General features: G+C 53.4%; 37 protein-coding genes. 7 read left to right on the top strand and 30 right to left on the bottom strand.

Annotated elements, in window-relative coordinates; translation table 11 throughout:
• Positions 1-148 precede the first annotated feature (148 nt).
• Together IDH45_RS09340 and IDH45_RS09335 are read left to right on the top strand one after the other, a co-directional pair.
• The gene (locus IDH45_RS09340) at positions 149-970 is read left to right on the top strand and encodes a helix-turn-helix transcriptional regulator (protein WP_190926854.1); all 822 of its coding nucleotides are present in this window, start codon (positions 149-151) and stop codon (positions 968-970) included.
• A gap of 206 nt (positions 971-1,176) precedes the next feature.
• Positions 1,177-2,517 carry an ABC transporter substrate-binding protein gene (locus tag IDH45_RS09335; protein ID WP_190926852.1) on the top strand — a complete coding sequence of 447 codons (1,341 nt, stop codon included), beginning with the start codon at positions 1,177-1,179 and terminating at the stop codon, positions 2,515-2,517.
• 77 nt (positions 2,518-2,594) lie between these two features.
• Here IDH45_RS09335 and IDH45_RS09330 read toward each other — a convergent pair whose 3' ends face one another.
• Positions 2,595-3,278 (bottom strand): MFS transporter, encoded by a 684-nt coding sequence (locus IDH45_RS09330; RefSeq protein WP_190926850.1) that lies wholly within the window; start codon positions 3,276-3,278, stop codon positions 2,595-2,597.
• 400 nt (positions 3,279-3,678) lie between these two features.
• On the bottom strand, positions 3,679-3,852 hold the full coding sequence (locus IDH45_RS09325) for a hypothetical protein (protein WP_190926848.1): 174 nt from the start codon (positions 3,850-3,852) through the stop codon (positions 3,679-3,681).
• A 188-nt stretch (positions 3,853-4,040) separates the two neighbouring features.
• On the opposite strand from IDH45_RS09325, the gene IDH45_RS09320 reads away from it, so the two are divergent.
• Complete coding sequence (locus IDH45_RS09320; protein ID WP_190926846.1) at positions 4,041-4,268, top strand: hypothetical protein; 228 nt, start codon at positions 4,041-4,043, stop codon at positions 4,266-4,268.
• A gap of 107 nt (positions 4,269-4,375) precedes the next feature.
• Here the strand turns inward: IDH45_RS09320 and IDH45_RS09315 are convergent, their stop codons facing one another.
• Positions 4,376-6,046: a ribonuclease J gene (locus IDH45_RS09315; RefSeq protein ID WP_190926844.1), complete on the bottom strand. Its 1,671-nt coding sequence runs from the start codon at positions 6,044-6,046 to the stop codon at positions 4,376-4,378.
• Between the two features lie 119 nt (positions 6,047-6,165).
• Here IDH45_RS09315 and IDH45_RS09310 point away from each other — a divergent pair, with 119 nt between their 5' ends.
• Both IDH45_RS09310 and IDH45_RS09305 read left to right on the top strand, forming a co-directional pair.
• The gene (locus IDH45_RS09310; RefSeq protein ID WP_190926843.1) at positions 6,166-6,387 is read left to right on the top strand and encodes a DUF2905 domain-containing protein; all 222 of its coding nucleotides are present in this window, start codon (positions 6,166-6,168) and stop codon (positions 6,385-6,387) included.
• Between the two features lie 93 nt (positions 6,388-6,480).
• A complete protein-coding gene (locus tag IDH45_RS09305; protein ID WP_190926841.1) occupies positions 6,481-6,696 on the top strand; it encodes a hypothetical protein in 216 nt (71 codons plus the stop codon).
• A 216-nt stretch (positions 6,697-6,912) separates the two neighbouring features.
• On the opposite strand, the gene IDH45_RS09300 is transcribed toward IDH45_RS09305, so the two are convergent.
• From IDH45_RS09300 to IDH45_RS09270, 7 genes are all read right to left on the bottom strand, one after another.
• Complete coding sequence (locus IDH45_RS09300) at positions 6,913-7,869, bottom strand: alpha/beta hydrolase (protein ID WP_190926839.1); 957 nt, start codon at positions 7,867-7,869, stop codon at positions 6,913-6,915.
• Between the two features lie 163 nt (positions 7,870-8,032).
• Positions 8,033-12,706 (bottom strand): Ig-like domain-containing protein, encoded by a 4,674-nt coding sequence (locus tag IDH45_RS09295; RefSeq protein ID WP_190926837.1) that lies wholly within the window; start codon positions 12,704-12,706, stop codon positions 8,033-8,035.
• Between the two features lie 657 nt (positions 12,707-13,363).
• Complete coding sequence (locus IDH45_RS09290; protein WP_190926835.1) at positions 13,364-14,047, bottom strand: type 2 periplasmic-binding domain-containing protein; 684 nt, start codon at positions 14,045-14,047, stop codon at positions 13,364-13,366.
• Positions 14,048-15,091: 1,044 nt separating this feature from the next.
• Positions 15,092-16,129, bottom strand: coding sequence for a Gfo/Idh/MocA family protein (locus IDH45_RS34935; protein WP_190926834.1), 1,038 nt, complete (start codon positions 16,127-16,129; stop codon positions 15,092-15,094).
• A 146-nt stretch (positions 16,130-16,275) separates the two neighbouring features.
• Positions 16,276-20,664: a carbohydrate binding domain-containing protein gene (locus tag IDH45_RS09280; protein WP_190926832.1), complete on the bottom strand. Its 4,389-nt coding sequence runs from the start codon at positions 20,662-20,664 to the stop codon at positions 16,276-16,278.
• Between the two features lie 119 nt (positions 20,665-20,783).
• Entirely contained in the window at positions 20,784-21,140 is a 357-nt protein-coding gene (locus IDH45_RS09275; RefSeq protein WP_190926830.1) for a Rieske (2Fe-2S) protein, read from the bottom strand.
• Entirely contained in the window at positions 21,137-22,288 is a 1,152-nt protein-coding gene (locus IDH45_RS09270) for an amidohydrolase family protein (RefSeq protein ID WP_223836508.1), read from the bottom strand. Before IDH45_RS09270 ends, IDH45_RS09275 begins: the two co-directional genes overlap by 4 nt.
• Before the next feature lie 187 nt (positions 22,289-22,475).
• On the opposite strand from IDH45_RS09270, the gene IDH45_RS09265 reads away from it, so the two are divergent.
• On the top strand, positions 22,476-23,291 hold the full coding sequence (locus IDH45_RS09265; protein ID WP_190926826.1) for a helix-turn-helix domain-containing protein: 816 nt from the start codon (positions 22,476-22,478) through the stop codon (positions 23,289-23,291).
• A 100-nt stretch (positions 23,292-23,391) separates the two neighbouring features.
• Here IDH45_RS09265 and IDH45_RS09260 read toward each other — a convergent pair whose 3' ends face one another.
• The 20 genes from IDH45_RS09260 to IDH45_RS09165 all read right to left on the bottom strand — a co-directional run bounded on the left by IDH45_RS09260 (position 23,392) and on the right by IDH45_RS09165 (position 56,621).
• Positions 23,392-25,113 (bottom strand): polysaccharide deacetylase family protein, encoded by a 1,722-nt coding sequence (locus IDH45_RS09260; RefSeq protein ID WP_190926824.1) that lies wholly within the window; start codon positions 25,111-25,113, stop codon positions 23,392-23,394.
• Between the two features lie 348 nt (positions 25,114-25,461).
• Positions 25,462-25,914: a cytidine/deoxycytidylate deaminase family protein gene (locus IDH45_RS09255; RefSeq protein ID WP_190926822.1), complete on the bottom strand. Its 453-nt coding sequence runs from the start codon at positions 25,912-25,914 to the stop codon at positions 25,462-25,464.
• A gap of 26 nt (positions 25,915-25,940) precedes the next feature.
• Entirely contained in the window at positions 25,941-26,150 is a 210-nt protein-coding gene (locus IDH45_RS35210) for a GNAT family N-acetyltransferase (RefSeq protein WP_190926820.1), read from the bottom strand.
• A gap of 902 nt (positions 26,151-27,052) precedes the next feature.
• The gene (locus tag IDH45_RS09245) at positions 27,053-27,886 is read right to left on the bottom strand and encodes a methyltransferase domain-containing protein (RefSeq protein WP_190926818.1); all 834 of its coding nucleotides are present in this window, start codon (positions 27,884-27,886) and stop codon (positions 27,053-27,055) included.
• A 987-nt stretch (positions 27,887-28,873) separates the two neighbouring features.
• Positions 28,874-29,821 carry an aldo/keto reductase gene (locus IDH45_RS09240; RefSeq protein ID WP_190926815.1) on the bottom strand — a complete coding sequence of 316 codons (948 nt, stop codon included), beginning with the start codon at positions 29,819-29,821 and terminating at the stop codon, positions 28,874-28,876.
• 193 nt (positions 29,822-30,014) lie between these two features.
• Positions 30,015-31,025: a Gfo/Idh/MocA family protein gene (locus tag IDH45_RS09235; RefSeq protein ID WP_190926813.1), complete on the bottom strand. Its 1,011-nt coding sequence runs from the start codon at positions 31,023-31,025 to the stop codon at positions 30,015-30,017.
• 88 nt (positions 31,026-31,113) lie between these two features.
• On the bottom strand, positions 31,114-32,685 hold the full coding sequence (locus IDH45_RS09230; RefSeq protein WP_190926811.1) for a type 2 periplasmic-binding domain-containing protein: 1,572 nt from the start codon (positions 32,683-32,685) through the stop codon (positions 31,114-31,116).
• A gap of 59 nt (positions 32,686-32,744) precedes the next feature.
• Complete coding sequence (locus IDH45_RS09225) at positions 32,745-34,088, bottom strand: ABC transporter substrate-binding protein (RefSeq protein ID WP_190926809.1); 1,344 nt, start codon at positions 34,086-34,088, stop codon at positions 32,745-32,747.
• Positions 34,089-34,303: 215 nt separating this feature from the next.
• Positions 34,304-36,349 (bottom strand): helix-turn-helix domain-containing protein, encoded by a 2,046-nt coding sequence (locus tag IDH45_RS09220; protein WP_190926808.1) that lies wholly within the window; start codon positions 36,347-36,349, stop codon positions 34,304-34,306.
• 552 nt (positions 36,350-36,901) lie between these two features.
• Positions 36,902-37,801 (bottom strand): amidohydrolase family protein, encoded by a 900-nt coding sequence (locus tag IDH45_RS09215; RefSeq protein WP_190926806.1) that lies wholly within the window; start codon positions 37,799-37,801, stop codon positions 36,902-36,904.
• 15 nt (positions 37,802-37,816) lie between these two features.
• On the bottom strand, positions 37,817-38,638 hold the full coding sequence (locus tag IDH45_RS09210; protein ID WP_190926804.1) for an AAC(3) family N-acetyltransferase: 822 nt from the start codon (positions 38,636-38,638) through the stop codon (positions 37,817-37,819).
• A gap of 647 nt (positions 38,639-39,285) precedes the next feature.
• Positions 39,286-39,768, bottom strand: coding sequence for a hypothetical protein (locus IDH45_RS09205; RefSeq protein ID WP_190926802.1), 483 nt, complete (start codon positions 39,766-39,768; stop codon positions 39,286-39,288).
• A gap of 82 nt (positions 39,769-39,850) precedes the next feature.
• Complete coding sequence (locus IDH45_RS09200; RefSeq protein ID WP_190926801.1) at positions 39,851-44,581, bottom strand: carboxypeptidase regulatory-like domain-containing protein; 4,731 nt, start codon at positions 44,579-44,581, stop codon at positions 39,851-39,853.
• A 47-nt stretch (positions 44,582-44,628) separates the two neighbouring features.
• Positions 44,629-45,627: a zinc-dependent alcohol dehydrogenase gene (locus IDH45_RS09195; RefSeq protein ID WP_317891178.1), complete on the bottom strand. Its 999-nt coding sequence runs from the start codon at positions 45,625-45,627 to the stop codon at positions 44,629-44,631.
• A 70-nt stretch (positions 45,628-45,697) separates the two neighbouring features.
• Positions 45,698-47,026 (bottom strand): ABC transporter substrate-binding protein, encoded by a 1,329-nt coding sequence (locus IDH45_RS09190; RefSeq protein WP_190926798.1) that lies wholly within the window; start codon positions 47,024-47,026, stop codon positions 45,698-45,700.
• Between the two features lie 11 nt (positions 47,027-47,037).
• On the bottom strand, positions 47,038-48,426 hold the full coding sequence (locus tag IDH45_RS09185) for an extracellular solute-binding protein (protein ID WP_190926796.1): 1,389 nt from the start codon (positions 48,424-48,426) through the stop codon (positions 47,038-47,040).
• Between the two features lie 1,374 nt (positions 48,427-49,800).
• Positions 49,801-52,041 carry an FAD-dependent oxidoreductase gene (locus tag IDH45_RS09180; RefSeq protein ID WP_190926795.1) on the bottom strand — a complete coding sequence of 747 codons (2,241 nt, stop codon included), beginning with the start codon at positions 52,039-52,041 and terminating at the stop codon, positions 49,801-49,803.
• A gap of 80 nt (positions 52,042-52,121) precedes the next feature.
• Positions 52,122-53,894, bottom strand: a complete 1,773-nt coding sequence (locus tag IDH45_RS09175; RefSeq protein ID WP_190926793.1) for a glycosyl hydrolase family 28-related protein — start codon at positions 53,892-53,894, stop codon at positions 52,122-52,124.
• A gap of 89 nt (positions 53,895-53,983) precedes the next feature.
• On the bottom strand, positions 53,984-55,282 hold the full coding sequence (locus IDH45_RS09170; RefSeq protein ID WP_190926791.1) for an ABC transporter substrate-binding protein: 1,299 nt from the start codon (positions 55,280-55,282) through the stop codon (positions 53,984-53,986).
• Positions 55,283-55,352: 70 nt separating this feature from the next.
• The gene (locus tag IDH45_RS09165) at positions 55,353-56,621 is read right to left on the bottom strand and encodes a sialidase family protein (RefSeq protein ID WP_190926789.1); all 1,269 of its coding nucleotides are present in this window, start codon (positions 56,619-56,621) and stop codon (positions 55,353-55,355) included.
• A gap of 145 nt (positions 56,622-56,766) precedes the next feature.
• Between IDH45_RS09165 and IDH45_RS09160 the strand changes: the two genes are divergently transcribed.
• Complete coding sequence (locus IDH45_RS09160) at positions 56,767-57,585, top strand: AraC family transcriptional regulator (protein WP_190926787.1); 819 nt, start codon at positions 56,767-56,769, stop codon at positions 57,583-57,585.
• The last annotated feature ends 86 nt before the right edge of the window (positions 57,586-57,671 follow it).

The raw sequence follows: 57,671 nt of genomic DNA, 5'->3' as shown, positions 1-57,671 counted from the left end.
TACAGTCGGGATCGGCGAGACACCTCGCGAAGCGTCTGGAGAAAGCCGGATTTCAATTCCCCTTTCATTACCGCCGCCGATCTTTTACAATAGATGCAAGCGCTGTCTTCGCGCGCAATCGCTGACCCGTGAGTGAGGTGCGTTACCGATGACCCCCGTATGTACATGGCTCGATGTATTTGCTTACCGCTCGGATTATAAAATGCCTTCGAAGTTTCACAGTCATCCCGAATACGAGATTTATTACGTTCATGACGGCGGCTGTACGTACCTGATTGGCGAAACGTTTTATGAGCTGGCCCCCGGTGACCTGATCATCATGAACGGCATGAGCCAGCACGGCCCGATCGGCATGGAATCATGCGAGCGCACGATGATCCGGTTCGACGAGGCAAGCACGCTGCCGTTTATTCAGACTCCCGGCGCGATTGATCTGCTCCTCCCCTTCCGTACGATCCGCAATCAACGCTGGCGTCTTGAGGGCGAGCGCAAAGCCGAGGCGGAACAAATTTTGTTAAAGCTCGACCGGTTTGCGAACCAGCCCGGCCAGCTCGGCTTGAGCCGTCTTCGCAACGCGTTTTGCGAGCTGCTTCTGTTCATCTGGGAATGCGGTGAATCGGATCTCTCCGAGCCGACGCCACTTTTGACCAAGGAGTCCAACGTACGCAACATATTGTCGTATATTGAAAATCATTATATGGAGGAGCTGACGCTCGACCGGCTCGCCGACAGCATCCATCTGAGCAAATTTTATATGGTGAAGATCTTTAAGGAACTGACGGGAATGACGGTGTTCGAATACATCAATAAGCGCAGAATCAGTCAGGCGAAGCTGCTGTTTATGTTTAACAAGAAACGGACCGTCACCGAGGTGAGCCTTGAGGTAGGCTTCAAGCAGGTCGCCCACTTCTCCCGCAACTTCAAACAGCTCGTCGGAAAAACGCCTGAGCAGTACCGCAGCTTCGTCTGAAAGCGGGTAACGAGTGAAAATAGCAATTTCGGATAAACGCCACGGCGATGTCGACACGTTGGTAGCAAGACGTGTACCGGCTCCCGTGGTATATTTCTTTTGAAAGCGCTTATATCCGCTTTGTAGAGGAGGGAGTCAAGAAACACGGTTTACAGCAATGCGTCGTTGAGCACCGTACAAACAAGCACAAGGGGGATTCGATATCCGTGACGCGTAAGTTCAAAATGATTCTATTAATTGGGACGATGGCAGCCGCATCGCTTGTGAGCGCCTGCGGCAGCTCATCTGCTACAGTGCCGGACAGCGGCAGCAGCTCGAATAAGTCTGAAGCAGCCGCAAGCGTACCTCCCAAACCGATCGATCTCGTATTTTATCATCCGAGCGCGGATTGGGACGAGGAGCGTTTCATGAAAGAGTTTGGCGATCCGATCAAGGCCAAGTATCCGCATATTACACCGAAATTCATTAAAACCAACGGCAAAGCGGATCAAGTAACCGAGCTCGTTACGACAGGAACCCAGGTCGACATTATGTTCATGTCCATCGGGCAAATTTATAACTATTTGCTGAAGCCGAAGATGGAGCGCGACATTACGGCGCTGATTCAGAAGCACAGCTTCGATCTGAGCCGGTTCGAGACGACGAGCGTCGACATGCTGAAGCAGATCGGCGGCGGCAAGCTGTACGGTATCCCGATGTACACGCTGCCGGCCACGATTTACTATAACAAAGATCTATTCGACAAATTCGGAGTGCCCTACCCGAAGGACGGCATGACTTGGGACGAAACCTACGAGCTGTCTCGTAAACTGACGCGGCAGGATGGCGGGGTGCAATACTACGGAACCGTCATCTCCCCCTCCCATCTGGCGATGCGCAACCAGACTTCCCTAAATATGATCGATCCGAAATCCGGCAAAGCGACGTTAACCGGCGACGCCTGGAACCGGTTTCTGGCCAACATATCGCGGTTTTACACGCTGCCCGGCTACGACTGGACCAATGCGGAGATGCAGGTCGGCAAACAGCGCGATATGTTCACGAAGGAAAAACGGGCGGCCATGTGGATGCCGGTTAGCACGATGCATACAGCCACCGAACTGCAGGGGATGAACTGGGATCTGGCAGCGTTCCCGACGCTTACAGAAGCGCCCGGAATCGGTCCGCAAGCTTATCCGTTTTACTTCTTCATTACGGCGACGAGCAAGGTGCCCGAGGAAGCGTTCGAGGTGTTGTCCTACATGTCCGGCGAGGCGTTCCATATGGAAAAATCCAAGCAAGGCTTGTTCCTCAGTCTGCTGAAAAACGACGCCGTCCGGAAAGCGTTCGGGCAGGAGTCCGAGATGTACAAGGGGAAAAATACAAAAGCGATGCTGCCCGATCGATTCGCCGCCCCCTCATACGTCAGCGCCTATACCAGCTCAGCGGCCGCTAAAATATTCAGCACTCTCGTAAATGTGACGACCGGGAAACAGGATGCGAACACGGCATTGCGGGAAGCCGAGGAATCGATGAACAAGACGATCGAAGCTGATCTGGCCAAATAAATAATGCTGGAAACTCCTGAAGCAGACCAAAAAGCCCTTGATCCGTTCAGTACGCGGACAAGGGCTTTTTATCAGCACTACATAGATAAGGAGGCGACTGATCGCGATACAGTTCGTCCAGCTCTCAACGGCTGTCCGCAGCGTCTTCGTTCCGGTTCATCCGGATAAATCTCATATAGATGAACGCCCCGGTTAAGACAATTACAATACCGGACCCAAAAACCACACCTGCACCCCATACCTATCGACAACCGGGCCGGCCAGCGCGAGCCCGATCGGCGACGAAAGCAGGGTGATACTCGTAACCAAGGAGATGACGCGCCCCAGCTTCTCATCTGGTTCCAGCCGGCCACGCGCGTCAACTGTTCCTTCGGCGCGATAAGCGGAATGGCCGCTTGGAATGCCGGCGCATGAAATGCGGTCGCCGCAGAACGTATCGTTAAGATCGCATACACGATCGGAAGGCTCGGTTCCCCAAGCAGAAAATAAGCGCCCAGAAGCAGGCTCGAAAGCGCTATGGCGCTGTCGGCGGCAATCATCGTCATTTTCCGATTCCACCGGTCGAGCCATACGCCGATGAAAGGCCCGAGCATAGCTTGGGGCAAAAAGGCGGCCAGCCCGGCAATCATAAGCACCGTCGCCGACACTGTCGTTTCCGTCAAGTGCCAGATGACCGCGAATTGGACCATGGCGGACGTTAAGATCGAGAAGATTTGCCCGCTGAAAATAATCGCAAACGTTTTTTTCCATGGAAGCTGCATAGGAAGTGAACTCCTTTTTATCAAGCGTCGTTAGACGCTTGTTCCTTAGTGTTTGCTCGTTACAGACCAGCACAAAAAAACTCATCCATTATTCGCTGTGGCAAACTAATAAGGCACAACAAAAATAGCCCGTTATTCCAAAAAAAATGGGTAGGCCGATTCGCGTTGTACCTTTAACTACCATAAGCGGATCGAATGAGTCAAAAGGAGCATCCCCAGTAAGAATAAGTCCATCAAAACAATCCTTGAAGTTAAAAGGCAATGAAAATTTACGAACATGATTGTTTTGCCGTTGCAGCACCATGTTTGATTGCCCTATTCAGCACAAAAAACCGCCATTAAGAGTGGCGGTCCTGATGTTGCTTGCAATGGCTGCTATCACATGCCCTGTTGGGCGAAGCTAATCTTCGAAGCCGTCTTCGGTTTCCGAATCCTGTTCCCGGCTTGCAGCTATCACTTTACGATCCGCTTCGCTTCCTCCTTGAATCTCTTCAGCCGCTTCGGTCTGCTGCGCCAATTGATTTTCGATTTGACCGATTCCGTGCGCTTCCTGATGCTGTCTGCTCTTTGCCATGTGAGTTCCTCCTCGCAAAAATGACTTGATCTTAGTCCCTTTCCGGTTTAGTATCTGTAACGCAGCTGCAGTTATACATTTGGGAGCGGCAGCGGTCTTCCCTCCCTTTTACATAGGGGGTCCGGCTGGTCAAAGTAATATCATAAAAAACAATAGGATTACAAATAATAAAACAACGAGGTGAGAACATGAGCAGACTGTCTGAAATAATAGAAAACCATAAAAATCTGGACGACTTGTTGTCTATATTCAAGCACTACGGGCTGAACGCACAATTTGTTGCCGCTTCCGTCGTCGAGCAGATTGACCAAACGGCTGGACAAACTCCCCATGACGGGACTCCAACCGCCGCCGGGACGGAACCGTATCCGCCGGACCTAATTGAAGACCTTAAGCAATACTTCGCAAGGCTGTAAAGTTCGGGGCTAGCCCTGTTACGATTCATAGTTGTAAATAACGGTTGAAGCCCTTCAAAGTCGAAGGGCTTCATTCATTTGGGTATACACCCCGCTGCCGCATTCGCTCATATTTCAATAATGATCGGCAGGATCATCGGCCTTCTCTTCGTGCGGGCGTAAAGCAGCTTGCCCAACGCATCTTTGATCGTTTGCTTGATCACGCTCCATTGGTTGATTTTGTCCTCATGCATTTTGGAGACGATCGTCGCTACTTGTTGATTGACTTCTTCAAACAGCGATTCCGAGTCGCGGACGTAGACGAAACCTCTGGATATCGTTTCCGGTTCGGAGATAAGCTTCCCCTCCGTCTTGCTTAACTTGATGACCGTGATCAGGATACCGTCCGCGGACAGCTGCCGCCGATCCCGCAGTACAATATTGCCGATATCCCCGATCCCGAGACCGTCTACAAGAATTTGACCTGCCGGGATGCGTCCCGATTTGCGAAGATAACCTTCGCCCGATTCGACCACATCTCCGTTATTTAAGATGAAAATACGGTTGCTCTGTACCCCCACCGCTTCGGCGAGTATCCGATGTTGATGCAGCATTCGGAACTCCCCGTGAATCGGAATGAAATACTTAGGCTTCATCAAAGTAAGCATAAGCTTCAACTCTTCTTGGCTGCCGTGCCCCGATACGTGAAGCATTTCGCTCTTGGATCCATAAATGACGTTGGCCCCGAGTGTATACAAATTGTCGACTATACGCGCGACGTTGCGCTCGTTGCCCGGAATCGGATTAGCTGCGATAATGACAGTATCTCCCGCCTGGATCTCCATCAGTTTATGGTTGGAGCTGGCTAGTCTCGATAGAGCGGCCATCGGCTCCCCTTGACTGCCGGTACAGAGGACGGCGACCCGATTCGGAGGAAGCTTGGCCGCTTCTTCGGGGTTGACGAGCATCCCTTCGGGTACATGAAGGTAACCGAGCTCTTGCGCAACAGCTACGACGTTAATCATGCTTCGCCCTAGCAGAGCAAGCGAGCGGCCGGTCTGGATCGCGGCGTCGACGACCTGCTGGAGCCGGTGCACATTGGACGCAAAGGTGGATACAAACAACCGGCGGTCCGCCTTCTCGAACGCATCTGCGAGATGCTCGCCAACCAGTCGTTCGGAGGGCGTAAATCCCGGACGTTCGGCGTTGGTACTCTCCGAAAGCAGGACGAGGACGCCGCGTTTGCCGATATCGGCCATTTTGTGCAAATCCGGATATTGATTATTAACCGGAGTCATATCGAACTTAAAATCGCCCGTATGGACAATGACGCCTGCCGGCGTATCGAATACCACTCCCAGACAATCCGGTATGCTGTGATTCGTATTAAAAAAACTGCACTGGATAGGTCCGAAGGTTATCTCCGAGTCCGAATCTATACGCTGCAATACCGTTTCCCGGAGCAATCCGTGCTCCTTCAGCTTGATCTCGATCAAACCGAGCGTCAAACGGGAAGCGTATACGGGCAGCTGCAGCTGTTTCAGCAGGTAAGGAATGCCGCCGATATGATCTTCATGCCCGTGAGTGACGACAACTCCCCTCACCTTGTCTTTATTGCTTAGCAAGTAACTGATATCCGGAATAATCAGATCAATGCCCAGCAAGTTCTCATCCGGGAATTTCGATCCGCAATCAATGACTACGATATCGTCGCCGTATTGCAGGACGTACATATTTTTACCGATTTCGTTAACGCCTCCGAGCGCAGCGATCAACAGGCGTTCTCCGGGCAGTTCCATACAAAATCCCTCCTCAGGTTGTTGCCTATATTATGAATGAGGAGACCATGGATTATCCTTTTTAACCCGAAAGAGCAGCCTGCAATACGATAATAAGGAATCAAAGGAGAATAGAACGGATGAACCATGTGCCGAGGGTTCTTATGGGAGCCGGAATTGTGCTGATCGTAATCGGGCTGATCTGGATGCTTCTCGGCCGATTTATAAACCTTGGCCGATTACCCGGCGACATTGCTGTCGAAAAAGGCAATTTCAAATTTTATTTTCCCGTCGTCACCTGCATTGTAATCAGCGTAGTGCTGTCGGTAATCGCCTATATCGCAAGGCAGTTTATGAAATAAGTCCGGAGCGCAAATGAAACCGTTCTTGCATAAATTGCCGGGTCAGGCAAAAAATAAGCCCATACAACCAAAAGCAATGGAGGGCGCGTACCGATGAACCGAAACGGCGATGAAAGGAACGAAAGCGCGATGGAGGGCAATGAATTAACGAAGGAGCAGCTTTCCGACGTTTATACTTCGGGGACGAGCGACGGGATTCACAAGCTGTCTAGCGGCAGCGTAACCGTTTCCGATGAACCTGTCCAATCTGGTTCTGTGAAAAGAGGTGCCGCGGAATCTGCGGAGACTTCGCCGGCCAACGGGAACTAATGCGGGAAACCGTCATGGGCTGTCTCAAATCTTAGAACCGATTTGCCCGAGAAAAAGGACCCCAACCTCCACATTGCCGTGGAAGTTGAGGTCCTTTCGATTGATATTGGTGACGTGACAATTCGTGCCGCCGGGCTGCCGGCATCGATCGGAGCTTCGATTTCGCCGCAGCTTGACCTTGCAAGGATTTTGCCAGATCGGCCATGGTGTTGGGACTTATATCCGCTCCCCAATCGTTTTTGCGCAAACCGTTTGCGACATCCACGTCAAGATATCTTTGTACACTTCTTCTTTGCCGATTTCATTCAAGATTTCGTGCCGCAACCCTTCGTACAACTTCATCCTGACATCGAGCATTCCCGCTTTCCGGTAAGATCTGTACGCCTTTTCGACCATTTTGCCGAATCCCCCGACAGGATCATCCGCACCCGACAGCAGGAAAACCGGCAGCTCCTTCGGTGTTTGGGCGATTTGGCCGGGATTAGTAATGTTAAGCAAGCCTTCGAACATATCGCGGAACCCGCCGGCAGTGAATACAAACCCGCACAGCTCGTCTTGAATAAACGTATCGACGATCGCCGGATCGCGGGTTAACCAGTCCTGTCCCGTCCGGTTCGGCTCAAATCGTTTATTAAACGAGTTGTAAGTCAAGTTGTACAACAGACTGCTCCGATGCCGAATGCCTTTTGTCCGAATCACCTGATTGGCCAATAACCGGCCTGCAAGCAAGGAACCCCTGAAGTGATGAGCCGTCCCGCTTAGAATAAGACCGGCAAGCCCGGAACCGTATCGGATCGCGTAATCCCGGGCTACGAACGAGCCCATACTATGTCCGAACATCACTACGGGCAATCCGGGATGCTCCTCCCGGATTTGCTTCGCAACCTCGTGCTGTTCCCTGACCAAACCGCTCCAGCCGTCCTGTTCGCCGAAATACCCCAAGTCCTCCTGAGTCGAGACGGAATGTCCATGTCCGCTCAGGTCGCCTGCGTAAACGATCCATCCATGACCGGCTAGAAAACGGGCGAATCCGTCATACCGGTCCGCATGTTCGCACGACCCGTGCACGATTTGAATGACACCCTGTACAGACTGCTTCGTTTCGTCAACATCCGGTTCCCATTTGTATACATGCATCGATTGGTCCGGCATTTGAAATTGTGATTTTTTCATCCGAGCATCACTCCCTGATCGGTCTCCCTACGTAATCTTTGTCTTCTATTATATACTCCAGAGGGCGGCCCGTCATATGCGGTTCCATTGAGGCGTTACGCGGCCAAACGAAGCCGCCCCGACTCTGTAAGGAATCGGGGCGGCAAGCCAATCTGCTGTTCGTTTACTCGGATGAATCCGTGAGCTTGCTGCGAATGTAGGAAATATTGTGCAACAGCAAATCTGCAAAGGAAGCTTCGATGCCATTGCCGTGCTGGGCACGGATCTCGTTCTCGAGCGGCTTCAGCGCTTGCTCAAGCTTGTGGGGATCGTCTCCGGCCGCATCCGCACGCCGCGCCTTCACGACCAGACTTTGCAAAATGCCGCGATTTTTCAGCCAGCCTTTGGCATGACCGATCTCAAGCGCCGGGATCAGCTGCCCCGCATCCGTTTCGACGCTCAGAACGAATTCGCGCACCGTCTCATGACCGGCGCCGTCCACAGCCGTCGCCAGCACCCGATGCTCGCCTGCGGCCAGCTCTAGCGGCGACACCGTCAATGTCGGCTGCTTCGCTACGCCGTTCAGCGTCACCGTCAGCGAAGATACTCCCGTAATGGAATCGGCCGCATAGACGGAAAGCGTAACCGTCTCGGTCTGCCTGACGACGGACGGCATCTGGAAGGTAATCGAGGGACCGTATACATCCGAGATCACCGAAGCCGATGCGCTATAACCGCCCTCCTCGGTTACGGCCGTAATCGTCGCCGTTCCTTCACCGCTCGCTGTTACATTCCCTTGAGCATCTACTACGGCTACCGCCGAGTCGGAAGACGTCCAGCTCACGTTCCCGCTCGCCGCTCCATCCGGAAGGACCCGGGCTGTCAATTTCGCCTGCTCGCCGATCGAAGTAAATTGCAAGGAGGATTTGTCCAGCTCGATTCCCGTAACGGAAGGTGGGCTGTATACAGCGACTTCCGTAATGCTGTTATAGTTGTTGGCGGAGTTACCGCTGCCGACAATGCGAATGTAACGGGCTTGAACCCCTTGCAGCAAAAAGGTCTCAGGCTGGATCGTCGTCCCGGAGCTTTCGCCGCTGAATACCGTCGTCCATTGTTGGCCGTCGGCAGACGCCTGGATATCGAAGTAAGCGCTCCTCGTCGTTCCGTTAAAGATCGCGATGGATACGGCGCCCACTGGCTTCACGTCGCCCAGGTCGTATTGGATCCACTGTTTGCCGGGGGCCGACCAGCGGGTATCGAGGTTCCCGTCGATCGTTTTATCCGGCGTATTGCCTTGGGCGGCTTCCGGCACCGAGCTGGCTTCTACCGCTGCGATCGGATACGGGCTCATCCCCGGCGGCTGGCCGATCAGCGGCAGTCTTTTGAAACGGACGGTATACACATTAACCAGGTTCGGGTTGTCTATAGACCGAACGTGTACTTTGGCTTCTCCCGGCACGCTCCCACTCTGTACAACCGTGAACGGATGAACCGAAGAAGCGCCGACTACCGGCACCGCTGCCGATTCGAACGGTACGGACACTTCATAATAAGTCCCTTTCGGCTTAAAGCCCGCGATCGGCTGCCCGTCGACGGTTAACGTATCCAGCTCCGGTCTGGCCGGTCTCGGAACGGGGTCTCCGCCCGGTATCGACCAAGCCGTTAGCGGCGTATAGGCAGGCACGGAGGACGGGAGCGGCTCGCCTTCGTATAACGGAACCAGCCATACAGCCAAATTGCCTTCCCGGACGTCTGTCATATGAACCGTCAGCTTGCGGACGCCGAAATTGATCGACTGCTCCGCAGGATCGGGCGATGTAGGCAGCGCTATCGCATCCATCGCCGAGAAGACTGCGCCATCCGGCGCCTCGATCAGTTTCGCGTACAATCGCTTATCGCCTTGGCTCAATATCGCTGCACGCCCGTTCTCGATAATCTCGATGGAAGCTTTCGTATGCATGAACCAGTATAGCTCGGACGCCGTTTTCAGCTTCATTTCGTCCTGAACGATCAGTTGGGTCCGGTCTCCGGTCAACATCATGCCGCGCTTCATGCTGACGGCGTCGTTTTTGTAAACGGGTGTCATGTCCACAATACCCAGAGCGCCGCGCGGCTTGGATTCCTCGCGAATGCGAAGCGCCGTTTCCAGCGGGTCCTGCTGCACGACCGGATTTTGTACCGGATTCACGACGATCGTGTTGTGACCTTCAGTCTTTTTACGGTAATACGTCCAGCGTTGGTACCTATAATCCCAAAATCCGGGTAAATTGTAGTTTTCGTTGCCGGAATCCATCGCCCAACGGACGCCCAACGCGTCGAACACAAAGGTTCCCGCATCGAGATCGTGATGGCTTTTCAGCGTCTCGTTGACCCCTTTCATCGACGCAAACAAAGCTTCCGGATCGTCCCAAGCGCTGCGCATGGAGCTTGATTCGATCGCCGAGTAAAACTGATCGAGCTCCGTCGGTTTTTGATCGAATAAGCCCGGCTTGTACAAGACCAGATACAGCGGGTGGTAGACGCCTTTGCGCCGGGAGAGGTCCCCGATATGCCAAGCATACTCCGGTTTGCCGAAAAAGTCGGCGAACCAGAGCGACTCCGGCTGTGCCAGCGATATTCCCCCGTCAAAAAAGTCGAAATATCCGCCTTCGCCAAGCAGATGATATGGAAACGCCCCCGACTCCTCGAAGCCGGCAACTCCGGAAAGTCCGTAGTCCGTTCCCATCACGTTGTTCATCGCTGCGATCATATAACTCAAATACTGTCCGCCATAATGCCAGTAAGCCGGCCCTTCCGGCCACGCCCCGTCCGGCGTGTAATGGCGCAGCGCCTGCTGAAGCTTCTTGTATATTCCTTGCAAAACTTCGGCGGCGGCAGCTTCATTCTGCGCCGATTCGTCCATAATGGCTAGCGCGGTCAACCCAAAGTTGCCGTTGTCAACCAGGTTAATATTGTTGAACTCTCCGTTATGCGTAAATACGCCCCGATACCAGTCCAGCGCGACATTCAGCGATTTGACGCGGATGGCGTCCGCAATAGCCGTCCGTTCGGCCGGCGTCATCGCCTCGTATACCCAGTCGTAAGCCAGAGCGACCGCATGCGACAGCTCGGCGAGCGCCAATATATTATTCGTACGGGCTCCCCAGTCCGCATAACCGGCAAGCGCTTCTAGCTCCTGGATCGTCCGGTCCGCGTAACGGCTGTCCAAGCTGAGCTGGTACATCAATCCGGTACGCAGCAAACGGTCGCGAATCCCATAGTTGTTCGCACCGGCCGACGCATAAGGGAGAGGCGCCGTTTGCAGGATCGGCTCGGCCTCCTGCTTCAGCCGTTCGTACCATTCCTTCATATATATATCGGTGACGATCAGCTCCCTCGCCTGCAGGAAATCTTCGCGGTCCGCCAAAAGCCGCGGATGCTGTCCATACTCCGGCCGGCTGCGGAACTGGGCGGACAAATCTGCGATACCCGGAATAACCGCGATTTGCACCCGTCCTTCCACTCGGCCGCCTTTGCCGTCCAACGCTGCGACGCGGAACCCGTCATACCCGACAAAGTCCGTGTCGGGCGTGTAGAGGTATGTACCGTCCGGATTCACCTGCAAAGCTCCATGCTGCGGCTCCGTTACTTTCTGCCATACGATGGCGTCGCCGTCCTTGTCGGAAGCTAGCTGCAGCTTGTCGTTCAGAGCCGTGTTTTTCCCGGTCGACGACCATTTCAGGTCCAATTTCGGTTCATCGTTCACCGGGGTAACCTGGATGGAAGCGATCCCGAATCGGGGGCCTCCTTGGCCGCTTGAGGCCATGAAGGCAAACTCATCCGTTCCTGCATAATCGGGATTCGGGTAATAAAGGAACCGTCCGTCTGGAAATACGGTCAGCTTCCCGTTAGTCGGTTCGATCGCCGTGCGGAAGGTCGCGGTGCCGCCGCCTTGGCTCGTCGCGATCAGTTGCCCGCTTAGTTCGCCGTCCTCCTGAACCGTTCCCGTATAAGGAGTGACACTCAAACCGTCAGGCGCGCCGACACCCACTACGGCCATATCCGTGAAACCGCCTTCATCGGTTTGCACCGTAATAACAGCGTGACCGGCCGCTTTGGCGGTAACCAACCCGGCGGCGTCTATAGCCGCGACCGAGGGATCGGAAGAGGTCCATGTTACACTGCGGTTCGTGGCGTCGGCCGGAATCAATTCCGGTGTTAACGAGACCGTCTGTCCAATTTGCAGCGATTGAATGGCCGGATCGAGCGTTACGCCCTGCACCCCTTTCCACTCCATCACCTCAAAATCGTCGAACCACACCTTGCCGGTACTGTTTTCCAAAAATGCTTCGATCTTCAGCCAAGACGGAGTGGTCGCGTTGTCCGGGATTTTCGTCGTTTGCTCGAAATAGGTCCAGTCCGTCGTTCCTTTCGCTTCAGCCATGTTGACCAGAACGTTGCCGCCTGAAGTCCGGCCGATCTGAAAGCGGACCAAAGCTTTGTTCGAGACATTCTCCGTTTTCATCCAACCGCTGATTTTGTAGGTTTTGCCTTTCACCACCGAATTGATCTGCTGGAAAATCGTTCCCCGGGCGGTGGAGCCCGCCTCGATCTTTACCGATTTGCCGCCGGTACGGGCAACGGAGTTGTCTACGGCATAGGCAGGCGTTCCGCTGAACACATACCGCGTCCAATCGGCCGCTGCGATTCCTCCCGTCCACGCCGAATTGGCCGCCGTTTGCTCGAAGCCCGGATTGGTCAGCAGGTTGACTGTTGCGGATGTTTGCCCGGTAACCTCGGCATAGGCTGCTGGAGGCTGAATCGATAGGATACTAAATAGCATAAAGACAGTCAGCATACAGCTCATCGTTTTTTTCATTCCTGTTCCTCCCAGACCGTTGATTGAATACACCTTAAACCGCTCTTCATGCGCCGTCCTCAACGCTGTAGGCGCTTTCAATATGACATATACCTCCTTTGCCGGTTTAGTAGCGAGCTTTTCGCCCTTTCCACTATACGGAAATCACCTCCGTCTGGCTATTATCTGTTCTTTTTTCAATAAACCGATTTTCAGATCGGATGGCGGAGCCATATAAAAACCCCGTGAATAAGGCTTTCGCCCGGCACAGGGTCAACTTTGATAATCTGAACTGGATTGCTCTCAGCAACGCTACATCGTATTTTCCCTCAACATCGGAGTACAATAACTCAGGGCATATTCAAAGTAACTCTTGACCTCGTCGCAACCGGACATTACTACTCAGCATCATTGTGGCAAGTCGTCTGTTCTGATAACGGGGGACTACTACAATGTTTTGCAGTTCCGCTTGATTTGCCTAAAGTAATGCTCTAGTGCCGTCTTTTGTTGCTCTGTACAATTTTCTGCGGATACCCCATGCTGTCAACGTTAGCGTAGCATGCGGCATCGGGATATTTTACAGCAGAATAGCCAGGCCAGACGGAGCGTTGAATACTCAATCCGTGATTCAAAAAAATACAGACTCTCTAGAAACAGTGAGAATCTGTATTTTAGTGTTTACTTAGTCAAGCCTGCTGCCTTAACTTGTTCATTGTACGCTTCGAAGAGGGCGTTTCCATTATACTTAGTCATTAGCTCTTCACGATATTCAGGCCATTTCTTACCTGATTTATCATCAAAGATCGCTTTCGCTTGCAATTCGCGTTGGCGCTTACGGAAAGTACCTAAATCAAAGCCAGAAGGCGAAATTAGACTCGTTCCTAAATAAGGAGCCGATGGAATATTTGCAACAGTTTTTGCGATTTCACGGTCACGGGCAGTTTTATTCGTATTAATGACATTCAAGCCGAAAACTGATGGAGTTGGCGGGGTAAAGAAATCCCAGATGGTTAAGAAGTCGCCTTTGTCAGTGATGTCTTTTTTGAAAGCATCGAGATTGAGAGTAATTGTTTTACCGTTCCTGGTATAATGTTTGTTCTCCACTCCGTAATGTGTTAGAAGGAAGCCCTCCTCGCTGGCTAACCAATCAAGAATTTCTGCAATGCGGGTAACCTTCTCAGGTGATTTCTTGACTATGTTCTGGTGGAATAGAATTGGGGATCCCGGAGCAACACCAGTCGCAATCGGTTGGCTACCGAATGGGGTGAACGGAACCCAGTTTGCGTTTGGAAACAATGCTTTAGTTTTAGACTGGATACTCTGAGGATTCGAGTCATACGCGAAATCTTTCGTTGTACCCATTATTACTCCAGCTTTTCCTTGTGCTGCTCTGTCTATATGTTGTTTGTCGCGACAGCGTTATTATATCGTTGCTTAGGATTGTCAATCCATGCATAATCCTCAATTCTATTTGTATAATCTTCTACTTAAAGGTGCAAAAGTGAATAATCATTAATTTATATTTGGTATGACCACGTTTAAATATTAGCTTGAATGTTAAAACCCCCTTCCAAGGATATTCTGGAAAGGGGGTTTTACAGCATTAGCATAGCGTATGGGATAGCCTTGCCGCAACTGAAACGCAATGTTTTAATATTTGCGAATATATCTGTTTTGCATGCAATTCGTTCGTAAGCCTGAATCCAACGGAGCAAAAAATCGTGTTCGATGATGTCCTTTTTATGCCGGAATGTTTAGGGTGATCATATTTCGGTTTTTAGTTCTTATTCTTCCCCTCCTGACCGTAGTTCAGCAGGATACCTCGGACTGGCAAAAGTTCAAGAGTTTTGACGTATAGACTATTTATCTGGAGATTTGGCCGCAAAAACTTGAGTTCAGGAAAAAGCACGCGTAGGTTCTCGGTTTATTCCTATATTGTAGATGAACGGTTCTAATCGAATGTTGCGGATAAATCGACTCAATTTGTTCCAGTGTCAGGTCTCCAAGCTGTCTGTTGAGCAAGAAAAAACCTACCTTGCCCCGCTTTATAGTCGATATACTGCGCCCCTTATTCAGAAAAGTCCAGATTAACAGCCTTACTTCATCTTCTCTATAAACTTGTCGAATTTCGCCAGCCAAATGTCGGCACTTGCTACATTCAAAATTTATGCTTTATAGTTTCAAGCTAAGTGAATACAAACAAATACTGACACTTCGTCGCGACAACGATATTTTACCATTGTTTAAAATTGCCATCCATGAAATATCCTATATTTTGTTTGTACAATCTTCTACTATCAGTAAACACCACCCGCTTGCATCAGTAAGCCTCGACGGGGATTGCTCGGGACGGCTGCATGTAAGGAACCAGGCGGATTCATCCAGATGCTTTCGCTATACGGCCTATTACACGATCGGGACAGGAGATGGGACGGAGATAACGTCCTGCTCCGTTCCGGTTGCATCCGAACGGTAGATCGCATCGATGACCGCACATACCGATTGCCCGTATTCGCCGGAATTGTCGGTTGGCCCACCCCGCTCGATATCGTCCAAAAACGCGCTCCATTGCGCCTCAAATACATCCACCGTCTCGCCCAGATCGACCTGCGTATACGTCCGATCTTCACCAGCGATCCAGAGCGAATGCGAGCCAACCAGCTCGAGCTGTCCTTCCGTTCCGATAAACTCGGTCTCGTTGACCGTCACATTGTTATACCCGCACAAGGAGATCATCGCCGATACGCCGACCGCTGTCTGCATCAACAAGCTGCCGCCTCCCTCGACATTGCCTCGCGTCCCGTAATACGTCAGATGAGCCATTACTTTCGTAATTGGCGATCCGCCAATCCATTGCAATTTATCAATACAGTGGCTGCCGAGGTTGATTACGACACCGCCGCCGGATTTCGCCTTATCCAGAAACCAGTCCGGACGCTGCGGCAAAAAGTACGGATGATGTCTACGCTCGAATATGGACACAAGCTTTCCCAACTGGCCAGAGGCGATAATCGCCTTCACCTTGCGGTTCGCAGCATAATGATGCTGCAGTTGACCGACGGCGAGATAGACGCCGTGCTTGTCCGCCGTTATGTTCATTTCCACACATTCATCCGTATTAAGCGCCATCGGCTTTTCCATCAGCACATGGCAGCCACGCTCCGTGCAATCGATCGCCGCCGTCTTATGTAAATAATGAGGTAGCGTAATGATAGCGATATCCGGCTGTAGCTCACTAACCATCGTCTTGTAGTCCGTATATGCGGCAGCTCCTGAATCGGAGGCTAATGATTGTGCCTTTTTGTAGTCAATGTCTGCTATGCCCGCCAATTCCGCACGCGTATCCAATCGCAGCACCCGGGCATGGTCGTGTGCGATTGCTCCCGCACCGACGATGACAGCTCTGAATTTGCTCCTCTCTCTGATCCGGAAAAGTGAAGTCACCCTGCAAAGGGTACTTTACCGATTTTGCGCCAATCTCGTTTGGAACTCGTCGGTCGTCAAGGAAGCGAGCCCGGCAACTGCGCTGCGCTCGTCAGCAGCGTGAACGCCTGTTCACGGCAGCGGCATGTGCCATCCTCGTCAGTGATTTAATAAGTAATGTTCAGCTCGTCTATCCACATCGTACCTGCGGCATTTGGGTTACCGTGAGTTAGTCTCACTTTCAGCTTATTCTTGTAGTCGGAAGGCGCAGTAAATGTAGTTGTCTGAGTAGCCCAAGAAGTTGACGTGAAAGTTTGATCTACCAGCATCGTATTTGTAGTTGTATCGATAATCTGAAGATTTCCGCCTGCGGTTCCGCTCACTTTACCTGCAAAACTTACCTTGTACAAAGTACTCGGGCGATATCCTAACCAAACATAGGATAGCTCCTGGATTGCACCATCGCCTGAAGAATCAATCTTGAACGAATGAATCCCCGCAAATCTGTCTGTAACGTCAATGGCTGCCTTCTCGGTAATCGTTGATGCGCCGCGTACCCAATAGCGGGGAAGTGTTGAATCCCATATGTCCACTGTCTCAAACCCGGCGTTCGCAATCTCTCCGTCAGATAAAGATGGATAAGCATGGACATCATCGAATCCGACCGATGAGCCGGCAGGTGACACTGAGGAGGTGTATAGCCTGACGCGAACATCATGGCCAACTTCTGGCGTTTGTATTGTGAACTCATTTCTCGCCCAACTTGTATTCGATACAATTAATTGGCCAAGATTTGTTGAGGTTGTATAGTCATAAACTTGAACTCTCCCGTTAACGGTTCCATATTTTTTACTTAGGAATGAGACGGTATAAGGTGTGTTTGGTTCATAATGTTCCATTCTCTGCTCTATAATTTTCCAACTTGCTCCATCGGCAGTTACAAGCAGGGAAGAATCGTTCAACCCCGTATCCGTTTTAGTCAATGCCGCTGTTGCCGATGTCGAATTATATCTCGTCCAGCGTTGCGGCAATGTAATGTCAGACGGATCCGCCTGTTCAAAGTTGGAGTTTACAACCTTGTTTCCGCTCCATTTCGCAACTCCTGAAGCTATTACCGTCGAGCAGCCATCTGTTTCGCATACTGCATTCGCAATATCTCTAACCAGGGGGTCGAATTCAGCAAAATGAGTCCAGAAATGAAACCGGTTCGTATTTGTTTTATCAGTCGTAACAAGAGGCTGCCTCGAGTTATAATACGAAAGTACCGGATCCGGAAGGCTCTTATTCCACATCACATCTGTAAACGTTCTGGTGAATTTCGCCATATCATCAGCGGTAAACACTTGCCCTTGATGATAAGCTTCCACCACTCCCGCCATAGTCAAACCGGCATGGGATATGTCTTCTTGCTTGTAGCTGGCATAATGCCCGCTGTCCCAATCACCCATATTATCCCAATAGTTCCACAAGTAAGCATCCGTAGCCAGATTCGTATTCAGCGGATGAGGGACGACTGTGCTTTTGAAAGCGCGCAACATATCGTTTGCCCTGCTCCAATATAGCGGACGATCCGAGGCGTAGGCGGCGTCCCCTTCCGTTGCATCATAAAGTAAGTACAGCATCTGGGCAAAAGCCAAGTACTGATTATGCGGCAGACTGCGGCCGGGGAACAACTCCGTACTGAAGCCTGCGGGGAACAGATATACACCTGATCCGTTGTTCGCTCCATCCGTTCCGCTTATTTGCTTCCAATACGGGTCCCATTTGCGGAACAAATGATCCGCGGTAAAATCGCGGTATGTATGAGCCTTGGTCAAGTAAGCTGCATGCAGGGAAGGGTCCGCAATCACTTTATTAACAAATCTTAAGACGGGAGACATGATCACCCCTTCATGCACCATATGTTCCCATTGCTGTCCAAGCTCAAAGGAATCGACCCAGATCGTGTCACCAGTAGACCCGGAAGGAATGGACACTTCGACTATAAGATCGTGTCCGGCTTCCGGTGTCTGGAACTCACCGTTCACTGTGGTGAGCTTATCCGTGTTACCGAAGCTCCAGCTTCCGAGCGCGGTAGATGTTGTCTTGTCATATACGCGAACTTGCCCGACTGCCCCTGTAGATGCTTTGGCGCTAAAAGAAATGCCATAGTTCACATCCGGTTTGTAATTATACATCTCTTGATAAATCATAGGCGCAGTCGCATCTACATGGACGAGTTCGAGGCCGGCCCCGTCACTAAAGATGGCAGAATCATTGGTGCGGTGCGCTTCTGCAAGTGTCGTTTCAGAACTTCTCGTCCATGCTGCCGCTTCCGTATGAGCTAAGCGCTTTAAAGAGATATCGTCTACGTAGCCTATTGCACCGTTGGACGATACAGACTGTGATATTCGAATTTTAATCGCTTTTCCAATTACATCGGACGCGGTGAATACCATTGTTCGGTTCGACCATTTGAGGCTGGAATAGGTGCTGGCGGCAAGCACTGTATTGTCGGTCTCATTGAATACTTCCACAATACCGGGATAGTTCGTGTCGACAGCGCGCCCCTTATAGCCCAAAACATAAACAGATCCCGGCCTGTAGGCTATTTTCTGCTCCAACCCTTTGACAGCGGAGGCGGATGGTTGTATCGCAACTCCTCTTGTCCCGGTGTAATTGTTATTAATGCCGGTCACCAAATAGGCATCCGCAGATGTCGTACCCGACATTCGGGTCCAGCTTTGCGGGAGAGTCGCATCCGATCCGTCAAGGATCTCAAAACCGGTATTCAGTAATGCGGATACCGGGAAACTCGTGTACAACTGCAGATCGTCAAAGTAACTTGTGAACCCGGTCAAGTTCCATTTGTTCTGATACAAGCGGATCTTAAGTATTTTTCCGGATGTCGGCGCAGTGAATGTCAACTTGTGCGGAGCCCATGCTGTTGACCGGAAGGTAGTCGACCCGATCGTTACGCCGTCAGTTACATTATAGATTGACACAAGTCCGGACGCCTCGGTACCGGATACTTTTCCTTTGAAAGACAACGTATAAGTTTGTGACGGCAAGTAACTAATTGTTTGCTCGGCAACTTCCCAGGAAGTATTGTCGGTTGTTGTGGCCAACGAAAAGGAGCCGGAAGCCGAGTCGGTGCTGATGTATACGTTCGCCGATGTAGAAGCGGAACTTCGAGTCCAGTTGTTCGGCAGCGTCGGGTCAACGGTGTTCAGCTCCTCCATGCCGCCGTTAATAAGCGGGGAGTCCTCCAGCAATACTAGATCGTCGAAGTAACTGGTGAACCCTGGCAAGTTCCAATTCGTCTGGTATAATCGGATTTTGATAGTTTTTCCTGCCGTGTCTGGCGCAGTGAACGATACATTTCCCGAAGACCACGACATGGATCCGACAGTTGCATAGGCCATTACCAATCCGTCCGTTGCGTTGTAGATTTGCACTCTCCCTTGAGCGGCCGTGCTGGATACCTTTCCTTTGAACGATAACGTGTAGGGTTGCGACGGTACATAGTCTATGACTTGTTCAGCGATTTTCCATGAAGTATTATCCGTTGTGACAGCCAATGAATAGAGGCCGGAAGACGATTCCGGGCTTACGTAAACATTTGATGAATTCGATCCTACTCTGCTCCAACCGATGGGTAGCGTCGAGTCCGCTGGGTTCAACTTCTCCATGCCGCCGTTTTCGACCAATGGTATTGCATCATCCAAAGCCTTGACGGACAGGTTATCAAAGAATGCCTTGTATCCGGTTTGGTCATAGCTCTGCAGACCAAGGCGAAGCTGAAGGGTGCCGCTGGACGGTGCTTTGAATGTAAACACATAGCGTTCAAACCCGACATGATGAGCTCTCGCGTAACCTATTACACTATCCGTTGATGCATTGTACACCTGTACGAGTGCTTGCGTCATTTCCGAGTCTACGCTCATGAACGATTCTACCCTGTAAGTTATGCCGGGTGTATAGCCTAGGTTCTGAACGAGCCGATTCTCGTTGATGCCGTCGCTCTCAACAACGGCGCCGGCTGATCCGCTGAATGCAGAACCTGTGGCTGTAGAGCGGTAGACGGAGCCCGCAGCCCCTTGCACAGTCCATCCGTCCGGTATATGATTGCTGTCCGCATCCTGCTCGAATGAGCCGTATACGGCCATTTCAACCCTGGAATCAATCGACCCCTCGATCGTAAAAGTGTCGTTTTTAAGCTGGTTGTGGGCGGCTGTGTGATCTTTCCAGCCAAGAGCTCCGTCACCGTCGTGGTCTGTGGCGTTGCCGATCATTCGGTCGGTGTGGTCAACGATTTTGTCAAGCCATTTTGAATCTCCGGTAGTTTCGTACATGGTCACGTAGCTGTCGAGATAGTAGCTCTCGCCCCAGGCAAGCGAGCCGCCATTCGGATTATCGGACACGCCTCTTCCGAAATTCACGTTCTGATCCCCATTCAAAAATCGGTCCGTGGTAGTGTCCTGAGCTCCAACAAACGTTGGCGTAAGGGCGGCAGCCAGTACCATTGTTAATGCAAGTACCTTAATACACTCTGAATGTAAGCGATTCCAATTCATTAATCAATTCCTCCCTTATAAAGGATCGAAAATCGTTGTTGAGCGGATAAGGAATTAGAGGGCATGCGCCCTCCCTCCCCTAGCAAACCGTTTTTTTGCTCTAGCGATTATCCGTTTCATTATTTAGGAAGTACGACAAACAAGTCCTCATCTTCGATTTCCACAGGATATCCCCTTAATTTCGTCGTTGAATCGACCAATAATTGTCCATTCGTCAGATCGAACTCCCAGCCGTGCCAAGGGCAACGCAAAATCTGATCTTCCATTCCATATTTGTACTCGTACACAAGTGAAGGAAGTCGTGTCCCGCAAACAGGACCTTTGCATATAGCTGCCCCCTGATGAGGGCAAAAGTTGCTCCACGCATACCAGTTTCCCCGAACGTTGTACAAACCGAACTCTATTCCTTCGATTTTAAAGATCTTCTTTTTCATTTCCTGTATATCGGCTTTTTTCCCAATCCAATGCCTGCTCATTCATCTTCTCCCCAAACATTTTCGGGTGAATGCTCCGACTCCTTGGCGATTTTTTCGGCCAGGTCAACGGAAAGGTCATTCTTCCTTTCGGGTCTCGTGTGCAGCCCGTACAGGTCTGCTGCGGTTCCCGCCAGAATACGCTGCTTCATAGCTTTCGGCATTCGCGGAAGAGCCATTCTCGGATTGTCATTATCCCAGTGCGGATAGTCCGATGAGAACATGACTGTTTTCTCTGCCTCGATCATGTGCAAAATTTGCAACAAATGCTCTGGATTGTCCGGTTCTTCGATGGGCTGCGTTGTCAGCCGGATATGGTCCTTGATGTACTCAGACGGGAAACGTTTCAGCCACGGCGTCGATTCTCGCAGAGCCTTATAGTTTTTATCCATTCTCCACATCAGGTGCGGAAGCCAGGAAATCCCTCCTTCGATAGCAACAAATTTCAGTTTCGGAAATTTCTCAAATACCCCTTCGCATACGAGGCTGTTTACATGGGTCATATAGTTCGTCGGCAAAATATTATGCCATTCCATATATCGGGTAGGGTAACCTGATGGTGTTGGTGCTCCCGAGATGCCTTTCCCCTCTGTGCCGGGGTGAACCGCTACGGGCAAGCCGCACTCTTGCGCTGCGTCGTAGATCGGGTGATAGAAACGTTGTCCATAAGGCATGCGCGCCGCGCTTGCCATAAGCACTTGAACCATACTCGGATTGGATGCGAGACGTCGAATTTCTGCAGCCGCCGCCATCGGATCGGAGGCGTTTACGAAGATGGAGCCCCTGAATCGTGGGCTGACATTCAGCCATGTGTCGACCATACGGTCGTTGCAAGCAGCAGCCAATACATTTCCATAGTCCGGATCCGGATCCAGCGAAAGGCCCAGAACACCGGATCCGGTGAGAATGGCGTAGTCTATACCGTAACGATCCATATGATCGCTGATTAGAAACTGTGGGTCGCTACCTGGAGCCCCCCCTTTGTCCGTAACCGCATCCTTGCGGTTTGTACCAATGGACGAATAATACTGTGCGCCATAGGGCAGGCCTACATCGTGATATCGATCATGCCACGCTTTCGGCAAATACGGCAGCAAGGAGCCAATTTGGTTATGAACATCCGTATCGATCAGGACAGGTGTGTCATTCATTGTCATAATTCCTCCTATTTGTAACTCATGCCATTCCTTATTCCGGTGGATTGGATAATTTGGTTGATGTTTTGTCGCGACACCGATATTATATCGTTGATAAGAACTGCCATTCCATGAATTATCCTATATTCTATTTGTACGATCTTCTACTCAAAAGATAGAATCTTTTTGGAGGAATAGGACTATGAAACTGCTCCATGCTATGTCCGAATTTGACATTACTGTTACTAAGCTGGAATACGTCGTTGAAGTGCAATCAAAAAAATCTGTGGAAGTCTATTCTACTCCAGCTCCGGTCAATAGGAACGAATATGTGCTCTCTCTGACTACTCAAGGATTGACAAACTACAGTATTTCCGACCAGCAGTACACCATCTCCAAAGGGCATGTATTGTTTTTCCCAAGATACTTGCCCCGCAGCAGAGTCATGGAAGAATCGGATCAATGGAGACATATCGTTGTTGTGTTCCAGCTTCAGTTCGGGGGAGAGACGGATAAAGCTGCGCTCGATCAATTAAATCATGTATTCAAAAATCTGGATCAAACCCGGATCGCTTTCGTGTTTCAAGAGCTTCTTAGGGCTTGGGCGGGAAAACAACCCGGTTATTTGATTCGGTGCCGCAGTCGCATTATGGACATTTTGCATTTATTAATTGTCGATTCGAAGGAGCAAAAAACGTCTCACCTGCGGATGGTGGAAATGCTGATTGGACTTATGGAAGCAAGCGAAGAGACATTTTATTCAATTGAGGAGTTGAGCCGTGAAATTGGTATCAGCTCATCCTATTTATGCCTGATATTCAAAAAAACGACAGGATTTACGGCGATTCAATACCAAAACCGAATCAAGATTGGCAAAGCGATCGATTTACTGCGAAGTGGGGAATACAACATTACCGAAGTAGCCGAACGGCTGGGCTTTAAAGATATTTATTATTTTAGTCGGTTATTCAAAAAAGTTACGGGAACCCCTCCTTCCTCCGTCATGAAGAAAATATAGAACATCCGGAAAATGAAAGGGACCGATTTATTCAGCAAAGTGAGGCTGAATCAACGGTCCCTTATACGCATACAATCAAAGCTGCGGCTGGAAAGCAAAATTAAAAAAATATGACCTGCTTCCTGCAGGCAACGCCAAATCTGTACTCGGTGCTGGCTCTTAGCGGATTTTGATTGTCTGCAACTGGAATCCATATAACAGCTTCCTGAAGTTGACTGTCGGCAGATGCGCTTGCAAACTCCGCATCCCCGGAAGCGTTAACTCCCAAAATACGAATGCTGCGCCGTGCTCGCTCCCATTGATTAATTTCCTCGCCCGTCATAAAAACGAAACCGTAGTCGCTGGCCGTTTGTATCACTTTACGCAGTGTTTCTCTAACATGGGAGTGATTATGTATATGAACTGGGTGGAACAAGAAATGAGCGAGCCCCTTTACCTTCATCACTTCCTCAAGGAACGAGGCAAGAACAATACCGTCGTCAAGCAAGGAATGATCCAGATGATCCTGGATTAAGAAACCCATTTCCAGCACATCGTAGAAACGATTTTTTTCGTCTGAATATGCAATCGGAAAGTAAGGATGGCATGTTCCGAACAAATAGCCTACATTGCCCTTTTTGCTAGGTCCTCGAGTCTGATCGGCTTGTATTCCTTGACGCTCGCACCAACGGAACAATTCGCCCCATCCTTCAAATCGGGTGTAATGATTCTTGTTGGATATGCAATGCTCCAGTCCAGCGGCCCGCTTCAGCCAATCGGTCTGGCGCGCCAATTCCTGCTCGTCCCACTTGCCGTTCTGATCTTCCATTGCGTTATAATGGAGAGCCAGCTCATGACCTTCAGCAAGCAACCTTTCATAGATAGGAGCACTGTAGCCCGGTTCCAACATGCACCAGGTACTGCGCACATTACACTCCTTCAAGACGTCAAGGGTCGTAACGGCGGACTCGTCGACGTTTCGATCGCTATCATGAGAGATCATGGCTACATGCTCGATTCCATTTGGCCAATATCCGACGAACGGCAAGGTTAGTTGCAGCTTTACCGTTTCCCGCAGTAAATGACTAATGAAGGCTTCTTTCCAAAGGTCGGAATAAGGATGAGGGAAATAAGCGGCGCCCGTCGTCGTTTTAACCCGGTCCATATCCCAATCCAACTCGAAGCTGTCATCAGCTTTTAACAAGCGGTCATCGATCGATGCCGTTCCGTCCGGAGCGGGGAAACCGTCCTGGGTGACCGGTTTTGTCCCTTGTTGCAAGCCTACCCATGTGGCAGGCAGATTTACAGACCAGCGATGGAGAGCACCGCGGCCAACAAGGAAACTTTGCATCGCGGCGCCTAATCCTTTACATTTCGACGAAGTACATGACCGAAGAACGCCGAAGGACGATGTATCAAGGGGGGTGTCCGAAGCTGAAATTCGGACAACGTCCCATGACGTGGATTCGAGATAACGAAGCGGTCGCGAGTCTCCCAGGTAATCCGGAAGCGACGCGTAGCCGGGACCTCTTGTCGGACCAATCTCGCAGCCCAATCGTTCGGCGAAGTGATTGAATCCGGCGAACGAAATCAGCAAGCCGCCGTTTTCCGAATAATTCCACAGGAATTCCTGAGCGGATAAATCGGCAGCTAAAGGTTCAAGCCCTACAATAACGACATCGCATGAACCAACCTCATCCGCCGATTGTAGGAAGCGGAAGGGGATTCCCGCGTGCTCCAAAACTTCGACAACAAATCCTTCAAATACGTTTTCCGATTTGGCCCATCGTGCTTGCGCGGCTTCGTTATCAAGCAATACGCCTATATTTACCAATTTATTCATGCAGTCTCCTCCAATGAGCGGTTCCTTATTCCGTTCATTTTAATAAAGGAAGCGATTGCACTGCCATGAATAAATCTTTATTTTTTTTGTACAATCCTCCACTCCGTCAGATTGCAGCTTCCTAAATGGAACAGCCTTTTCGCAGGTCAAACGAATGTTTCCTTCGGTTATTTTGATTTAATGGTATCGATGTTTTTGTTAGCTATTTCAACCGCTTCGCTGAGTGCCGTATTAAGATCCTTTGTACCGTTAATGACAGCGATGATGGCATAACACCGGATAAGTCGTGATATCGAAATTCATTCCTTCCAGTTGCTGAGCATGGATTCCGTTCCTAAGCGACGTTGCTCACTCGCTAACAATAATCCGGGTATAGGCAAGCGGCAATAGATCTTGGACGTCTACTTTCACGGGAGTTCCGTGCTCGTCATTCAAAATCACCTTGACGTCCGGGCAATAATTGAACAGCATCTGCCGGCAGTTGCCGCATGGCGGGAGCAGGCCGTTCAGGGCTTTGTCGTGGGTGGCCACAATCGTGTCAAACTCCCGCTCCCCCGCGGTTATGGCGGCGCCGATCGCAATATATTCCGCACAAGAGCCATGAATACCATCACAGTTGACGCCGAGGTATATGTTGCCGTTTTTACAGCGGATCGCTCCACCGACCGTATGGTTGTATACTCCGTCGTCAAAGTTTTTTTCTAGTACTTCCAGGGCCGATGCTATCAGCTCATGGTCGCTTTGTGTTAATGGATATGTTTTCGTGGTAATCTCCTCCAAAACCTGTAATTGCCAAATCATATAATAATCTCTAGCGGACAAATCATTCACATGTTTCTAACAGGAAGTTGAAAGGTAGTCTGCTCCGGTCCCGGATAAAAACCAAGTCGATAGTACAACGACTCCGCAGAATTCCCTACCGTCACGAAAAGTCGAAGCACCTCAAATTCCGCTTTCAGCGCCGTAAGCGCCTTTTTCAGCATCATTGTGGCGAGTAGCCTGCTTCGATAACGAGGGATTACCGCAATGTTGTACACCAATGGAAGGTCTTCCTACATCGAAATCAAACAGACGGCAACGATTTCGTTACTCGGCTTATCGGTAACAAGGGTGGATGCCGTTTTCAGCAAATTCGCCTGATTTGCTTTGAAGTAATGCTCGAGTGCCGACTTTTGTTGCTCTATCGAATTCTCTGCCGGATATCCAATGCAGTCAGCGTTAGCGTAGCATGCGTATAACATTTCGGCAACTAGATCGATCTGTTCCGCACCGGGAGTCGAAAAACAAGTTCTCCCCCCCACTCCGGTTGCTCCATCAACTCCGTCGGTCTGACCATGACGCGTCTGCACTCGGACGGCCAGAAGCCTAAACGTAAAAAGTGCTCGGTTTGATAGGATAATATCCCGTACGCTTGTATAGGTTTGTTCAGTTCGGAACAGCTAATCAAAAATCGCTTCAAGGGGATCAAAACACGAAAGAGATCTACAAATGGCGGCACTATGAACAGTGAGGATAATGCATTGGGTTCCAGGCATACCCCGCCTATTCGCTGCTTCTTTAAGGTAATCCAGTAACAAGGGGCGTTCTCTCTGAAAATAGATACCCGCCTCTCCCAGCTTTGCCTGAAAAATATGTTTTCTCGATACGTGGTGTAATGGATGGCAAATTCTCTCGGATTTGCTTTCGTGATCTCTATCTCTTTATCTAAAACATAGTACGATTCCAGAGTCATAGCGTAACCCTCTTCCGGTTTTTGCACGTTTTCATCCATTTTATCAAAATAAGCAAGCTCGCTTGGGGTGAAATATGGATTTAATCAAACTGCCCTATGATCCAACTTGCTATTTCTAAGTAACAGTGATATTCCAGAACCGTTACTCCATCCCGCTTCAGGATAACCCGGGGTCGTGTGCAATTTTTCTTTTGCGCCGATCCGCTCTTATCGTTCAACCCTCGCTGTAACGATCCGATAGTAGTTTGTTACTTTTAACCCTCTCGCTGTTGCGTTCTTTCTGAATATTGCCTCAACACCGGGCAGACACTCTCGCCATACGAACTCCTTTAGCTTCGCATTTTGACCGAAGCATTTCTTCAAAAGAACGTCTTCGGGGGTAGACAAATATTCGGTTTCTTCAATCATTTGAATCTCGATCAGATTCAAATGGTTTTCTTTAAGTTTGAGCGTGCTGACAAGAGGCTGCATATCGTAAAGGTTGTGCGTAAAGGGCGTGTAAAGCCCCGGAAAAAGCTCTCGAAGTCCTCCATCCGTTCCGCCATGAAGGAATAAAAGAGCAATTCCTCCCGGCTTAATGACCCGGTTCCCTTCTCGGTTCCCGTCACTTTGAAACAACCACGGCCCTTTTTTGGTATAGACCAAATCGAAGGAATCGTCAGGAAACGGCAAACCGTTGTTCACATCAACTGTCATAAAATGGACCGAAGCCGCCGGCTTGATTTGGTTCGCTTTCGCAATAAAACCCTCTCTTCTATCAATTCCAACAACCTCTCGGGCTTGAGTCGCAAATTGGCATGTAAATTCACCGTGTCCGCAGCCAACATCAAGAATCCGGGAGTCGCTCGTCAAATAGGATGATATTTTTTGTGCAAAGATTGTCTCGGCAGTCGGTTCGTAAAACTCGGACTTCCAAGGATATTTGTATTCTCCCAGTTCATGATCCAGATTCGAGTACCATTCCGGGCTATGTGGTGGGACCCATGCGGGGTGCTGCATCGGATTTGGGAATACGATCATCTCGATCTTATGTTCGCTCACGCGTTACACTCTCCCACTATAAAGTAATGTTTTCTCCTGTTTTCTCGCTCATTCTTAGTTTTTCAACTTTGACAACCTATGTCCGTTGGAGGAAGATTGAAAGAGATGTAAATATTTCTACATGGGCTATGGCGGAATAGAGCCTGCGTTCATCAGTTTCCAGACTGTGGATAAAAAGGTATGATCGCACAGTGGATCTCCACTTCCGCCCTCGGGGTTTACCCTCCCATGTCACACAGGGTCGATGCCCTTACATTCCTTCGTTCTACCTCACAAGGGGTGGAGGCCGATTCTTGCTCCTTTATTAGTGATGCAACATCCTCTATAGACGAAATGTAACATTCGAAACCTCACTACCACTCACCATTTGCCATTAATGGTAAATGATTTTGTGGAATCATACAATCTTTGAGGGGATTTATTTGGACACACGCCACTATAGGTCGCGGGAGCTTCTTCCGGAAGTTTCACTTCCGTTATCTGCTGCTCGAAGCAGGATATCCGCGAATAGCGGAACATTCAGTTCCGTTATTTCCAATAGAATCGCTTCTCACCGCTAAAAAATCCATAATAAAGGAAACCAAACTTCCGCTCTCGTACGAAAGCTGCGTATCATTCACAAATAGAGGAAACCATACTTCCGCTGTGTGCGAACAGTTCTTCCAACCGCACACTTCCAAGTCCAATCCGGCTGACCGATGAAGCCCCGCTATGGCGACCTCGGATGGATCGTGGTTCAAAATTCTGTTTGATCCGAGGTCCACACCACAGGCCCCCTTCCAGCATGCGGCCGCCACACTATCGTAAACCAAGCTGGACCGCTCACCGCTAACGCGAGGAAATACCCTACCAATAAGATAAACTTCTAAACGAAGCCGTAACCTCGATGAATGCCCCGCGTAAGTGTTAAAAAAAGCCGCTGTATAAGCGGCTTCACAACGAATTATTTTGGGTATCTCTAAACGCTGGGAATAAAGAGATCACACGTTACTTGTTCCACAGCCCCGGCGTTATTAGCATCTCCGGCAAACCGCGGAATTCGCTCTCGATCTTGTTCCTCGTCCGTTCCGACAAGGGCTTCCCGGAAATCAACCTGACGTTGTCATCCAACTGCTCCGGAGTCTCAGCGCCGACGACAATTCCGTTCACGCCCTCCGTATCGCGAACGTAACGCATCGCCAGCTCGGCGATCGATATTCCTTCCTCCTCCGCGATCTCAGCTAATTTCCCCAGCGCTCCCCGAGCCATCGATCGAAGCGGTTCCGGCAAGTCGTCAGCCTGGCGAAAAAACAAACCTTGCAGAAACACGCTGCGGGCAACTACCCACTTGCCATCTGCTCGAAACCGGGATAAAGCCCCGCACTCGACGGCCCGCCGGTCCCATAGATGGAGCGGCAGCTGGATCACCTCATAGATGTCTTCCCGCAGCAAATGCCCGCAGTACGCAAATTGTACGTCCGAATTCGCCCCGAACGACACCCCGGCTCTCCCGATCAGCTGATCCCGCCGCAGTTTCGTTACGATCTCGGTTACCGCGCTTCCGTAAATTTGCAGCAGAATCGGATCGTGAATCATCAGCGCCGGAAGCGTCTTCACCCGAAGCCGTTCCAGTATTGTTTCGACACGCTCTGTCAACTGCTTCTCCAACCCGGCCCGGTCCAGCTCCAGATCGGCCTTCACCTTCGACACGAGAAACGGCGCGGGCTTGCCTTCGAAATAACGTCCCAGCTTGAGCTCGGCATCGCCGTATTCCAGAGCCGTGTCGAAGCAGTTGATTCCGAGCTCCACACATCGATCCAGCAGTGCGTCGGCTTCAACGTTCACCGTCCGGTTGGCGATGCCGTAGCCGGAAATACCGAGCTGCGCCGTGCCCAGCATCAGCTTGGATAACTGCTGAAACTCCGCCTTCCACATCGGTTGTACGCCGGATTCCATATCCTTATTCCTCCATCCTCCACGTCCAGGTTTAAGCAGGCCCCTCATCGGCACCCTCATTTTCTACCTGGAGCTCTCTCTTCTGCCTGCTTCCAAGTCCCAAAACAGTTCGCGGCGATTGCCGATCTTTATTACTTCCGACATTTGCATATCTCTCCCATCCATTTGAATGATCTTGCAAGTCGATCCAGCTTCACGTTCCTCTTACAGCCTGTACGGACCCGTGGTTCCGATGTGACCGAAGCAAGGCATCCGCTACATACAGCGGATAGATGCCATCCTCCAGCGTACTGACCGGTTCGGCGCCGGTTCGCAAAATGTCGACGATATGTTCTACCGCTTTTTGCATATTGCTCGTGTGGGCAAGTAAGTTACGCTCCTCCCGCTTCAGCGTCAGATGGTATCCTTGAATCGAGGCATGCCCGGCTGCGGAATAAAAGCGGATTTCATCGCCTGTCCGATGCAGCTCGATCTTGCCCTTTTCAAAAAACAGATCCATCTCGAACATGAGAAAATTCCGGTCGTCGAATGCCTCTGCATACCCGGGAACGCCGTTCGTTAGCGAAAAGAGAAAGGAAAACGTCGGATCGCCCCTATTGTCCATGTTCGTCGGGACTTGCCTGACGACCTGAACGCGATCGATCTCTCCGGCTGCATACCGAACGAGATCAAATAGATGGGAGCCGATGTTGTGCACGCCTCTCGTATACCGCAGATGCAGGTTGGTCAGCTTGCCGAACTCTTCGGACTGCACGGCTTGCCGAATTTGGCGCGCCCCGTCGCTCCATCTTCGCGACAGATTAACTACGACGGTTCGCTGGTGGCGCTTCGCGAGCGCCGCAATCTCCTCTGCTTCCGCAACGCTGGTCGCGACCGGTTTTTCCAAAAACAGTACGGGTGCAGCCGACCGGGACATCACGGTCTGAAGCAGCTCGAAACGAACGTGCTCCGGGGTGCAGATGCTGATCACATCGAGCCGCTGTTCGTCCAGCATCGCGCCCAAATCCATGTAATATTTCGTTTCCGGAGCTACAAGGGCAAGCTGATCGCCCTGCTCTTGCCGAACGCCCACGGCGGCTGACAATTCTATATCGGGGTTCATCCGGTAAGCCAGCGCATGGCCTTGCGGTAAATGTTTCCTCGGGATGTCCGCCTTCAGTCCAATAAAGCCCAGTCCGATTACGGCTGCACGATATTTGTTCATGGCCGCTCCTTCATGTTTCACCCTATAAGATGGTCATACCTCTTATCTCCACCTTGCAGCCGTAGCCTTTTCCGGCCATGCCGACTTCTCATCGGATGCTCTGCCGGACGGCTTCAACCGCGTACTGCTTGTTGCGATCGTCGATCAACTGCCGGCCGCCCATGTCGAGCCAGCGACTCACGATACCGTCCCAGCTGTCGACGGGAATTTCGCCGTTGTACACTCTGACCTTCTGCTCGCTTAGATAAGCGTTCAGGTCGCCCAGCTTCGGGAACGACTCCCATTGGGTCATGTCGTAAAACACGCCCGAGTCGACAGGTTCGAACCGGGGCAACCGGTTCATCTGCTCCCTCTTCAGGTTGTACTCCCCGGATACCCAGGCGTTGACCGGCCATACCGGCTTACCCGGCCAGTTGATGAATACGGTTTTATATTTGGCGTAATAGTTCGCTTTGGCCAGGTCGGTTTTGTCCTCCGCGATAAATTCGACCATGCCTCCCGGCGCTGTCGTGTAATTGTCGCCCTCGATGCCGAAGTAGGTCAGCATATTCCCTTCGTAAGTTCCCTGGTAGTCTAAATACTTCATAACAGTTTCAGGATCGGCGTTTTTCTTGAAAATGACCCACACCGAATGAGCGATAGGAGCGGCAGGCAACCGATTGATGCCATATGGGCCCTCCAACACGACGGGGAGGTAGCTGTAGTCCGGGACGGACTTCCTGAGTATCTCGCCTGCGTTGACGATCGTCCCCGAAAACGTGGCAGCTACCGAGCCCGCCTTGTTGCCGGCGATCAGCTCCTGCTGCTTGGCTGCCGACGACAAGAGCATATCCGGCCACAAGTATCCTTTCTTGTTCCAGTCGACTAGCCGGGCCAACAACGCTTTGTAGCCGGGGTGAAGCTCCGGGGGCATTAGTCTGCCGTCGGCGTCCTGCCACCAGCCATTCGCCTCCGGAAGGAAGCTCGGACTGAATACGCTTTCCAGCATGCCAAGCGCACCGCCCGAAGCGACGGTCAGCGGAACTGTGTCGGGCATTCCGTTCCCGTCCGGATCGCGTTCCTTGAACGCTTGTAACACACGCTCGTATTCGTCTATTGTGTTCGGGACTGGAAGCTGCAGCTGTGCGAGCCAGTCCGCCCTGATTTGCAGCGCATTAAGCGTAAGGAGCCCGTTTTCGATCGGGATGCCGAGTATGTTTCCTTCGTAGGTCGCTCTTTTGAACGCTTCAGGAACAACGTTTTTTTTCAAATTCGGACCATGTTTGTCGAGCAATCCGTTCAGCGGTAAAATGAGGCCTTCGTTAAACGCCTGCACCGCTTCGGATATAGACAATTCGGCGAAATCCAACTGCTCGCCGGAGGAGAGCATCCTATTCCGCTTCGACTTGCACGGTCCGCCGGCCCCTCCATCCGAGAAGACGATCCGGACATCGGCGCCTGTTTTTTCCAGAATCAAGTCGTGAACCCGTCTCTCCTCGGCCGTTTTCCGGTCGAAGGACGGATTGCAGTTCAGCCCGACGATTGGGGTGCCCGGATTGTGCGGTTGGCCTTCGTTCGATCCGTCCCGCTCCGGAACGAGCGAATCGCAGGCGGACGCGGCGATGGCGAGAACCGGGAGCATAGCGGCAAGTGCGGATCTGATCCATAGGCGCAATCTCATCGTTTCAAGCCTCCTCTGCTCCGAAAGACGCTGCGACCATCAAGCGTCTGCGGTTGTGTCTACTTGGCTTTAAGCTCCTGAAGCTTCTTCGCCGCGCTTTCTTCCGACAGCCGCAAAGCGGTATTCAAATCAATCTCGCCCTTCATGACCTGATTCATGTTAGCCACATACAGATTGGAGATCGGGATTTCGTACACGCTCTTATACGGGACCTCGGCCAGTTTATTATAGAAATAGGAGCCCCAATTTTTATCCTTATACTTCGTATCCTGTCCGAATTCTTTCCTGACGTCCATATTTTTCAGGACCGGCATAAAGCCCTTTCTAGCGATTTCCGTCTGGAACTCGTCCGAACTGAGATGCTTCAGCATTTCCATTGCAGCATCCGCCGTATTTTTGGTTTTCGCCATCCGCGTAATGCCGAAATATTGGGTATAGGGCTGACCCCCTACGCCCGGCAAATCCTGGAACGGAGGCATCGCTACCCAGTCCCAGTTGAATTTGCTCAATTGGTCGCCGCGGCTGTTGGCCGCAAAAGCGGTAATGCCTCCGAGCATCGCAACCTGTTGGTCAATGAAAAAGCCGTTCAGCACGTCGTGCTTCTTCAAGTAATCCTGAACGCCGGGCACTTCGGTCGGGGCGATGAGCAAGGTCTGGTAAAATTTCTTCCATCGTTCGTCCCGGTTGATGGTGGGCGTGCCCGTTTTTTCATCGACAAGCGGAATAGAAAGCGGATTCATATATAACATGTAATTAACAAACGGCGCATAGCCGATATAGCTTATCTCCCCCTCGGTTCTTGTCAACTTGCGCGACAGATCGTAGAGTTCCCCCCAGGTTATGCCGTCTTTCGGATAAGGGACGCTGAACTTATCGAGAATATCTTTGTTGTACATGATGCCTATCGAATCGGTTACGACGGGAAGCGCATATATGCCGTAGCTTGAAGCTCTGACGCCGCTAATGACCGACGGGTCGTACCGGTTGAGATCGATCTTGTGCTGCTTGATCAGATCGGACATGTCGAATTGCAAATTGTAAGAGATGAATTCGTCCTCGAAGTAACCGACATTGGCGAAATAAACATCGTAGTGCGTACCGGCGGCGAGCATGCTGGCGACGTCCATCCCTTTTCCCGTGTTTTGGATATACTTGATCGTATACTGGGGAAATTTCTTTCTCAGGCTGTTGCCATACCGATTGTCGAAATCGGCCGGCGTCATGCCGTTTTGGGCATAAAATACAACTTCGACGGGCTCCTTGTTTTTTCCTTCCTCCGCTTTGCCCTTGTCCTCATTGCCGTTGTCGGTCTTGTCACCGCCTGTTGCCCCGCCGCTGCCGCAGCCGGCAAGTAGTGCAACAGCGAGCAGCGATAACGGTACCGTTTTTAACCGTCCCCTCATGAAAAAAACCTCCCTATTTCCATTATTCTCTCCGATCCCAGCCCCGGGCGCCGGAATATCCTCAACCTACTCCAAAGGGGGCCCGCCGTTCAATCACAATATATTAAAATCGTTGAATTATATCGCTTCCGGGCTCGTTACAACGAGTTGAATATTGTAATACAACGTAAAAAATGCCGACAGCTATGCGATCGGCGGACATGATAGCGTATCGGCTAATTGTCGGCGGTTTGCGGCTCCTTCTCCCTTTTGCGGTCGAATAGGAGCTCCCGGTACTCGGAAGCCGTAATACCGGTGTATTGCTTGAACACTTTGGCGAAGTAGCTGTTGCTGTTGAAGCCGGAACGGGTGCCAATGTCGGCGATTTTCGTCCGGGTGTCGGACAGCAGCCGCTTCGCTTCCTCGATTCGGTATTCGTTCAAATATTCGACCGGAGTCCGGTTGTATCTCTTCTTGCATACAGTAATCAGGTGCTGCTTCGTAATGCCGAGATGTTCCGCCATCTCGTCCAGCGAGAAATTAACCGTATAGTGGTCGGCGACATAATCCCGGATTTTGCCGGCATAATCTTTCGTCTCCTCGGCATAGTCGCGGTAGCTGTGGAATTTGGCGAAGACGAACTGCTTGGCGGCGGTAACGTTCATAATGCCTTTATCCGTAATCAGCCGGTTCAGCTCGTTCAGAAACGAGAGACTGTTCTGGCCAAACAGACGGAGCAGCAGCGAGACGACTTGATAAAAGTTGAGATTATACTCGACGACGGTCAACTGTTCGGAGAACAGGACGTTCAGCGTCTCCGTGAAACTCCGCTCGTTCTGCTGCCGGATCGCCAGCTCCAGCTCCTCGATGGCAGGAGCTTTTAATGGAGCCTCGTAGTCCATCGGCAGCTTGTTGTAGCAGTACAGCCAGCTGTCCGTCGCATAGATCCGGCCGATATTATAGGCATACATCGCTTCGATATAAGATTTATGAATATTGTCCAGGGAGTGGATGCCGCCGATGCTGATCACGGTCGACTCCAGCTGCTTGGCGTCGAGGGCGAGCAGCAGCTCGGTTACGAACCGGTTCGCATCCCCGTGCTCCAATTGAATCAGCGCTAAGCCGTCCCCGTTCGGTTCCCGGAACAGTTCGGCCCGGAACGATGCGGTCAAGCGGTTCTCCAGATGTTGCATAAGCGTCGCCGTTGCTTCCGCGGACTTCTCGCCGTCTTCTTGCGGTGTTGGAGTAATAAGAGCAACGACAAGGCGGGACGACATATCACGTATCAGCCTCTCCGTATGAGGATTTAAGGCAGTCTCCCCTAGAATCAGGCGGCGCAGCTGCGATTTTCTGAGCAGCTCCTCGCTCTCCGTGACCCGGGAGACGATGCTGCGGAACGGCTTATACAGCTCCCGAGCGCCGATCACAATGAACAAAGCCGCGAGGGCGATAATCGCGAAGACGACGGTTAACACTTTGTTTTTGAGGACGGTAACGTCCTTGTACAGCAGCTCTGTATGGACTTCGCCGACTAATTCCCAGTTGAAGGCGCCGAGCTTATGCCGGTTGATCCGGATATTCGAGTCGTCATGTTTCATACCCGACATCGGTTTGCCTATGTGTTCCTTATCCCGGTGGTACATGATCGTTCCGACCGCATCAATCAAGTAGTAGTTGTTCAGCTCCGTATTGACGTTCAGCTCGCTCAAGAAGGAATTGTATATTTTATCCAGATCCACGTTGAATAATAAGTAGTTCGGTTCCCTCTGCTGACCGGGGAGCTTCTGAACGATGGAAACGAATGGCCTGCCTTGCTGCGAATGCCCGTTCTTGAGCTCGAACTGGTACAAAGGGAGTTCGGGGGCTTGTGTGATGATCCAGGGGACGCTGCTCCGCTGCGGATTCCGTTCGATCCCGTAATTCGATATAAGCAGCGACTGGTCGCGGCCGTTATACAGCATGTATTCCACAATAAACGGATTGGCGTACAGAAGCTTGTTGAGCTCGGACCATGCTTTCCACTGATCCGTCGCCGTCTGCAGGTTGGCGAATCGCGTATCAGCCGCCGTTGCGCTGGCGAAGTCTATAATTTGCTGCAGCGTCCGTTCCATCAGCGTTCCGGTGCGGATCAGCTCGGTCTCGTTTTTCGAATCGACCAATTGGACGGTTTGCTTCATAATCAAGTTCGTATTGTAAGCGCTTGAAAGAAGAGCGGGTATGACGGACACCACGACGAGCACGATGGCCACCCGGTACAAATAGGAGCGGGCATCCCGTTTCAACACCGATTCCCCCTTGTTATGTTTGCTTATATGAATTCGCGAAACGAATATACAATCCTGCCGCGGCTCTTGCCGAACAAAATACCAAACAAAAAAAGAGCCGAAAGAACCATGCTCCTCCACAATCGTATCCGCAGAACTGTATTTGAATCTCGTACGGGTTGCTCTCCGCCCTTTACATAACGGATCGGCCGGGTTGTTATCGTATTGCCGGATCGGTGTGTTGAGACTATTTCCGTCCGTATGCTCATCTCCTTGAATCCAATGCATTTCATTTACTCAATTAGTAATATGGTATGACCTCTTAGTCGTGTCTAATGATCCCCAGTTGCAAGAGTTTTGCATCACTCGTACGCTCACTGTCGGACCTTGCCGGAGGAATATTCGGCTAGAACACTCCTCCTGCGCTGCATCATCGACATGCCGTGGAAGCGGCCGCTCTTTCCACGAAGGTTCAGGCATGGCGGCTTCCGGGTCGTTTCGATTAACAAGCAACCGCTGTTCACCGGAAGAGGCTCGATCCGTCGTAACGGACTTTACATAGGGATGAAATCAGGACAACCCGAAAAATTTAACAGCATTTTCGCGGGCGATTTTATTAAACACCGTTTCGCTGATTTTTTTCGTATCCCGCCAGTTGATCAGCACATCCACGAGCTGAACCGGCATCGTCGGAAAGCATATATCGGTGCCGAAAAACAACCGGTCCTGAAACTCCGTCAAAAACTTCGGACCGTACTCCGGATCGCGGGATATCGCATTGCAGGCGGTGTAATCCGACAAATCGCCGTACAAATTCGGATACCTGCGGAACAGCTTCGGCACGACTCCTTCTTCCTTGATCGGTCCTTCGGGAAGACGCCCGACCTGGCCGCCCTTCAGGTCAAATATGATCGCCCGCTCTCCGGGCGTCTCCAGACGTCCGATCTCGGCCCAGAACAACGGCCCGTGACCGAACATAATCAGATTCGGGAACCGCTGCAGCGTATGCTCCAACTGCGGCAAGCCCGGATCGTCGTACAAGCCGAACGAGCCCCCGACCTGATCGGAGCCGTCGAAGACGACAGGAAGACCGACACGCTCCGCGTGACGAAACAGATTTTGTACGAGCGGATTCATCAGCGGCACATTCAGCATAATTTCGCCGACGCCCTTGCATCCCCGGTCCTTATAATAGGACAGGATACGGTCTAGCGGCGCCTCTGCCGAATTGGTCAGCGCGCGCGGATCGACATTGCAGTAAGGAATAAACCGGTCCGGGTATTTCTCGGCCATATCGAGAATGTCCTCGTTCGCCTGCGGAATGTAAATCTCCGGGCTGACGATCGGCAGCAGCACGCCCTTCTCGATTCCCAGCTCGTCGTAACGTTCAAGCAGCTGTTCCGCGGTGCAAAATTGTACGACGAACGGCACCGGCTTCCGGTACGCGTGCGCATGGATATCGATAAACATCGTTATCGCTCCTCTTTATCCAGTATTGGAACTTTCACGGGTGCAAGTCCGGACCCACGCCGTTGTATCGGCATCGAACCAGGCGGCCGGGTTATCCTGGAACAGACGCAATACGTGGTCCACGTACTGATCCGCCCGAATGGCCATCATCTCCGAGTTTCCGCATATTGTACGGGCTAGGAGACCGAGTTCTTCCAGCGCTTGCTGCGTTTTGGCGGCATCGTGAAACGGCCATACGCCCGGCACGTTATGCCGCGCGACCGCGGACATGGCGGCACACTTTAAAGCGGGGTCCGGGATGCCGCCGTAGTAGTGCTCCATCAGCACATACTCTGCGAAATGCTTGAAGGTGTTGTACACCATGCCGATGCCGATAAATACAATAAGCGCTTTACTCAGATACATCTTCTGCCAGGGTGACGAATAGGAGAAGCAATAGTCTCCAAATACGCCCATTCGAGGACCGTACGCCGTATGCTCGGAAGTGATCTCCGGTGCCCGGCTGCCCCAGGCCGCTACCGAATGGGTAGCCTGATCGCTGCGGACGCTGTCCGGGAGCAGACGGAAAGTCTCGGTAAGAAGGCCGACGTCGGAGGGCGAATTATACACGTCCCAGTTCCGGTAGGCGTTCTGAAAATCCCGCTGCACCAGTGTCGGGAATACGACGGTTCCGTCTGCGCTCACCGTTTCTTTGGCCGCGTCGATCACGGTTAGCGGACCGCCCTCGACGCGGCCGAAGCTTTTCAGGGAAGAGTGAATGAGCAGCATGTCGGCGGGACGCGCCCCCAGTTCTCGGAAAGCGGAAACAATCTGGTCTTTGGTCACAATCGGCAACATGGATTCGCCCCCGCTCGCGGATAGTAGATGGAAGCTTCGCTCTCCTTTCCCGGATCAATTCGGAAGGTGAGATCATAGCCCATAAACTATTTTATGTATTATATATAATGTACAGCAACATCATACACCACGTTCAATCGGGAAGCAATATGATTTCTTCCTTGCCGAAAATAAACTTTCGCACCTCCGCCGGGATGTTATCGCTTAACGTACACACCTGATAGATTTATGAATAAATCGTCCGGCAAATCCTTTATATCGATTCGTAACACGGTCTACTTAAGAGATCATTTCGTACATGCGGGGACGGTCCTTTGCGTGCAACCCCCCTACGTTGGCGCGAGGAAGGAAATGCGTCACCCTGGCTCCAGCCGCTCGCTGATCAGGTTTTGGGGTAAACGGCCACCCGTGATGAACGATTTGCGGCACTTGCCGACTCGACAAGGAAGAGCCCCTTCGTCTCTTTTAGTACAGTAAAAAAAACTCAAAACTTCTGCATACTCAAGAAAAAACGCCCCGTACAGGGCGTCTGCTAAAGCGTTCGGCTTCCGCACGGGCATCCAACGACAAGAGCCCGATCAGGTATCCGTGCGAATCTTCCATCTGCTCATTCCAGAAAGATCAGAAAAACCAGGTCCGGGTCTACATTAGAAAACGACGCTCGTTTTGTCCAAGCCGATCAGCGTCATCCCGATTAGAGGATGCCCGCTCCACGTGGAGACCGACAGCTCGTATGTAATGCCGGTCGGGATGGTCCACAAGTCTTCCGCCGGAATCGAGTAGCTGCCAAGCGTAGCACCGACCGGCGCGCTCTGGGCGATAAACGGAGTCGAGTAAATGACCGTACTGGTGGACGTATCGAGTACCGTCACGACAAAGTGCGAGGTCGCGGCGTCTTGAACCCAATGCATACTGCCGCTGTACATGCCCGGTGACGAGATCGTGCCGGTCGGCGCGTATATGTACGTTCCTCCCCATGCCATCGCTTGACCCGACAGCCCAGCCACCATTCCAATGACGAGCAGCCAAACCGCCGCATACCGCAAACCTTTCCTTCTCAGACCGATCCACTCCTTCATTTCAGTTATGGGGCGGGCCGTGAAGCTTCCATTCGGCCCGCTTCCCATCACCCACTATATGCGCTTTAGGGCGATATAGAATAACTGGAATCGAGATGCGGGTCCCCTCCGATATCCTCCGTATCCAGCTCGGTTAGTCGGTGCCATTAGCAGGAGCGGAACCTGTAACTTGAAGCGCATCGATATTGATAAATGTGTTCGTCGATTCGGGACGTTTCTCGCCGGTAACGACGATGCGGATAACATGCACGCCTTCGGGCAAAGGACCGGTATCGAATATTTCGTGCCGGTATTTGACGTTCGGACTGTACGTATCGATGTTCCCCCGGTACAGGCCGTCCAAGTACACATCCGCTTTCCCCCGTGAACTGCCGACCAGACTGAGCACCTTCGCTCGCGTGCCGTAAAACGGTATGTCGACGGAACCGCCGGCGATTCGGGTCTGTCTGGAGCTGCCGCCGGACATTAACGACGACTCCAATGTCGTCCACACGCCCGAATATTTCGCCAACGGGTGTGCATCTTCCACAGTGGAGAGATAACCCGACATCAGGATGACAGGAACGCCTGACGATACTTGATGTTGTGAGTCTACCGCATAGATCGAATACAAGCCCTCTTGCATCCCTGTCGTTTCCAGATAAGCGGGCACGCCGGCGACTGCCGCCGATCGTGCTCCGTACACCGCTCCGCCTACCGTAACTGCAGCCGCTTCCAAAGCGGATGGAGTCGGCTCAGTCGCCGATGGTACAAGATACACATAACCGGATGCCGAGCTTGTTGCCGTCACTTGGCTGCCCACGAGCGTTCCGACATAGGTGACCTGGGTCACGGTTGGCGGCATTAACTTTGTAAAGGAAATCGGAATTGTTGCCGTTTGTCCGGCTGCGACATAGACCGCATCGGAAACCGTAAGAACATGTCCCGGACTGGTCGCCGTAACCCGCTGCCATCCTTCCGGCACGCCGGAAAGCGAATACGTGCCGTCGGCACCCGTGTCGGAAGCTACCGCCTGATTACCGGTCAGGTTAACCTTCGCTCCATGTACAGGCTGACCAAACGGGTCGTAAACCGCCCCGATCACAGTCCCCGCGCGTGACACTGCGGGCGGGTCGCCGGCAGGCCATTCGGTCCGTTCGACATTGCTTATGGAGAATGTATGGAGTCCGGTCCACTGCTTCATTGGAAACGAAGTTTGCGCCGAGCTGCCGTCTTCACGCACGACGAAGCCCGGATCTTCCTGATCGAATACGAGCAGCGTCCGGCTCCCGTGCGGACGGACTTCACGTACGAGGAACCCCTGCTTGCTCCCGTCCGGATGTGCGACGATGACATAGCGGCCTGCCGCCGATGCAGGTACGCTCGCGGACGTCAGGATTCCGTCGTAGTCGTCTCCGCCCGCCAGCCGAAGCGTCCCGACGACGGTTCCCGTCGCCGTTCCCGCCCCGCTCAGCTCCCGATCCCCTTTTTTCAGGAGCGTACCGCCCGTCAGCTTCATCTCCCGCACTTGCCCGTCGACATGCCGAATCAGTCCCATTTCTCCGGACAGAGTCACGTCACCGACGACCAGGGGCATCTGATGTATGGCATAGTCCGGATTGCTCAGCAGCAAATCCGTCGTGCCGCCATAAGCGACTTTTACGGCGACCGCTCCTTCCGGAGCCTGTTCCGGCTGAAGCCTGTCGATCGCCTCGATTCGCGGCGTCGCCTTGCCGTCGTAGGGCTCGAGCAGCGTGATGAACGTGCTTTTCAAATTCGTACCGTCGCGACGCAACACCAGCTTCGGCAGCGTATACTTGACCGCCTCGTCGTTATTGTCCATATTCCGGCCTTCCAGCCTGGCTGACTTCAGCGACGGCGAGCGCCCCAAGTACAGCTCGTTTACTCCCGGCTCCAGCAATCCGGTAATATTCAGCTTCGATCCGGGCGAGCCGTCTTTGGCGGTAACTAGCGTCAGCTCGTACCGGTCGGCCGGCAGCACCGCTTGCTTCACATCGCGTACATAGATGTATCCGGGATAATTCCCCTCCGCACTCCCGCTGTCGCTGTTGCTGACCGGGGGCACCACTGTCGTACCGGGCGGCAGCAAGTAAGGCCCATAGTCGTTCAGCGTCATTCCGGTGTCAAAATAAGCATCCCGATTCGCATCGCCCTGCAGCGTATACTCGTGCCGGTTCCCTCCCGATACGCGGAACAGGTCGAGCACATAGCCTTGCTGGCCGTCTCCGTCCGCAAACGGCACGAACCACGGCTCGCGCCTGTATTCCTCGGTTACCGGATAGGCGCTCTCGTAGGAAGCTCGCATCGCCTGGAACCCGTTCTCTTGCGGAACGAACGCTTCTACGTTGCCGCCATGGACCGCATCTCCGCTGACGACCGCATTGCGGCTGTTAACGACAACGGTGTTGTGGGCCATCGTGGACAACGTATACCAGCGGTAAAACGTATTGAACGTGTAGCCCAAGTCGGGCAGCAGTTCCTGACGCGATGCGTACAGCCCGAGATTCAACGGGTCGTAATGGATATGGGTCGGATATTTCGGCTGGAAGCTCATATACAGCTGGGTCTGATCGAGTCCCTGGCCGCCGGACAGCCGACCGATCCCCGCTGCCGGCAGCAGTGTGGAGCCGGAATCCCCGGGTGCCGAAACTTTCGTATACGCCCAAGTATCCTGAATCGGATAATAATGGCCGTCCGGATAAACGAGCCGCTTCTGGTACTCCAGCGCTTTGCCGATAATCGGATAATCCCTGGCCATATCTAGGTTTACCAGACGTTTTCCCGTACGGGGAGAGATGTAGCCAACCGGGTCGGTCCAGCCCTTCAGTTTGTCGGCCGCCTGCTTGATGCCGCTTACCAATTCCATATGATAAGACAACGACACCTCTTGCCAAAAACCGTCGGACAAAAACAAAGTCGACATGAACTCTTCCATCTGTGCCACGACAAAGTGAATATAATCCGGTTCGTTCAGCGCTTTGCCCGCCTCAATCATGCCATTCCAGTTCGTATAGGACAAATTGCCGAGATGGACGGTATAGCCGAGTACATAGTCCAAGGACGGACCGAACATATCGCGGAGCAGCTTGGCTTCCACGTCTTCGCCGGCCTCGGCGCTGAGCACTTCGAACGCATCGGTTTTTTTGACCAGCGAATAAGCCTGGAAAAGCGACGTCAAGTACAACAGATCGGAGCCGTACCAGCGGTACCACATCCCGCCCCAATACGAATACGGAGGGCCCGCGGGGCGGCTGATCGAGTGGTAGTTCCACGCCTGATCGATCGTCGGATTGTAGCCTTCGTAGGCTTGGGCGAAACGGTATAACAATCGCGCCGCTCCAAGCGGATCGGTCTGAGCGATCGCCTTCGTCTCGCTAAGCGCCTTGTTTTTCTGCAAATACCACAGATGTCCGGTAATGAAGTACATCTTGCCATCGCCATCTTCGTAATACGGAATACGTACCGTCTCGCCTTTGCCGTTGGTCGTCACATACTCTTTGTTTTCTGCAAACGAAGCGTTCGGATACCCCGTGCCCGTCCTCGATGCGATCAGGCTCTGACCGTCAGCCGACAACGTGTACAGATTATCGGGATAAAGCTCCGGCATTTCCGGCAAGCCGACATAGCGGTATCCCGGCTGCTCGGGAATAAGCGATAATGCTTGCTGCACTCTCGCGGACGGAGCGGACGGAACGACTGCGACCGGCGGTTCATCGGAACCTTGCATCCGCGGCGCGATCGACAAGCCCGAAGCGATCATACTCTCGCGGTCGAACAGCAGCGTCGCCGCCCTAGGCTGCACCTGAGCCGAAGGCGACACGACAAGACGCAACTGGTACGCCCCGTCCTTTAGCGGCGCGGGATGCTCAAAGTCCAGTTTGTAAACTCCACCCGACTTCGTTAGATCGAATTCCTCCAATTGCTGCCAGCCGCTATCCGGACCTTTCCACATCAGCCGAAACTTGTCCTCATTCAGAATAGGGCCAGGAAGCTTGAATCGGAGCCTTTTCCCGGTAAAACCGTTGTAGGTAAGCTCGGCCTGTTCCAGTATCCATGGTACGGCGGCACTCGCTCCCGACGCTTGCGAGCCTGGAAATTGTCCGAAAAAAAGGCTGCCCATCCGGCCTTGATTGACGACTCCGCCGTACAGCCGCCCTCCTTCGCCGAAGCGGTCCCAATGATCGGAATGGCGGATCGGCACCCACGCGGTAAGCGGCCGGGTCAGCGAACGATGGACGTGAATGATGTTCACCCGCCATTCGTCGCCAGTAGCGGCGCCGCCGGGAACGATAGCCGCAAGCGGGATGGCTGCCTCTACCGTAACGCCGCTCCCTGCAGCGGTTATCTCGTAATTCACACCGGTTAACATCGTGCGTCCGGGATTGGCCGTATGATCGCCGCGCTGCGGACTCCATGTCGTGTCTGTGACCGAATGGTCGTTCGGGTCTACCGTCAGACGGGCGACATAATGGGTGTCGCCTTCCATCAGCGGACTAATGACAATCTCAATGTCCGCCAATGTGTCCGATTCGGCGTTGTCCATAGTTCCGCCGATGTACAAGTAGTCTTCGTCGTAGGCTGCCTTGTACTCGACTTGATGCGGAAGCGGCAACTCGTAATAAGCGGTTGCGAAACCGTCCAACACGGAAGACTGGTTCCACAACGTCTCGTCCAAGATGCCGTCTACGACGGGAGGGGCGTTCCACTTGGGAACAATCGTCCATTTGTCGGTATAATACGGGATCGGGGCCGGAACGGCCGCCTCCTCCGCATGCACCGTCCGTTCCGGTCCGTGTACCTCATACCCGCCTGCGAATGTCGTCACCAAGCAGCCAATAATCCCCGCCTTCACTAGCTTGTTCATCCCTCAGGCTCCTTTCGGGAACATGTAGTGCAGGAAGAAGCGCGCCTCTAATACCGGATCAGAACGCCCATCGTCTGCTCCGGCGCTTCCTTGCATAGCTGGTACGCCTGGTCGATCTCCTTGAAGTCGAAGCGATGCCGGATCAGCGGTTTTAGAGAAAGCTTTCTCCCTGCCAATAGCCGAACGAATTCAGCCACATTTCTGCCTTCTGTCCATCTGACATATCCGTCCGGATAATCAAAGCCTTCCTGCTCGTACCTCGCATCGTACCTTCCGGGGCCGCCGGCGCGGCAGATCCGGATTTGCGCTTCCTTATGGAACAAAGCGTTGCGTGTAAACGTCGTGTCCGGCACGCCCACGATCACGATATTGCCCCGGTCGCGCAGCCAGCCGATTCCGCGGTCCATCAGACCGTCTCCTTTGCCGCCGCCGAACAGCAGCACACTGTCCGCCCCGTTTCCTGCAATATGGCTCAAGGCCGGCTGCACTTCCTCCGCCCGTTCGTACACGGCCGCATCCGGAAGTATCGTTCTTAGCAGTTCGCACCTGGCCGCCAGCAGATCCAGCGCGACGACCTGGTAAGCGGCGGCGCTGGCAATCTGCACGCCAATCTGCCCGAGGATGCCCAGACCGACGATCACGGCCGTTTCCCCGAACTGCATGCCCGCTTGACGCAGCGCATGAATCGCTATGGCGCCGAGACCGGCGAAAGCCGCTTCCTCGGGATCGACGTGATCGGGGACAGGGACGGCGAGAAATTTCGGCACAAGCCGGTAATCCGCATGCGCTCCTTCGCCATAACAGGCTACACGCTGGCCGATCTCCACACTTTCCACACCCGCTCCTTTGGCTACGACGATCCCGACCGAATTGTAGCCGAGTCTCGTTCCGTCCGCTTTGCCTCGCAGCACCATCGTTTCCGTACCGTTGCTGATTGCAGAACATTCGGTCCGGATGAGCACCTGATGCCCGCCGGGGACCGGCAGTTCCCTTTCCTCCAATACGATTCTGCCTGAACGCGCTATGGTCATTGTCGCCTTTTGCACAGTTGTTCTCTCCCTCTATCCGACGGCCTCCCGCCGCAATCCGGATCTTCTCCGGCATGACGGCCGGCCGTTATTTGTTCTTCTCTTTCTCCAGCTCCTGCTTCAGCCTTTCGTCCGCTTCACGCAGTACCGTATTGACATCGGCTTGACCCTGGGCCGTCTTAACGAACGATTGCCAAATAATCGACTCCTGCAGGCTGCCCGATACGTTCGCCTTGTCTTTGCCCCGTTTGGGGGTAGGATCAGTCGGCTCGTATAATGTTAACGCTTTCATATTCTTCTTGGAATAGATCGGATGAGACTTGCCCAGCGCCTCACGGATCTCCTTATTCACTAGCGTAGTCGGAATGCCGTTGCGCGAGTCCTGCATCTGCACCTCGTCGGAGAGCATCTCCATAATAACCTGGAACGCCTCGTCCTTATGCTTGCTCTGCTGCGTAATCGACCAGTAGGCCGGGGTCCGCTGCCCCATCAGCTTCGGCGCTCCCGTCAGCGCCGGCACGGAGACGATATCCCAATTCACTTCGGGAGGGACGACGAAGTAGATGCTGTGCTGTCCCAGATACATCGCGGATTGTCCCTTCGTGAACACCGCATTTTCCAGCGCGAACGTACTCTCGACGGCATTGTTCGGAATCTGGTGGAACCGCTTGAAGTTATCGAATATCGATTTCCACTTCGTCTGGTCCGCCAAGCCGTCCTTCTCCGGATCGAGGATGGGCAGCGAGTATGGGTTGTCGCGCAGCAGCGCAATCAGGCTGGAGCTGAACCCGCGGTACACTTTGCCGCCGTCGGTGCGGGACATTTTGACGGCCAGATCGTACACCTCGTCCCAGCTCATGCCGTCGCGCGGGTAAGGAACTCCGAATTTGTCGAACAGATCTTTGTTGTAATACAGGACGGATGGAAAATAAGGAGGCACCGGCAAGCCGTAAAGCCCGCCTGTCTGACCTGTATTGATATTATCCTGAATGAAGGCCGGCACGAAGCGATTCAAGTCGTATTTGTGCTTGGCTACAAGCTCCCGCAGATCGTAACCGAGCTGAAGATCGAGGTAACCGGACTTCATGGTCGGCGTATCCGTCCGGATAATGTCCGGGACTTCGCCGCGCGCCACCTTTTCCGTAATCGAGTTGCCCTTGTCGCTCGTCTGATAGTCGAAGGTAATATGCGGGAACTTTTTCTCCAGCGTCCCTCTGAACCGCGAGTCGAACTCCTCCGGCTTCACTCCTGCCGCATAAATCGTCATCGTGAACGGCTCCGGCGGTTTATCGCCGCTTCCCGCCCCCGGCGCTCCGCCGGGATCGCCCGTTCCTTTCGGGTCCGCGCCGCATCCGGCTAATACCGCCATGGCAAGCGGTACGCATGCCGCTTGCTTCCACTTTTTGCTGAATACCATTGGATATCCCCCTATGTTCCGTTTTCCGGTTCGCCTCCCTGATGATCGAGAAGTTCGCCGATGCCCCGGTACAGTTCCTCTTCTGCAGTCATGTTCGCCCAATACGACTTCAACAGTTGGGCCAGCTTGCCCATCGACGATACGGCAATCGGCAGATCGCGGTGCGTCCGGTACGAGAAGATCAGCTCCCGGTACAGCATATACCGGCCCGGAACGTTCGCGATCTCCCCGCTCCAGCCGGACGGTTCGATTCGCTGCCGCGCAGGAATGCTTAACGTATGTTTGCGGATCAAGCTTTGCGCCCGTTCGGAGGTCAAATAGTCGACGAGCAGCCTTGCCTCCTCCTTATGCCCGGAGTGGGACGCGATACCGGCTCCGGTAGCGACCGTTAGCGTGCGAGGCTCGTGCAGAAATGGCATCGGTGCGATGTCGTATTCGACTTCGGCTTGCTTCCAATCGTTCAGCGCCATATAGCTCGTAAGCACCATCGACAATTTGCCTTCAAGAAACATCCGTTCAATATCGGCGTTGTTCTCTGACATGTAACGCGGAAAGACGTTGTGGTTGCACACAATCTCCTTGCACAGGCGTATGCCTTCCATCAGCCGGGCTGCGTCGTCCGGTACATGCGGGCTTCGTCGCGCGCGCCGGCGCTCCCCGCTCTGGAGCAGGAAGATCGGCCAGCGGTTCACGTCCGGCAGATGAAAGCAAAAACCGTACCTTTCGCCCTCCGTCAGCTTCTCCGCGTTCCGCACCAAATCGTCCCAGGTCCAGCCGCCCGTCGGCTCCGCCAACCCCCGCTCCCGGAAATGCCGCTTGTTGTAACACAAAACGACCGGTGTAAAGATGATCGGCTGCAGAACCGCGCGGCCTTCGTGCGAGAACAGATCGTTCAGAAACGGATACAGGTCCGGATGGACTTCAATCGGGTCCAGAATACCGGTGCCTCCCTGCTCGCACAATTGCTGAAACTGCATGTTACTCAAGGTGAACACGTCAATCACATTCGGCTCCGCACGTTCGTACTCCTTAGACGCCGAGTAAACTTTTACGTGCACCGTAATCCAGGAGTACAGCCGCTCAAAGTCTTTCAGAAGCTCGTTCAGCGCCATATTGCGAACCGTTGTTTCGTTCAGGCCCAGCGTCAGGCCGACCCGCGGTCTTCTGCGGAGGACGCGGTTGCCCACATTCGGAATTTTCTCGATCCATCCCTCTCCCGCGAGAATCTCCAGCCCTTTGCGTACGGACAGATTGCTGATTCCGAAACGGACTGCAAGCGCTTTCTCAGAAGGCAAATCCGTCCCCGGCTCGTACAAGCCTTCCACGATTTCGTTTTTTATCGTTTGGACCATATGCTCCAGCATTTGGCGGAACTGTTCGTTCGTCGGTCTTCCTCTCATCCGGCGGCTCTCTCCCTGCAATCGCAAATGCGATGTTATCCCCTACTTATTCGGCTCCCGATAGGCAATCCCTCCTAGAGCGACGACTAGCTATCCGGTTTATATAATTAATTATTTTAATAAACCGGATAAAGTCAGTCTTTCCATTACCGTTCCGGTTCCGATTATAACATCCCAATATCTGTTTGAAAACCATTATTTTGTAAACCGGAATCATTATTTATATAAATTATATAAACCGGATTAAGCAACAAAAGGATAGCTAGGCAAACGGAAAGTCCGTTTCCGCCCATTGGGAATTAGGCAGGAACGGGATTCCGGATGATCACAATTGGGGTTGTCCTGAGACTGTCGATTCAGTGTGGACAACCAAGTGGAAAGGGAAAAGATGACCTTCTGGCGAGTTTTGTCTGGAATCCCCTACCTTACAATCGTTATTCAATCAAGGGATTCCGGACAACCTGTTTGAGCAGAAGGAAGTAACTTTTCACTGGGAACGGTCTGCTAACACTTCTACACATGGAATCGACAGCCTCGTCCTAACAGTTATTCGGCGATTTTCGGCGCCCCGCTCAGAACCGATTTCCACTCGACAAGAAAAAGGACCTCAGCCCCCGCGTTACAGCGGAATTTGAGGTCCTTTCGTATGAATTCGTTGGAAAACGGGGACGGTCCCCTCTGTCATACGAACACGTTTGTGACAGCCGCTCCTTTGACGTGCGGATCCACACGTTGGTGCACGTAAGGTAACGGACGGTTTGGCTACAGCCGCTCCTTTGATCCGGTATTGTGGTACCCGCTCGGCTTCAGATGAGGCTCGTAACCGCGTTTCTTCCAGCAGACTGTGTTCACTTTCGCAGAAAACGCAATGCGCTTGCCCTTGAAACGGGTTTTATCACAGTATAGGAGTCTTTGGCATCCTCAATTTTGGGCATAAAGGGACGAGCGGGACGAATAGAGGCGGTTTGCATCGCTTATTTCAACCCGTTGGTGCGGTCTGCCCCCTTATCGCGGATATTAACAGCTCCAAACCACTCTTAAGTCCCCATCCAAGCGGATTATGGACAAAATAAAGGGTACAAACTGCTCTTACCAAGTTCCCAGCCCGGCCCTGCCTCCGAAAAAGCCAATACGACGCCAACTTGCCTCGATCGCTGCAGCTGCACGGCTGCACAGGAATACGCCACCAGCTTCCCGTTTGGCAGTAGTCTGCCCGTTCCCTGGGATGTTACTTCTTTGCCGGCCAACAGTTCCGGCACGGTTACCCCTTTTGGCAATAGCCTGCCCGTTCCCTGGAATGTTACCGGCTGGAGCCGCCGCACGGCCTCCACTGCAACATGCTTCTCGTTTGGCACCCAAACCGGCTTGAGCCGATTAGACGGTTTCGTGATCGTACACCCGGATGTCGATCAGCTCCGCCCGCTCCCCTCCGTTCGTCTTCTCCACAACGAGACGAATTCGGGACGCGGCAACCGGGGACACGAGGTGCACCCTCTTTCTTTTCCGGTTCCCGGTTTCCCGGTGCAGCACCACCCATTCGTCCGCGATCCATGCCTCCAGCCGATAATCGGCCGCCAATTCGGGAATCGTCTCGAACGGCGTCACGAGATAGTGCAGGTTGTTCAAATATTCGTTGACATCGTCGTTAAACGTCAGATGGATCTCCCGGACAGTGACCGGCTCATTCCATTGCAGCTCCAGCCATTCCCCGCTTCCGCCGGCCATCCGTCCGGACATCCATAGCTGCGGACCGCCGTACGGCCGGATCACTCCGCTCACCGCCTTGCCCGGGGCGTAAGCTAACGTCTCCCCGTGTATATGGAAGCAGATCGGCTTGCGGACAAAACGTTTCATTCTCCATTCGAGAACCGGCTGCGCCGGCTTGCTGTCCGCAGGTCTCTCGACTTTACCGAAGACGAGCACACCGGTGAGCGGCGAATCCGACTGCCACAACATCAGCGCCGGGTTCGCCTTAACGACGATAAATCCGTTCTGCGGTTCTTCCGGAGCCCATGACAAAGGAACGGTCGTCCATTGCCGCTTCCCTTGGCGCACTTCGACCGACGCCTCGTCAATTTTCCGGAACGGAACGTAATTCTCCTTGCGGCCCGTATCCCACAGCTCGACACGGAGCGTCGTATGGCGCTCGGCATCCAGCAGCAGCTCCAGCTCCCCAAGCTTCGGGTCGACCGGGACGAGCAGACCGATGTCCGTATCCAGCGGCAGGCGCTCTGCAGGCCGCTCCACGGCTAAGACCGTCCTTGTGCTGGAGGCGTTCACGACAGCCCGCCGGGCCAAGTTGCGCGGATCGCGGTTCGTCAAGCCGATGATCGAAGCATCCTGATGAAGCAGCGCCTGCTGCAGCTCCGGAAGCCGGCTGCGGTACAGCTCGCGCGGAGTCGTCCCGCTCCTGACGCACAGGGCGGCCGCCGTTCCCGCCGCTTCCCCCATCGCCGCGCACGTCGCCATCACCCGCGTCGTGCCGAAAGCGACATGCGAAGAGCTAATATTGCGGCCGGCCATCAGCATATTCGATACATTAACCGAATACAGAGAGCGGAACGGGATATGGTAGTTTCCGTCGGGATGCCAATGCTTCGACCCGCTCTCCTCCGCATACATCCCTTGGGGAGGGTGCAGATCGATCGACCATCCGCCGAACGCGACCCGGTCGTCGAATGGAACCTGGCTTAATATATCATTCTGCGTCAGCACATAATCGCCGATGAACCGGCGGTATTCGCGCTTGCCCGGAACCGCTCCGACCCATTCCAGCGTTAACGTATCCGCCTCGAAACGGCCCGAGTTTTTAATATAGTCCCAGATCCCGTATATGGCAGCCCACAACTCGTCGCGGATGCGCTCGTTCTCATGGACCGTATCCACTTCCCCGCCCCATTCGATCCACCAGTAATGACAGCCGGAATCGCCCGTGCGGATAATACGCCGCAAAGGAATCGGCGTCTCGGCGATGTTCTTGGCGAACGACGGAGCGACATATTTCACCGGTTTCCCGGCGTCTTTCGTATAAAACAGCATCGTGCTCCCAAGCGTGATATCGTCGGCTTGCTCCGGCGCCCACGCTTCGCCGTACGCGCTCCTCGCCTCGCGGCCGATGCGGTATTCCGCTCCCGCCAAAAAGCCGACGAGCCCGTCACCGGTGCAGTCGGCGAACAGTTCGCTCTCGAAGCGCAATTTCCGTTCCGAACCGGCCATCCATCCGGTCACGGAGCGGATACGGCGCTCTTCGGCCGTCCCTTCCGCCTTCACCTCGTGCACATCCGTATTGAGAAACAGCCGGATTTTTTTCTCCGCCAGCACCGTCTCCAGAACGACGAGGTCCCAGTAATACGGGTTGCCCTGCGGATTGCGATATTGGTTTTCCAGCAGCATTTCCCCGATGATTCCGGTCTCCCGGGCGAACCGGTGCGTGCCGCCGGCCGAAGCTCCGCTCACCCATACGCGAACTTCGCTGCTGGAATTGCCTCCGAGCACCGGTCTGTTCTGTACGAGTGCGACCCGGCTTCCAAGCCGCGCGGCAGCTACGGCAGCGCATACCCCGGCCAACCCTCCCCCGATCACGGTCAAATCCGAACGTATCGTTTCTTCTCTCATCTCTGTCCTCCATGCCCCATGATTGGTTCCGGTGACGTTCTCCTACCCAGCTATCCAGCTACCCCGCTTAATTAATCCGCTCATTTCGCAGTCCAGCCGGTATTTCCGGTACCGCTCTCCTTCACGTAAAGCGTCGCCCCGGGCACTCCGTCCGCCCGCAAATAAAGCGACCCCACCGGAGCCGATACGATTCCTTCCGGGTTGCCGGTTCCGTACCGTATCCCGATCTGGTCCGCTCCAAGCAGCACGCCCGCCGCTTGCAGAAATCCTTCCGCCGCGCCTTCACGGACGTTCAGCGACGTGCCCGACACGCCGATATTGGGGGCGCTCGTATCGCCGCCGAAATATACCCGGCCGTCCTTCACGAACCACTGGGTTAAACCGGTGGCCGTATCTACGGTCGTGATCGCATTCGTCGACGTCAAGCTTTTGATCGTGGCTGCTGCCATCTCGATTCCGGTAGGGGCGTTGTTCACGAAAGTCATCTTGCGCACCGACTGATCGTCGATCAAGGCGATGCTGCTCGTTCCCGACGGCTGCCGGACGCTGTCGATCGTCGTGATCGGCAGCGTGCCGGTAATGTAGACGCCGCGCCGGACGTTGCCGAAAATTTGCATCCCGCGGACGGTGCACAGCCTGATGTCAGTAGAGACGACATCGATCGCGCTTTCCCCTGTCCCCGAACTGAAATGAACGCCGTCGATCGTTACGTTCGTGCCCGGATAGGACAGCTTCCATACCGCGTTGCAGCCTGCGTTCGGCACTTCCACGTATGTATTCTGGAACGTCCAGGCGCCGCCGCCCGACAGCACGATCATGCCCGCCGCACTGCCGCACCACTGAACCACATTGCCCGAGAAGAGCAGCGCCGACGCTTTGCTGGCAGGGACGTCGCAGTAGATGCCTTCCTGGGCGTGGCCGCTAATATAGTTGGCAATAAACCGCCCGGAATACACCTGCTGCCCGATCCGGATGCCCTGCTTGCTGTTCCAGAATTCACATCCCGTTACCGTAGGCGTCCAGGCGGACACCCGCAGCGCAGGCCCGCTGCCGATCCCCGACACGCGGACCCCTTCGAGCAAGCAGGCTCGGGATGCGCCGCCCCAGGTCGCCACGTCGTCCTGCGGACCTAGCAACGCTACGCCTTCGCTCGATTGGGCGTTCCCTTCGAGCGTAAAGTCCCGCGCAGCGCATGAAAGCGCGTAACCCGTCGTCTTCGGGTCCGTATTGTCGCCGAAGTGCAGCAGCGGACTGCCGTTCGCCGTGTTTTTCAACACCGTTACGAAGCGGCCGGCGCCGCGGAGCAGTTGCCCGTTGGCCTTCACCCGCAGCGTACCGGTAATCGCGTACGTGCCGGGCGGCATCCATACCGGCAGTCCGCTGTCTAGCGCGGTTTGGATCGTGGCCGTGCAATCCGTCGCCCCGTCTCCGACCGCTCCGAACCAGGCAATGCTGATCTCTCCCTGATGAATCCGTTTCCAGCGGGCACCCGATGCGGAGACAATCACAAGCCCCGTGTTGTCGGGCGAAGCCGTATCGGACCCGTCGTAGAAAAACGGTCCTTCGCAGCCGCTGTCGGTCACATAACAGTACGGCTCCCCGATCGGACCCGTCATCGCCCGGAGCCCGGCAATCGTCGTAAACGGACAACAGGCCGGGTCCAAGCCGTCGTCCCCGCCGTACACCGAATCATGCACCGACTCGCCCCTGGACTCGTTCGTCAGCATCCCCGCAGTCAATAACGCCGCCCCCGTCATGCCGAGCGCCGAAAGCATCTTCCTCCGGCTCATCGGCGAAGACGGCCGGCTAAGAGTCGAATCGTTCGATTCCGTCCTTGCCTCGCGTGTATCCATGCATATCCCCGCTTTCGGTTAGGTTCGGTTTCGTCTGCGCGCGCTCCCGTCCTCACGCAGACGGCCCCGTCTGTGCCGGCCTAGGCCGGCTATTGGCTTTTCTGCTCGGCGATCGCCTTCTCCAGCTGTTCCTCCGCTTCGCGGAGCAGCGTGTTGACATCGCCTTTGCCGGCGACATAATTTTTCAGCTTGGATTCGACGACGCTTAGTCCTTTGCGATCATAATCGGACATCGGGAAAGAGGCCGGGTAACGCATCTCGCTAAGCGGCTTCAGATTTTTCCCCGCCGCCGCTGGATTGTTCTCAAAGGCGCGCGCCAGTAGCTGCGGGTCCTTAAGCGCCGTTACCCGGCCGTCCCGGGTCGCGTTCAACTGCACCTCGGGATCGGTGCTGAGGAACGAGATGATTTGGAACGCCAGATCGATGTGCTTGGAGCCGGCCGACAAGACCATGCCGTCGGAGAACAATCCGGCCCCCACCTTCGGGTTGTCAGCAAAAGCCGGGTACGTCACGACGTCCCATTCGAGCCCTTCCTTTTCGAAGGCGGCCATATCCGAGTTTTGCAGCTGTAAAATGTCCGGCATCATGCCGACCGTACGCTGCTTAAGAAATTCATCCCTGTAATCGAAGAAGGAGCGCACAGTGGACGGGCCCGGATACATGTTCCGGATCGTGTCGAACAACCGTTTCCAGCCTTCGGTCTGGATCGCAGCCTTGCCTGTCTTCGCATCCACATACGGCAAGGACAGCTGCATTTGCGTCCGGTTCGTGCTCAGCGGCGGTCTCATCCCGACATACTGGATGCCGTTGTCCTGACGGTTCATTTTGCCCGCCAGGGCGATCACCTCGTCCCACGTCATATGGTCTTTCGGGAACGGAACTCCGAACTTGTTGAACACGTCTTTGTTGTAATGCAAGGCGAATTCAAATACATTAAACGGCAGGAAATACAACTGCCCGTTCTCCGAATACGACCGGATATTATCCACAACCCCGTCCCTGTACCGGCCAAAGTCGAACTTGTGCTTCTCCGCAAGCGGCTGCAAATCCGCCATTACTTTCAGCGGAGTGAGCATCTGCAGATTAGTGCTGCCTTCCCATATCATGTCCGGCACATTCCCGACCGTAATCAGATCCTGAATCGTGGCGCTTTTTTGCTCTACCTGCTGCAGCGTCACATGCGGAAACTTGACTCTGACATGCCGGGCAATATACGTCTCGAATTCGGCAGGCGTCAGCTTCGAATAAAACGACAGCGTAACCGGCTCCTGCCGGACGATCTCCTCCTTGCCCGCTTCCTTGCCGGCCGATGAACGCGGCCCGCTGCCCGAACAACCCCACAACACCATCATGCTTGCAACAGCCACACATACGGCAGTCCTTCGCATGGACGGCCCCCCTTTGTATCATTTGATGAATAGCAGTTTCACAGATAAGTAGATTTAGTAGATTAGTAGATCAATAGATCAAGCGGCGAAAATTCACGATCCGATGAAATGTAATCAAATTGCCGTTGTGCGCGTCCTTCGCCCGCCCGTCTCCGGAACGGCTCAAGATCACCAGATCCTCGCCGTCGATCGCCATACTCGCATAGTGCCGGGCCTGCCTCGGCGAATCCCCGGCCGCCACCAGTCCGGCAAAACACCAATCCACGCAGTTTCGCGAAAAATGCAGCTGCAGCCGGTGCCGCTCGTTTTTGCCGAGACCGTACCGGTCTTCAGGCAGCCGTTCCGCCCTGGTCATGCTGTCCGTCGCCTGCGAGCTGAGCAGCCAATACAGGCCGCAGCGTTCGTCGAACGTGATATGGAACTTCAGATGACCGCCCGGGCATGGGATCAAGGCGAACGTTTTTCCCGAAGGGGATTTTTCGAGTTTCGTTTCGATCGTGCCATCCTCGAGCTCTACCGCTTTCGCAATCGCCGCATATCCGGTGCCTCCCGTATGGGAGCGCATCCACAGATGAAACGTATTCCCTTCCGGGTCATGGAAATAATGGTCCGGATCGTCAAACCGGACTACATTCGTCTCCAGCCAGCCCATGCGGGCGCACTTGCGTCCGGGAGCAACCAGAGCGGACGTTCCCGGCTCCACCTTGTAGAACGGTACTCCGAAATAGTCCAATCCCTCCTCCGGCACCGCCTCGCAGAACGCCAGCTCGGAGGCGAACGTCCAGTTGCTTCGGTCGGTCAAGTCCGCATCCGCCCGTCCCCGCAGCAGCACCGGAGCCAGATCGGAGACCGGCCAGCCCGCTCCGTCCGATCGCACATTCCGCTCCATGACCAGGTACACGTTCCCTTTGGCGTACATCACATTTGCCGGCGCCTGATGCCACATCTGCCCTTGTGTCAGCAGCACCGGCTCGCTCCACGTATCGCCGCCGTCGTCGGAGCGGATGATCGCCAAATCGTGACAATGGCCCAGCACGTACAAGCTTCTCCCCGCGGTAAACGGTCTGGCGTGCATGAAAGGAAAGTCCGTCCGGTGCTGCCAAGTGCGGCCCTTGTCATCGGAGACGAACACTTTGCCGAACCACAGCTTGCCTCCCTCGATGCGGCGCTTCTCGCCGGCGATTCCATCGATGCCGGGCCCGCTCATGTCGAGCGTAGCAACCAGTCTGCCGTTCGGCAGCACCGCGATTCCCGGGCTGTACACATAAACGTTCTCGGGGTCCGGCGATTCGTACACTGTTACATATTCGCGAGCCAACTCTCCGACCCGTTCTGCCAAGTTCACCGCGCCTCCTTTGTCTTCGGTTCGTCCCTCTACCGCGCGTTAAAGGGATATGTCTAGCCTAGTAAATTCAATTTACTTTTCCCATGCAATTGTTTATCATCGACCATATACTCCATTTCATTTCAAGGGAGGCCGTCGCATGGAGCCGTATGGTCCGGCCGATGTGGTTCCCCAGCTCGTTCATGTGTTGTATTGGGACCGGAAGGAACGTTTTTTAATTGACACGGACATCTACCCCGCCTGGGTCATGTTTGCCGTGTGCGAAGGGATTTTCGACTTCCGGATCGGCGATCACGGCGGAAGCGCTACGAGTGGAGATCTCGTCATCTGCCCGCCTGGCGTGCCGTTATGGCGGGAAGTGGTGCGGACGTTATCGTTTTTCGTCATTCATTTCCACTGGAATTTGCCGGATTCGCGGCAGACGATCGGGGAAACTTCGAGACTGTCACAGCTCCCGCAAGGAAAGGTTACGCTTCGCGACAGCCGGCGCTTATCGTCGACTTATCAATATTTGCACGATCTTTGGCCGAAACGGGACAAGCTGCATCGCCGCCGGCAAAACTTGCTGCTGAACGACATGTGGCTCCAATATTGCCTCGAAACGGAAGCGGCCCGGAAGCTGGAAAAGCCGGCAGATGCGCTTATGCAGAAGGCAGTGCGGCTGTTGGAGGCGCGCGCGTACGATAGCCGGTTCAGTATGAAATTGCTGTCTGCCGAGCTTCAGCTGTCCCCCGTTCAATTTACCCGCAGGTTCAAATCGCAATTTGGCAAAACGCCTACGGATTTCGTCGTGAATCTGAGGCTGGATAAGGTTCGGCAAATGCTCCTGGAGACGAGCTACCCGCTCGATCAGATCGCCGAGTTGTGCGGATACGAGAACGGGTTTTACTTAAGCCGCGTCTTCTCCAAAAAATTCGAGATGAGTCCCTCCATGTACCGCAGCGTCCATCAAATCTGACGCGACATCGGGAGGTTCGGGGGACCGAGTTTCCGGGGGGCGGGTGATGCGGGGTGCGGGATTCCGGGGTGCCGGGTTCGGGGTTC

This window comes from Paenibacillus oceani (genome assembly GCF_014705615.1).
GTDB lineage: Bacteria > Bacillota > Bacilli > Paenibacillales > NBRC-103111 > Paenibacillus_AB > Paenibacillus_AB oceani.
Note: the sequence above shows the minus strand (reverse complement) of the source record. Positions and strands in the feature narration are given on the sequence as shown.

Coding starts and splice junctions, on each gene's coding strand:
- IDH45_RS09340 (WP_190926854.1), top strand. CDS start 149: ATGACCCCCGTATGTACATGGCTCGATGTATTTGCTTACCGCTCGGAT.
- IDH45_RS09330 (WP_190926850.1), bottom strand. CDS start 3,278: ATGCAGCTTCCATGGAAAAAAACGTTTGCGATTATTTTCAGCGGGCAA.
- IDH45_RS09325 (WP_190926848.1), bottom strand. CDS start 3,852: ATGGCAAAGAGCAGACAGCATCAGGAAGCGCACGGAATCGGTCAAATC.
- IDH45_RS09320 (WP_190926846.1), top strand. CDS start 4,041: ATGAGCAGACTGTCTGAAATAATAGAAAACCATAAAAATCTGGACGAC.
- IDH45_RS09315 (WP_190926844.1), bottom strand. CDS start 6,046: ATGGAACTGCCCGGAGAACGCCTGTTGATCGCTGCGCTCGGAGGCGTT.
- IDH45_RS09310 (WP_190926843.1), top strand. CDS start 6,166: ATGAACCATGTGCCGAGGGTTCTTATGGGAGCCGGAATTGTGCTGATC.
- IDH45_RS09305 (WP_190926841.1), top strand. CDS start 6,481: ATGAACCGAAACGGCGATGAAAGGAACGAAAGCGCGATGGAGGGCAAT.
- IDH45_RS09300 (WP_190926839.1), bottom strand. CDS start 7,869: ATGAAAAAATCACAATTTCAAATGCCGGACCAATCGATGCATGTATAC.
- IDH45_RS09295 (WP_190926837.1), bottom strand. CDS start 12,706: ATGAAAAAAACGATGAGCTGTATGCTGACTGTCTTTATGCTATTTAGT.
- IDH45_RS09290 (WP_190926835.1), bottom strand. CDS start 14,047: ATGGGTACAACGAAAGATTTCGCGTATGACTCGAATCCTCAGAGTATC.
- IDH45_RS09280 (WP_190926832.1), bottom strand. CDS start 20,664: ATGAATTGGAATCGCTTACATTCAGAGTGTATTAAGGTACTTGCATTA.
- IDH45_RS09275 (WP_190926830.1), bottom strand. CDS start 21,140: ATGAGCAGGCATTGGATTGGGAAAAAAGCCGATATACAGGAAATGAAA.
- IDH45_RS09270 (WP_223836508.1), bottom strand. CDS start 22,288: ATGAATGACACACCTGTCCTGATCGATACGGATGTTCATAACCAAATT.
- IDH45_RS09265 (WP_190926826.1), top strand. CDS start 22,476: ATGAAACTGCTCCATGCTATGTCCGAATTTGACATTACTGTTACTAAG.
- IDH45_RS09260 (WP_190926824.1), bottom strand. CDS start 25,113: ATGAATAAATTGGTAAATATAGGCGTATTGCTTGATAACGAAGCCGCG.
- IDH45_RS09255 (WP_190926822.1), bottom strand. CDS start 25,914: ATGATTTGGCAATTACAGGTTTTGGAGGAGATTACCACGAAAACATAT.
- IDH45_RS09240 (WP_190926815.1), bottom strand. CDS start 29,821: ATGGAATCCGGCGTACAACCGATGTGGAAGGCGGAGTTTCAGCAGTTA.
- IDH45_RS09235 (WP_190926813.1), bottom strand. CDS start 31,025: ATGAACAAATATCGTGCAGCCGTAATCGGACTGGGCTTTATTGGACTG.
- IDH45_RS09230 (WP_190926811.1), bottom strand. CDS start 32,685: ATGAGATTGCGCCTATGGATCAGATCCGCACTTGCCGCTATGCTCCCG.
- IDH45_RS09225 (WP_190926809.1), bottom strand. CDS start 34,088: ATGAGGGGACGGTTAAAAACGGTACCGTTATCGCTGCTCGCTGTTGCA.
- IDH45_RS09215 (WP_190926806.1), bottom strand. CDS start 37,801: ATGTTTATCGATATCCATGCGCACGCGTACCGGAAGCCGGTGCCGTTC.
- IDH45_RS09210 (WP_190926804.1), bottom strand. CDS start 38,638: ATGTTGCCGATTGTGACCAAAGACCAGATTGTTTCCGCTTTCCGAGAA.
- IDH45_RS09200 (WP_190926801.1), bottom strand. CDS start 44,581: ATGAACAAGCTAGTGAAGGCGGGGATTATTGGCTGCTTGGTGACGACA.
- IDH45_RS09190 (WP_190926798.1), bottom strand. CDS start 47,026: ATGGTATTCAGCAAAAAGTGGAAGCAAGCGGCATGCGTACCGCTTGCC.
- IDH45_RS09185 (WP_190926796.1), bottom strand. CDS start 48,426: ATGAGAGGAAGACCGACGAACGAACAGTTCCGCCAAATGCTGGAGCAT.
- IDH45_RS09180 (WP_190926795.1), bottom strand. CDS start 52,041: ATGAGAGAAGAAACGATACGTTCGGATTTGACCGTGATCGGGGGAGGG.
- IDH45_RS09175 (WP_190926793.1), bottom strand. CDS start 53,894: ATGGATACACGCGAGGCAAGGACGGAATCGAACGATTCGACTCTTAGC.
- IDH45_RS09170 (WP_190926791.1), bottom strand. CDS start 55,282: ATGCGAAGGACTGCCGTATGTGTGGCTGTTGCAAGCATGATGGTGTTG.
- IDH45_RS09160 (WP_190926787.1), top strand. CDS start 56,767: ATGGAGCCGTATGGTCCGGCCGATGTGGTTCCCCAGCTCGTTCATGTG.